58 protein-coding genes and 1 tRNA gene (2 of these 59 only partly in view) are annotated in these 52,788 nt (G+C 66.7%); 30 read left to right on the forward strand and 29 right to left on the reverse strand.

Features of this window, described 5'->3' with window-relative positions; genetic code table 11:
• Positions 1-1,051 carry the 3' portion of a hypothetical protein gene (locus tag AB4Z37_RS13045; protein WP_441517162.1) on the forward strand. 179 nt of this gene lie to the left of the window's left edge, so the window shows 1,051 of its 1,230 coding nt (coding positions 180-1,230); its start codon lies off the left edge, out of view; its stop codon occupies positions 1,049-1,051.
• A complete protein-coding gene (locus AB4Z37_RS13050) occupies positions 1,042-1,503 on the forward strand; it encodes a hypothetical protein (RefSeq protein ID WP_441517163.1) in 462 nt (153 codons plus the stop codon). The genes AB4Z37_RS13045 and AB4Z37_RS13050 overlap by 10 nt, the downstream gene beginning before the upstream one ends.
• Positions 1,504-1,559: 56 nt before the next feature.
• On the opposite strand, the gene AB4Z37_RS13055 is transcribed toward AB4Z37_RS13050, so the two are convergent.
• A complete protein-coding gene (locus AB4Z37_RS13055; protein WP_441517164.1) occupies positions 1,560-1,877 on the reverse strand; it encodes a DMT family transporter in 318 nt (105 codons plus the stop codon).
• A 282-nt stretch (positions 1,878-2,159) separates the two neighbouring features.
• Between AB4Z37_RS13055 and AB4Z37_RS13060 the strand changes: the two genes are divergently transcribed.
• On the forward strand, positions 2,160-3,077 hold the full coding sequence (locus AB4Z37_RS13060) for a LysR family transcriptional regulator (protein ID WP_441517165.1): 918 nt from the start codon (positions 2,160-2,162) through the stop codon (positions 3,075-3,077).
• A 67-nt stretch (positions 3,078-3,144) separates the two neighbouring features.
• Here AB4Z37_RS13060 and gstA read toward each other — a convergent pair whose 3' ends face one another.
• Complete coding sequence (gene gstA / locus AB4Z37_RS13065; RefSeq protein ID WP_441517166.1) at positions 3,145-3,762, reverse strand: glutathione transferase GstA; 618 nt, start codon at positions 3,760-3,762, stop codon at positions 3,145-3,147.
• Between the two features lie 366 nt (positions 3,763-4,128).
• On the opposite strand from gstA, the gene AB4Z37_RS13070 reads away from it, so the two are divergent.
• On the forward strand, positions 4,129-4,758 hold the full coding sequence (locus AB4Z37_RS13070) for an FMN-dependent NADH-azoreductase (RefSeq protein ID WP_441517167.1): 630 nt from the start codon (positions 4,129-4,131) through the stop codon (positions 4,756-4,758).
• Between the two features lie 94 nt (positions 4,759-4,852).
• On the opposite strand, the gene AB4Z37_RS13075 is transcribed toward AB4Z37_RS13070, so the two are convergent.
• From AB4Z37_RS13075 to rsmI, 4 genes are all read right to left on the reverse strand, one after another.
• Positions 4,853-5,689 carry a PAS domain-containing protein gene (locus AB4Z37_RS13075; protein ID WP_441517168.1) on the reverse strand — a complete coding sequence of 279 codons (837 nt, stop codon included), beginning with the start codon at positions 5,687-5,689 and terminating at the stop codon, positions 4,853-4,855.
• 123 nt (positions 5,690-5,812) lie between these two features.
• On the reverse strand, positions 5,813-6,772 hold the full coding sequence (gshB, locus tag AB4Z37_RS13080; RefSeq protein WP_441517169.1) for a glutathione synthase: 960 nt from the start codon (positions 6,770-6,772) through the stop codon (positions 5,813-5,815).
• Between the two features lie 66 nt (positions 6,773-6,838).
• Complete coding sequence (locus AB4Z37_RS13085; protein WP_441517170.1) at positions 6,839-7,228, reverse strand: YraN family protein; 390 nt, start codon at positions 7,226-7,228, stop codon at positions 6,839-6,841.
• Positions 7,215-8,156, reverse strand: a complete 942-nt coding sequence (rsmI, locus tag AB4Z37_RS13090) for a 16S rRNA (cytidine(1402)-2'-O)-methyltransferase (RefSeq protein ID WP_441517171.1) — start codon at positions 8,154-8,156, stop codon at positions 7,215-7,217. The genes AB4Z37_RS13085 and rsmI overlap by 14 nt, the downstream gene beginning before the upstream one ends.
• A 233-nt stretch (positions 8,157-8,389) precedes the next feature.
• Between rsmI and AB4Z37_RS13095 the strand changes: the two genes are divergently transcribed.
• Positions 8,390-9,598: a penicillin-binding protein activator gene (locus AB4Z37_RS13095; protein ID WP_441517172.1), complete on the forward strand. Its 1,209-nt coding sequence runs from the start codon at positions 8,390-8,392 to the stop codon at positions 9,596-9,598.
• 6 nt (positions 9,599-9,604) lie between these two features.
• On the opposite strand, the gene hemW is transcribed toward AB4Z37_RS13095, so the two are convergent.
• From hemW to rph, 3 genes are all read right to left on the reverse strand, one after another.
• A complete protein-coding gene (gene hemW, locus AB4Z37_RS13100; protein ID WP_441517173.1) occupies positions 9,605-10,759 on the reverse strand; it encodes a radical SAM family heme chaperone HemW in 1,155 nt (384 codons plus the stop codon).
• Positions 10,752-11,396 carry an RdgB/HAM1 family non-canonical purine NTP pyrophosphatase gene (gene rdgB / locus AB4Z37_RS13105; RefSeq protein ID WP_441517174.1) on the reverse strand — a complete coding sequence of 215 codons (645 nt, stop codon included), beginning with the start codon at positions 11,394-11,396 and terminating at the stop codon, positions 10,752-10,754. The genes hemW and rdgB overlap by 8 nt, the downstream gene beginning before the upstream one ends.
• A gap of 89 nt (positions 11,397-11,485) precedes the next feature.
• Complete coding sequence (rph, locus tag AB4Z37_RS13110; protein ID WP_441517175.1) at positions 11,486-12,199, reverse strand: ribonuclease PH; 714 nt, start codon at positions 12,197-12,199, stop codon at positions 11,486-11,488.
• Between the two features lie 162 nt (positions 12,200-12,361).
• On the opposite strand from rph, the gene hrcA reads away from it, so the two are divergent.
• A complete protein-coding gene (gene hrcA, locus AB4Z37_RS13115) occupies positions 12,362-13,453 on the forward strand; it encodes a heat-inducible transcriptional repressor HrcA (RefSeq protein WP_441517176.1) in 1,092 nt (363 codons plus the stop codon).
• Positions 13,454-13,609: 156 nt separating this feature from the next.
• Positions 13,610-14,221 (forward strand): nucleotide exchange factor GrpE, encoded by a 612-nt coding sequence (gene grpE / locus AB4Z37_RS13120; protein WP_441517177.1) that lies wholly within the window; start codon positions 13,610-13,612, stop codon positions 14,219-14,221.
• Positions 14,222-14,346: 125 nt separating this feature from the next.
• Here grpE and AB4Z37_RS13125 read toward each other — a convergent pair whose 3' ends face one another.
• The 3 genes from AB4Z37_RS13125 to AB4Z37_RS13135 all read right to left on the reverse strand — a co-directional run bounded on the left by AB4Z37_RS13125 (position 14,347) and on the right by AB4Z37_RS13135 (position 17,215).
• Positions 14,347-14,970 carry a hypothetical protein gene (locus AB4Z37_RS13125; RefSeq protein WP_441517178.1) on the reverse strand — a complete coding sequence of 208 codons (624 nt, stop codon included), beginning with the start codon at positions 14,968-14,970 and terminating at the stop codon, positions 14,347-14,349.
• A gap of 455 nt (positions 14,971-15,425) precedes the next feature.
• On the reverse strand, positions 15,426-16,139 hold the full coding sequence (gene pncA, locus AB4Z37_RS13130; RefSeq protein WP_441517179.1) for a bifunctional nicotinamidase/pyrazinamidase: 714 nt from the start codon (positions 16,137-16,139) through the stop codon (positions 15,426-15,428).
• Between the two features lie 134 nt (positions 16,140-16,273).
• Positions 16,274-17,215 (reverse strand): hypothetical protein, encoded by a 942-nt coding sequence (locus AB4Z37_RS13135; protein ID WP_441517180.1) that lies wholly within the window; start codon positions 17,213-17,215, stop codon positions 16,274-16,276.
• A 447-nt stretch (positions 17,216-17,662) separates the two neighbouring features.
• Between AB4Z37_RS13135 and dnaK the strand changes: the two genes are divergently transcribed.
• The 8 genes from dnaK to AB4Z37_RS13175 all read left to right on the forward strand — a co-directional run bounded on the left by dnaK (position 17,663) and on the right by AB4Z37_RS13175 (position 24,760).
• Positions 17,663-19,561, forward strand: coding sequence for a molecular chaperone DnaK (gene dnaK / locus AB4Z37_RS13140; protein ID WP_441517181.1), 1,899 nt, complete (start codon positions 17,663-17,665; stop codon positions 19,559-19,561).
• Positions 19,562-19,618: 57 nt separating this feature from the next.
• Positions 19,619-20,749 carry a molecular chaperone DnaJ gene (gene dnaJ / locus AB4Z37_RS13145; protein ID WP_441517182.1) on the forward strand — a complete coding sequence of 377 codons (1,131 nt, stop codon included), beginning with the start codon at positions 19,619-19,621 and terminating at the stop codon, positions 20,747-20,749.
• 90 nt (positions 20,750-20,839) lie between these two features.
• Complete coding sequence (locus tag AB4Z37_RS13150; RefSeq protein ID WP_441517183.1) at positions 20,840-21,442, forward strand: class I SAM-dependent methyltransferase; 603 nt, start codon at positions 20,840-20,842, stop codon at positions 21,440-21,442.
• A gap of 60 nt (positions 21,443-21,502) precedes the next feature.
• Positions 21,503-22,084, forward strand: coding sequence for an NADPH-dependent FMN reductase (locus tag AB4Z37_RS13155; protein ID WP_441517184.1), 582 nt, complete (start codon positions 21,503-21,505; stop codon positions 22,082-22,084).
• Between the two features lie 7 nt (positions 22,085-22,091).
• A complete protein-coding gene (gene pyrF, locus AB4Z37_RS13160) occupies positions 22,092-22,805 on the forward strand; it encodes an orotidine-5'-phosphate decarboxylase (RefSeq protein ID WP_441517185.1) in 714 nt (237 codons plus the stop codon).
• 36 nt (positions 22,806-22,841) lie between these two features.
• Positions 22,842-23,147 carry a DUF1330 domain-containing protein gene (locus tag AB4Z37_RS13165; protein ID WP_441517186.1) on the forward strand — a complete coding sequence of 102 codons (306 nt, stop codon included), beginning with the start codon at positions 22,842-22,844 and terminating at the stop codon, positions 23,145-23,147.
• 153 nt (positions 23,148-23,300) lie between these two features.
• Positions 23,301-24,113 carry a 4-hydroxy-tetrahydrodipicolinate reductase gene (dapB, locus tag AB4Z37_RS13170; protein WP_441517187.1) on the forward strand — a complete coding sequence of 271 codons (813 nt, stop codon included), beginning with the start codon at positions 23,301-23,303 and terminating at the stop codon, positions 24,111-24,113.
• A 23-nt stretch (positions 24,114-24,136) separates the two neighbouring features.
• Positions 24,137-24,760, forward strand: a complete 624-nt coding sequence (locus tag AB4Z37_RS13175; protein WP_441517188.1) for a 2,3-bisphosphoglycerate-dependent phosphoglycerate mutase — start codon at positions 24,137-24,139, stop codon at positions 24,758-24,760.
• A 34-nt stretch (positions 24,761-24,794) separates the two neighbouring features.
• Here the strand turns inward: AB4Z37_RS13175 and AB4Z37_RS13180 are convergent, their stop codons facing one another.
• Positions 24,795-25,787, reverse strand: a complete 993-nt coding sequence (locus AB4Z37_RS13180; protein ID WP_441517189.1) for an AraC family transcriptional regulator — start codon at positions 25,785-25,787, stop codon at positions 24,795-24,797.
• Positions 25,788-26,006: 219 nt separating this feature from the next.
• On the opposite strand from AB4Z37_RS13180, the gene AB4Z37_RS13185 reads away from it, so the two are divergent.
• Positions 26,007-26,276 carry a BA14K family protein gene (locus tag AB4Z37_RS13185; protein WP_441517190.1) on the forward strand — a complete coding sequence of 90 codons (270 nt, stop codon included), beginning with the start codon at positions 26,007-26,009 and terminating at the stop codon, positions 26,274-26,276.
• 18 nt (positions 26,277-26,294) lie between these two features.
• On the opposite strand, the gene AB4Z37_RS13190 is transcribed toward AB4Z37_RS13185, so the two are convergent.
• The 4 genes from AB4Z37_RS13190 to AB4Z37_RS13205 form a co-directional block, all read right to left on the reverse strand.
• Complete coding sequence (locus AB4Z37_RS13190; protein ID WP_441517191.1) at positions 26,295-26,822, reverse strand: GNAT family N-acetyltransferase; 528 nt, start codon at positions 26,820-26,822, stop codon at positions 26,295-26,297.
• The gene (locus tag AB4Z37_RS13195) at positions 26,819-27,403 is read right to left on the reverse strand and encodes a helix-turn-helix domain-containing protein (RefSeq protein ID WP_441517192.1); all 585 of its coding nucleotides are present in this window, start codon (positions 27,401-27,403) and stop codon (positions 26,819-26,821) included. Before AB4Z37_RS13195 ends, AB4Z37_RS13190 begins: the two co-directional genes overlap by 4 nt.
• Before the next feature lie 73 nt (positions 27,404-27,476).
• Positions 27,477-28,373, reverse strand: a complete 897-nt coding sequence (locus AB4Z37_RS13200; protein ID WP_441517193.1) for a methylated-DNA--[protein]-cysteine S-methyltransferase — start codon at positions 28,371-28,373, stop codon at positions 27,477-27,479.
• Positions 28,374-28,427: 54 nt separating this feature from the next.
• Entirely contained in the window at positions 28,428-28,949 is a 522-nt protein-coding gene (locus tag AB4Z37_RS13205) for a DUF2244 domain-containing protein (RefSeq protein WP_441517194.1), read from the reverse strand.
• A gap of 22 nt (positions 28,950-28,971) precedes the next feature.
• On the opposite strand from AB4Z37_RS13205, the gene nth reads away from it, so the two are divergent.
• Complete coding sequence (nth, locus tag AB4Z37_RS13210) at positions 28,972-29,850, forward strand: endonuclease III (RefSeq protein ID WP_441517331.1); 879 nt, start codon at positions 28,972-28,974, stop codon at positions 29,848-29,850.
• Positions 29,851-30,039: 189 nt separating this feature from the next.
• On the opposite strand, the gene AB4Z37_RS13215 is transcribed toward nth, so the two are convergent.
• Both AB4Z37_RS13215 and AB4Z37_RS13220 read right to left on the reverse strand, forming a co-directional pair.
• A complete protein-coding gene (locus AB4Z37_RS13215) occupies positions 30,040-30,789 on the reverse strand; it encodes a sulfate transporter family protein (RefSeq protein WP_441517195.1) in 750 nt (249 codons plus the stop codon).
• A 90-nt stretch (positions 30,790-30,879) separates the two neighbouring features.
• Complete coding sequence (locus AB4Z37_RS13220) at positions 30,880-31,761, reverse strand: YiiX/YebB-like N1pC/P60 family cysteine hydrolase (RefSeq protein WP_441517196.1); 882 nt, start codon at positions 31,759-31,761, stop codon at positions 30,880-30,882.
• A 222-nt stretch (positions 31,762-31,983) separates the two neighbouring features.
• Between AB4Z37_RS13220 and AB4Z37_RS13225 the strand changes: the two genes are divergently transcribed.
• The 3 genes from AB4Z37_RS13225 to AB4Z37_RS13235 all read left to right on the forward strand — a co-directional run bounded on the left by AB4Z37_RS13225 (position 31,984) and on the right by AB4Z37_RS13235 (position 34,868).
• Entirely contained in the window at positions 31,984-33,429 is a 1,446-nt protein-coding gene (locus AB4Z37_RS13225; RefSeq protein ID WP_441517197.1) for a flavin monoamine oxidase family protein, read from the forward strand.
• 319 nt (positions 33,430-33,748) lie between these two features.
• The gene (locus tag AB4Z37_RS13230; RefSeq protein WP_441517198.1) at positions 33,749-34,132 is read left to right on the forward strand and encodes a hypothetical protein; all 384 of its coding nucleotides are present in this window, start codon (positions 33,749-33,751) and stop codon (positions 34,130-34,132) included.
• Between the two features lie 220 nt (positions 34,133-34,352).
• The gene (locus AB4Z37_RS13235; protein WP_441517199.1) at positions 34,353-34,868 is read left to right on the forward strand and encodes a hypothetical protein; all 516 of its coding nucleotides are present in this window, start codon (positions 34,353-34,355) and stop codon (positions 34,866-34,868) included.
• Between the two features lie 56 nt (positions 34,869-34,924).
• On the opposite strand, the gene AB4Z37_RS13240 is transcribed toward AB4Z37_RS13235, so the two are convergent.
• The 6 genes from AB4Z37_RS13240 to rpmI all read right to left on the reverse strand — a co-directional run bounded on the left by AB4Z37_RS13240 (position 34,925) and on the right by rpmI (position 41,005).
• The gene (locus tag AB4Z37_RS13240) at positions 34,925-35,887 is read right to left on the reverse strand and encodes an MBL fold metallo-hydrolase (protein WP_441517200.1); all 963 of its coding nucleotides are present in this window, start codon (positions 35,885-35,887) and stop codon (positions 34,925-34,927) included.
• 85 nt (positions 35,888-35,972) lie between these two features.
• Positions 35,973-36,743 (reverse strand): sulfite exporter TauE/SafE family protein, encoded by a 771-nt coding sequence (locus AB4Z37_RS13245; RefSeq protein WP_441517201.1) that lies wholly within the window; start codon positions 36,741-36,743, stop codon positions 35,973-35,975.
• Positions 36,740-39,163: a phenylalanine--tRNA ligase subunit beta gene (pheT, locus tag AB4Z37_RS13250; protein WP_441517202.1), complete on the reverse strand. Its 2,424-nt coding sequence runs from the start codon at positions 39,161-39,163 to the stop codon at positions 36,740-36,742. The genes AB4Z37_RS13245 and pheT overlap by 4 nt, the downstream gene beginning before the upstream one ends.
• Positions 39,160-40,242, reverse strand: coding sequence for a phenylalanine--tRNA ligase subunit alpha (pheS, locus tag AB4Z37_RS13255; protein ID WP_441517203.1), 1,083 nt, complete (start codon positions 40,240-40,242; stop codon positions 39,160-39,162). Before pheS ends, pheT begins: the two co-directional genes overlap by 4 nt.
• A 132-nt stretch (positions 40,243-40,374) precedes the next feature.
• Complete coding sequence (rplT, locus tag AB4Z37_RS13260; protein ID WP_211968734.1) at positions 40,375-40,734, reverse strand: 50S ribosomal protein L20; 360 nt, start codon at positions 40,732-40,734, stop codon at positions 40,375-40,377.
• A gap of 70 nt (positions 40,735-40,804) precedes the next feature.
• Positions 40,805-41,005, reverse strand: a complete 201-nt coding sequence (gene rpmI, locus AB4Z37_RS13265) for a 50S ribosomal protein L35 (RefSeq protein WP_211968735.1) — start codon at positions 41,003-41,005, stop codon at positions 40,805-40,807.
• 293 nt (positions 41,006-41,298) lie between these two features.
• On the opposite strand from rpmI, the gene AB4Z37_RS13270 reads away from it, so the two are divergent.
• On the forward strand, positions 41,299-41,721 hold the full coding sequence (locus AB4Z37_RS13270; protein ID WP_441517204.1) for a hypothetical protein: 423 nt from the start codon (positions 41,299-41,301) through the stop codon (positions 41,719-41,721).
• 158 nt (positions 41,722-41,879) lie between these two features.
• Here AB4Z37_RS13270 and infC read toward each other — a convergent pair whose 3' ends face one another.
• Positions 41,880-42,419: a translation initiation factor IF-3 gene (gene infC / locus AB4Z37_RS13275; protein WP_441517332.1), complete on the reverse strand. Its 540-nt coding sequence runs from the start codon at positions 42,417-42,419 to the stop codon at positions 41,880-41,882.
• Between the two features lie 48 nt (positions 42,420-42,467).
• Between infC and AB4Z37_RS13280 the strand changes: the two genes are divergently transcribed.
• Positions 42,468-42,761 (forward strand): hypothetical protein, encoded by a 294-nt coding sequence (locus AB4Z37_RS13280; RefSeq protein WP_441517205.1) that lies wholly within the window; start codon positions 42,468-42,470, stop codon positions 42,759-42,761.
• On the forward strand, positions 42,758-43,543 hold the full coding sequence (locus tag AB4Z37_RS13285; RefSeq protein ID WP_441517206.1) for an alpha/beta hydrolase: 786 nt from the start codon (positions 42,758-42,760) through the stop codon (positions 43,541-43,543). Before AB4Z37_RS13280 ends, AB4Z37_RS13285 begins: the two co-directional genes overlap by 4 nt.
• Before the next feature lie 131 nt (positions 43,544-43,674).
• Here the strand turns inward: AB4Z37_RS13285 and queG are convergent, their stop codons facing one another.
• Entirely contained in the window at positions 43,675-44,841 is a 1,167-nt protein-coding gene (gene queG, locus AB4Z37_RS13290) for a tRNA epoxyqueuosine(34) reductase QueG (RefSeq protein ID WP_441517207.1), read from the reverse strand.
• A gap of 145 nt (positions 44,842-44,986) precedes the next feature.
• Positions 44,987-45,679, reverse strand: coding sequence for a glutathione S-transferase family protein (locus AB4Z37_RS13295; RefSeq protein WP_441517208.1), 693 nt, complete (start codon positions 45,677-45,679; stop codon positions 44,987-44,989).
• A 300-nt stretch (positions 45,680-45,979) separates the two neighbouring features.
• Here AB4Z37_RS13295 and AB4Z37_RS13300 point away from each other — a divergent pair, with 300 nt between their 5' ends.
• Positions 45,980-46,786, forward strand: a complete 807-nt coding sequence (locus tag AB4Z37_RS13300) for an undecaprenyl-diphosphate phosphatase (protein ID WP_441517209.1) — start codon at positions 45,980-45,982, stop codon at positions 46,784-46,786.
• 31 nt (positions 46,787-46,817) lie between these two features.
• On the opposite strand, the gene AB4Z37_RS13305 is transcribed toward AB4Z37_RS13300, so the two are convergent.
• The gene (locus tag AB4Z37_RS13305; RefSeq protein WP_441517210.1) at positions 46,818-47,804 is read right to left on the reverse strand and encodes a complex I NDUFA9 subunit family protein; all 987 of its coding nucleotides are present in this window, start codon (positions 47,802-47,804) and stop codon (positions 46,818-46,820) included.
• A 275-nt stretch (positions 47,805-48,079) separates the two neighbouring features.
• On the opposite strand from AB4Z37_RS13305, the gene AB4Z37_RS13310 reads away from it, so the two are divergent.
• The 6 genes from AB4Z37_RS13310 to rpoN form a co-directional block, all read left to right on the forward strand.
• Positions 48,080-48,164: transfer RNA gene (locus tag AB4Z37_RS13310), tRNA-Leu, on the forward strand.
• A gap of 240 nt (positions 48,165-48,404) precedes the next feature.
• Entirely contained in the window at positions 48,405-49,019 is a 615-nt protein-coding gene (locus tag AB4Z37_RS13315; RefSeq protein WP_441517211.1) for a ribonuclease D, read from the forward strand.
• Positions 49,020-49,247: 228 nt separating this feature from the next.
• The gene (gene lptC / locus AB4Z37_RS13320) at positions 49,248-49,925 is read left to right on the forward strand and encodes an LPS export ABC transporter periplasmic protein LptC (RefSeq protein ID WP_441517333.1); all 678 of its coding nucleotides are present in this window, start codon (positions 49,248-49,250) and stop codon (positions 49,923-49,925) included.
• Between the two features lie 8 nt (positions 49,926-49,933).
• Entirely contained in the window at positions 49,934-50,671 is a 738-nt protein-coding gene (locus tag AB4Z37_RS13325; protein ID WP_441517212.1) for an LptA/OstA family protein, read from the forward strand.
• A gap of 102 nt (positions 50,672-50,773) precedes the next feature.
• Positions 50,774-51,754 carry an LPS export ABC transporter ATP-binding protein gene (gene lptB, locus AB4Z37_RS13330; RefSeq protein ID WP_441517213.1) on the forward strand — a complete coding sequence of 327 codons (981 nt, stop codon included), beginning with the start codon at positions 50,774-50,776 and terminating at the stop codon, positions 51,752-51,754.
• Positions 51,755-51,911: 157 nt separating this feature from the next.
• On the forward strand, positions 51,912-52,788 hold the 5' portion of the coding sequence (gene rpoN, locus AB4Z37_RS13335; RefSeq protein ID WP_441517214.1) for an RNA polymerase factor sigma-54. The gene runs 752 nt beyond the window's last position; 877 of the gene's 1,629 nt are visible here — the first part of the coding sequence; it begins with the start codon at positions 51,912-51,914; the stop codon falls past the right edge of the window.

Genomic DNA, 52,788 nt, shown 5'->3' on the forward strand with positions numbered 1-52,788 from the left:
TGCGCAGAACGAACTGGTGTCCGCAAATCCCGAAGTCGCCTTGCGGTTCTACCTGTGGGACGATCCCGATCCCGCCGAGTGGTGGGACATCGACTGGATTGCCCGGGCTGGCCGCTTCGATCGCGCCCTGGCACTCGCCGAGAAGAAGCCCGATACGCCAGACGTGTCCGACCGAATTCGCCGGGTCGGCGGACTCGTCGCCATTGCTCACCGTCTTGCCGAAGCGGGGCAGACGCGCCGTGCGGCAGAGCTGCTGGATAAGGTTGAACCGGAACTGATTCCGGAGGTGATGGGCGAGCATCCCATCGACATCGCGGCCGCCGAAATTTGGGTTGCATCGGGCCAGACGGGGCGGGCGAAACGGTTGTTCGGACGCACGACGTTCTCGGATTTGGCTGTGGAGTCCTCTCTTGCGCTGGCAAACAAGCATCCGACGCTCGCTCCGGTGCTGCGAGGCGAGGCAAAGAAGGCTGCGGCACGCGCCAACAGCTCTGAAGCCTGGCTTCGCGTCATGAAAGACATGGTCGAGCGCAATGACATCGAAGGCGCTATCGAGGCCGCCCGCCGTGGGGCCGCGGCCGAGCAACGCTATCCGGCGCGAGCAGCCGCCGAGCGTGCCCGGCTGCTGCTTCGGCTGTCGCGCCGCGAGGAAGCCGGCAAGGAGATTGATCCCTGGCGCACATGGGCGGCTCGGCCGCGCTGGTCGGATGATCTGCCCCTGGTGACGGGCGTCCTTGCCCAATTGGGGCGTGACAACGATATCGAGGCCGCCACGGAGATGGTAACCGGTTATTTCGCCCGCAGTGGTGCCTTCAACAAGGCGGCGGACCATCTCTTCCGCTCGGCCGGCCGCTGCGCGCTGAACGTCTTGAAGTCCAGGCGATTGCCATTGCCCTGTTCACACCGACCGACAATCCAAAGCTGCGGTGGGAACACGACGGTGCGATCCAAAACATTGCCCTATCGCGGGCAACCCGCGGTGACGTCGATGGTGCGCTCACACTGGCCACGAGCGTTCGCGACGATGCGAAGCGACGGGAGATGCTGCTGACGGTCGTCGACGCCGCCATTCGAGCCGGGCATGGCAGCAACAGCGTGTCGGTGCTTCAGCGGCTCAGGACAGAGGCGCGCGACGGCAGGGATGCCGACCAGCTCCTGAAAATCGCCGATGACTTCTTTCGCGTTGATCAGGCGGAAAGTGCGAAGGAGGCATTGGTCGAGGCGTTGGCGGTGCGGCCCAAGCAGGGCGGCGTCAAGAACCGTTTTGCATGGGATCTGGCGGCGAGGCTTGCCTTCCAGCTGGACGGCGATGTTGTCGCCGTTCGCCGGATGCTGGCGCCTGCGACGGACCAGGACGCTTCCGAGATATCCGTGGCCATCATCGGGGTCATCGCGCGCGATCACCCTGGCGAAGCGGTCAGCCTTGCATCCGAGATCGCGGATCCCTCGCGGCGGCTCGGCGTGCTCGAGTCGATTGCGAACAGGCTTGCAGGCTACGACTGACGCAGCGTGAAGGCGCTGACCGTTCGCGGCATTCGCATGAGCCGCGAATGGGCCCGTCATGTGCTCGTCAACTTGAGACCGACGATGCCGCTCAGGGTGACGGCGATCCAGAACAGGCGGACGAAGGTCGCCGGTTCGCGAAAGATCAAGATGCCCACGACGATCGATCCGATCGCGCCAATGCCCGTCCAGACCGCATAGGCGGTGCCGAGCGGCAGCACCAGCAGCGCCTTGCCGAGGGCGTAGATGAAGGCGGCGAGCAGGACAAATGACAGGACGGACCAGGCGAGGCGGCTATAGCCCTCGGCCATCTTCACACTGATCGCCCAGGCCACGTCGAGAAGGCCGGACAGGATGAGAAGCGCCCATGCCATTCCCGGCCCCATAGATATCCCCATTCCGTCCTCGCCTCGTCCTGCAATGCCTTGCGAACACGGACTGCGTTCGCTCGGGCGGGAAGATAGGAATGCCGTGCGCGCGATGCGCGTTGTGCTTTGGCAAGCCGGTATTTCCACCCGGCAACCGCGCCCCTGTCCGCCGGACATCGACACGAAATGCGAAAATGCATGGACGCGTCGGCACTGTGGGACGTTTCGCTTTCTGTTCGGCAATCTATGATGCTTGAAAAGCGATGCAGTGTGCGAGGTGGCAAGCGCGTGAGTGACTGGAACGAGTTCAGGATTGTGCTGGCGATCGGGCGCGCCGGATCGCTGGCGGGAGCGGCAAAGGATCTCGGCCACGATCATTCGACGATCTTTCGCTGGCTGAATGCGCTGGAGAAGCGCAGGGGCGTCCAACTGTTCGACCGCACGACGCACCCCTATGTCCCGACCGAAGCCGGTCTGCAGATGGTGTTGGCCGCCGAGCGGCTGGAAGCGGAGATTCTCGCGGTCGATCGCGCCATCACGGGCCAGGACGCGCGGTTGTCAGGCAAGCTCAGGATCACATCGTCAGAGACGCTGGCCTACCGCATCCTCAACGAGGTGCTGGCGGGCTTTCGTCGTGCGCATGAGGGCATCGAGCTCGAGCTGCTGGTCGACAACCGGCAGCTCGATCTGCTGCGACGCGAGGCCGATATCGCCATTCGGGCGACGCGTCCGCGCGAGGGCGAGCTGTTCGGACGCAAGATCGCGTCGACGCCATGGACCTTCTATGGCAGCCGCCGCTATCTCGCCGATCGCGGGTGCCCCTCCGACCTTGCCGCGTTGTCCGATCATGCGGTGATCGGCTGGGACAGCGGCGCTGTCGCGGCGGCGTCCAAGTGGCTGACGGACAATATTTCGCCGCACGCCTTCGCCTATCGATCGAGTAGCCTCATCAATCAGCTCATGGCGGTGAAGGCCGGTTTGGGGCTGGCGCTGCTGCCCTGCTATCTCGGCGATCTGGAGCCCGACATCGAGCGGGTCCAGGACCCGCTCGATGAACTCACCCGAGAGCTGTGGCTGATCACGCACAAGGATCTGCGCCATACGGCGCGCGTCCGGGCATTCTTCGATCATGTCGGCGGTGGCCTGCTGGCGCGCCGTGCACTGCTCGAGGCCGAGTGCGGCGGACATTCCACCATGGCCGGTTGAGCAAGGCGGGCGCCCGATCGCGCGCCCGCCGAGCCGAAGGTCGCGCCGCGCTTGATGCCCGCGCAAGCTACGCGCGCAGGCCTTCCGTGGCGAGCGCCGCGCGGACGCTGGGGCGCTCGGCGATCCCCGCCAGATAGCGCATCAGGTGCGGCCAGTCGCCGAGATCGATGCCGCGCCCCCTGGACCAGTTCATGATCGTGAAGCAGTAGGCATCGGCAATGCTGAAGCGGTCGGCAACGAGATAGTCGTGGGCGGCAAGATGAGCCTGCAGGATGCCAAAGCGGTCCCGCAGCCGCTCCTTGGCGATGATGGCGGGCTGCGGGCCATACTCCGGATGGAAGAGCCACGGGCTGAACGTCTTGTGCAGCTCTGAGCTGATAAAGGTCAGCCATTCGTGCAGGCGATAGCGATCGAAGCTGTCGTGGGCAGGCGCCAGCATCGCCTCCGGCTTGCGGTCCGCAAGATACAGCAGGATCGCGACGCCCTCGGTCAGGATCCGGCCATCGTCGAGTTCCAGCACCGGCACCACGCCCTTGGGGCTGACCTCCTTGAGGTCCCGGCCATCCGCGATGCGATGCGGCTCGCTGCGGATATCCACCTTTGCGAGGTCGAGAGGAAGGCCGGCCTCGGTGGCAGCGATGTGGGCGGCCAACGAGCAGACGCCCGGTGCATAGTAGAGCTTCATGATGGTTATTCCCTGTGTGTGTCGCGCGCCTGCAGGATAAGCGGCTCGCGCGTGAAACGCCGATTGGAAGCTCGCAAGCGCGACTTGTCGCTCGGCAGAGCGTCGTCGCCGTTCGAAGGCGGATCGCGGGCGCTTGGCGGACCGCAAGCCGGGATTGCGAGATCGCAACGTGTCGGGAAGAGACGCATGCACGGAGCACCCGCTAGTGTCCTGATCGGTTCGCAAGTTCGTACCGAGGTGGCTGCACATGCAACGACGTTGCGAGCCGGAACACTGGATGGCAGGTCGGCTCGCTCGCAGCGGGCGGTGGGCGGAGAGCGACAGCGCCCGGCGTGCCGCCCGCGCTCATGATAAAAGGAAAGAGGAATGCGCATCCTGAAGATCGTCACGTCACCGAGAGGAGGCAGATCGGTATCCACGGCCGTGGTCGATGCATTTCTCGCTGAATACCAGGAGACCATCGCTGGATCCGGCGTCATCGACACGCTGGACGTCTGGTCCGAGGCTCTTCCGGACTATGACGCCGACGCGATCGGCGCGAAATACAAGGGGGTCTCCGGCGAGGCGATGACGCCGGCGGAGAGAGCCACATGGGACAGGATCAGCGCGCTGGCTTTGCGATTCCAGAATGCGGATCGCATCGTCCTGGGCGTGCCGATGTGGAATTTTTCCTTCCCTTACAAGCTCAAGCAGCTGATCGACCTTGCGTGCCAGCGCGGCCTGCTTTTCACGTTTGACGGCAAGACCTACGGTCCGCTGTTGAACATCGACAAGGCCTTCGTCGTCTATACCCGCGGGCAAAGTGAGGAAGCCGGCCTGCAGACCGCGCTTCAACCAGGTTTCGACCATGTCGCGGGATATGTGGAGTTCTGGCTGCGCTTCATCGGCGTGCGCAATGTCACGGCCATGACCGTCGAGCACACCTGGGACGGGCGGGCACGTGACATGATCGATGACGGCAAGAGGCGCGCTGCAGCGCTGGCAAGGCAATTTTGAACGCTGTGGCAGGCCGGCGGCCGCCCGATGCCAGCCAGACCCGTCGTGAGCGATCACGAAGGGGTCTCGCCACGGATGTGGCGCGACCAGCCGCTCAGAACACCGCGTTCAACGCTTCGACGCCCGGCGCCAGCGTGGCACTGCGTTCGCTCACCGCCGGCACCTTCGACGTCAGCCGCAGCCCGAACACGTGCGGAAAGCGCAGGATCTCGATGGTGAACGCCGTGGTCGTCAGCACCGTGGTGGTGACCGCCGAGCGCGGCGCGTAGATGCGCCCCCACAGGTCGATGCCGGTGAACTGCGGCAGCGCGCTGAGGCGCAGGTTGCCGAGCGGCCCGGGATGGCCCAGCAGTTCGCGGGCGCGATCGTTCATCATCAGCACCCAGCCGTCCGTGACATGCCCGGCATCATTGCTGATCGGGCTGGACACGATGATGGCGTCGGGTGCGGTGCGGAACAGGTGCTCGTAGATCTCGAGCTGGTGGTTCACCAGCTCCGAATAGCACACCAGCATCACCTGATCGCCGGCCATCGGCACCGGCAGCACCACCTGGTGCCAGATCGTGCCGGCGGGCGAGCGGGTGCTGGTGAAGCGCACGAACACCGGGGCCATGTCGCGGGTCACCCGGCGGTAGATTTCGGCGAAATCCTTGGCGACGATGCTGTCGCTGCGCGACAGCTGCGTGCCCGTGGGATTGCGCTTGACCGCGTCCTGCAGGGACTGGCCGACATACAAATAAACAAAATCATCGCCAGCGGGGATGACGAAGGCACACTGCTCCCGCAACGGCTGGTTGGTCTCCTCGATCAGCCGCTGCAGCGTCAGGCTCTGTGTGGCGTTCAGCGTGCGCCACTTGGCCCAAAGGTATTCCGTGCCGGCCGTCGCAAGATCCCTCGGAACTGACGTTCCGTTAAAAACCTCAATGGCCATCAGACGTTCTGTCCTGAAATGCAATAGAAGGCCATTACGTATTGGCCCCAAGGCTCAGCCCGTCAAATTGAATGACACAATGTTGTCAGCAATTCATTAAGGCGGAAACAGCACAGGCCGGCGTCACGGTTTCGCCGGTGCCGACCGCCGCCTGGCCTCGATCACGTCCCACAGCCGGGCGGCGACGTCGGGGCCGCCGACGCGGGCGATGGCGCGGATGCCGGTCGGCGAGGTGACGTTGATCTCGGTCAGATGGCCGTCGATCACGTCGATGCCGACAAACAGCAGGCCGCGGGCGCGCAGCGCCGGACCGAGCCGCTCGCAGATCTCGCGCTCGCGCGCGCTGAGGTCGGTCGATTTCGCCGCGCCGCCGCGTACCATGTTGGAGCGCAGGTCGTTCTCCGCCGGCACGCGGTTGACCGCGCCGGCGAATTCGCCGTCGACCAGAATGATGCGCTTGTCGCCGTGCTTCACTTCGGGAAGGAAGCGCTGGATCACCCAGGGCTCGCGGAAGGTCACCGAGAACATGTCGTAGAGCGACCCGAAGTTCATGTCCTTGGGCATGATGCGGAACACCGCCGAACCGCCATGGCCGTACAGCGGCTTCATCACCACGTCGCCGTGCTCGGCGCGGAACGCGTTGATCTCCTCGACGTCGCGCGAGATCAGCGTCGGCGGCATCAGGTCGGGGAATTCCATCACGAACATCTTCTCCGGCGCGTTGCGCACGCTCGCCGGATCGTTGACGACCAGCGTTCTCGGATGAATGCGCTCGAGCAGGTGGGTGCTGGTGATGTAAGCGAGGTCGAACGGCGGGTCCTGGCGCAGCAGCACGACGTCGAATGACGACAGGTCGGTGCGCCTGGCCTCGCCGAGGGTGAAGTGATTGCCTTCCTCGTCGCGCACGCTCAGCGGCTGCACCGGCGCCACCACGTCGCGGCCGCGCAGCGACAGCTTGTCCGGCGTGTAGTAGGACAGCGTGTGGCCGCAGCGCTGCGCCTCCAGCAGCATGGCGAAGGTGGAATCGCCGCGGATGTTGATGCGGGCGATGGGGTCCATCTGGACGGCGATGTTGAGCGTCATGGGCATTGATCCGGGCAGGAGGTAAAGGCAGTGGTCGGCGCGGCGGACATCGGCGTTCCGGCTGTGTCAGCCTGAGGCGTCGAACGCGGCCATGAGATGACGGGGCAGCGACTTCGGCGCGATCAGGATGGCGTCGAAGCGGCAGTCGAGCTTGTCGTGTTCGGGATGGTTCATCAGCCAGGCCTGCGCCGCCGCGACGATGCGCTGGCGCTGCTGCGGCGTGATGGCGTAGGCGGCGTCATCCAGCGTCGCGCGGGCCTTGACCTCGACGAATGTGATCAGGTTGCGCCGCCGCGCCACGATGTCGATCTCGCCGAAGCGGGTGCGGAAGCGGCGGGCGAGAATGCGGTAGCCCTTCGCCAGCAGGTAGGCGGCGGCGCGGCTCTCGGCCGAGATGCCGGTCTGGAACGCGATCACCCGCTCGGGCGATGGCGCGTCCGCTTCAGGCTTGGTCATCGGGCGTCTCCTTGGCGAGCTCGAGCGCGCGCGCGTAGATCTCGCGCCGCGGGCGGCCGGAGGCTTCGACCACGCCGGCGACGGCGTCCTTGACGCTGCCCTGCGCCAGCGCTTCGCGCAGCAGCGTGTCGATATCGGCCTGTGCCATCTCGCGGGCGTCGGCGGCGGGCGGTCCCACCACCAGCACGAATTCGCCGCGCGTCTCGCGCTGCGCCGCGGTGGCGGCGAGCTCGGCGAGCGCGCCGCGGACGATCTCCTCGTGCAGCTTGGTCATCTCGCGGCAGATCGCCGCCTCGCGCGCGCCGAGGCCGGCGGCGAGGTCGCGCAGCGTATCCTGCACACGATGGCCGGATTCGAACAGCACCAGCGTGACGTCGAGCCGCGCCAGCTCGGCGATGCGCGCCTGCCGCGCGCCTTCGCGGGCCGGCAGGAAGCCTTCGAAATAGAAGCGGTCGGTCGGCAGCGCCGCTACTGTCAGCGCCGCCAGCAGCGACGAGGCGCCGGGCACGGTGATCACCGCATGGCCGGCGGCGGCGACCTCGCGCACCAGCTTGAAGCCGGGATCGGAGATCAGCGGCGTGCCGGCGTCGGACACCAGCGCCACGGCCGCGCCCTGGGCGAGCTGCTGCAGGATCATGGGGCGCATCTGCGCCGCGTTGTGCTCGTGATAGGGCTTCAGCGAACCGCGGATGCCGAAGCGGTCGAGCAGCGTGCGGGTGACGCGGGTGTCCTCGCAGGCGATCATGTCGACCCCGGCGAGGGTCTCGAGCGCCCGCAGGGTGATGTCGCCGAGGTTGCCGATGGGGGTCGCCACGAGATGCAGCCCCGCGGCAGCCTTCGGCGCTACCATGAGCTGGCCGGCAAGCAGGAAGCCGCGGGCCTCGGTGTCGGACGGATCGGGAGAGCTGGAACGGGGCCGGGCGCGCATGACGGCAATCTAGTGCATGTTCCGAAAAAGGGGAGGGCGGGGGCCATCGTACTATCATCGACGATGGGCTGTGGGGGCGAAAGCTATGCGAATATCGCGTAACTCATTGGCCAATGGTTGTTAAAATCCTTTTGCGTTGTTTAAGGATTGGACGCCAATATGCCCAAATCCCCTTTCAGATCATGGGCCCTGACACAGGTTCCTGGTCCCGCGAGGGCAGAGAAAGACAGACGATGGCGGCCCCGAACGATCCCTTGAAGCTCCGGCGTGGCCCCACCCGGCGGTCCGCACTCGGACTGTTCGTCGCCGCGCCGTTCGTCGCGGGGTGCTCCAACATCGCAACCAACCTGCCCTGGCAGGATCAGACGCCGCCGCCGGCGGCGGGCCCGTCCGGGCCGCCGCAGCAGCCGACCTCTGTCGGCACCGGCAATGTGAAGGTCGGGTTGATCCTGCCGATGTCGGGCGCGGGCAATGCCGGCGTCGTCGCGCAGTCGATGAAGAACGCCGCCGAGATGGCGCTCGGCGAGTTCCAGAACCCGAATGTCCAACTGCTGATCAAGGACGATGGCGGCACCGCGCAGGGCGCCCAGCAAGGCGCGCAGCAGGCGATCGACGAAGGCGCCGAGATCATCCTCGGGCCGCTGTTCGCGCAATCGGTGCCAGCCGCGGCGCAGCTCGTGCGGGCGCGCAACCTGCCGATGATCGCATTCTCGACCGATTCGAGCGTCGCCGGCCACGGCGTCTTCCTGCTCAGCTTCCTGCCGGAATCCGACGTCAACCGCATCGTCGACTACGCCGCCGGCACCGGCAAGCGCTCGTTCGCCGCGATGCTGCCCGACAATGCCTATGGCAATGTGGTCGAGGTCGCGTTCAAGCAGGCGGTGGCGCGCCGCGGCGGCCGCGTCGTCGCGTTCGAGAAATACGGTGCCGACCGCACCGCGGCCGCGCGCAATGTGGCGCAGGCGCTGGGCACGGCGGACGCACTGTTCCTGGCCGATGACGGCGATTCGCTGGTCGCGGCGGCCGACGCATTGACCGTCGCCGGCGCCAATCTCAAGCGCGTGCAACTGCTCGGCACCGGCTTGTGGGACAATCCGCGGGTGTTCAACAGCGCGGCGCTGCAGGGCGGGCTCTATGCCGCGCCCGATCCGGCGGGCTTCCGCGCCTTCGCCGGCCGCTACCGCAGCAAGTACGGCCAGGATCCGGTGCGCACCGCGACGCTGGCCTATGATGCGGTGGCGCTGGTGGCGGCGCTGGCGCGCACCCAGGGCAACCAGCGCTTCTCGCAGGACGTGCTGCTGAACTCATCGGGCTTTGCCGGCATCGACGGCCTGTTCCGCTTCCGCAGCGACGGCAGCAACGAGCGCGGCCTCGCGGTGATGCGCGTGGCATCGGGCGGCGGCCAGGCGGTCGCCGGATCGCCGAAGAGTTTTGCGACGTAGGGCCGGTTACGCCGCGAGATCGGCGACGACGGCGTCGAGCAGCGGGAAGCCCGACTGGGTCACGCGCAGGCGTCCACTCGCGTCGACGGTGATCGCGCCTTCTTCCCGCAGCAGCGCGATCCGCGCCGGATCGAGCGGCCGGCCGGCAAGGCGGGCATAGCGCTGCGGATCGATGCCTTCCGCGAGGCGCAGCCCCATCAGCAGGAATTCATCGGCGCGCTCTTCACTGTTGAGCGTCTCGTCGGTGGTCACGCCGTGGCCGCTGGCCTCGACCCGCATCAGCCAGGTCTCGGGGCGCTTCTCGGTGGCGATCGCATGGCGCACGCCGTCGATGTCGAGGCGGCCATGGGCACCAGGGCCGATGCCGGCATATTCGTCGCCGCGCCAGTATACGAGGTTGTGCCGGCATTCGGCGCCGATGCGCGCGTGGTTGGAGATCTCGTAGGCCGGCAGGCCGTGGCGTGCGCAGACCTCCTGCGTCACGTCGTACAGCGCGCGGGCCACCGCCTCGTCCGGCGTCTTGAGCTTGCCGGCGGCGTGCAGGCCGAAGAACGGCGTGTCCGGCTCGATGGTCAGTTGATACAGCGACAGGTGCTCGGCGGCTTCGCCGATCGCCTGGGTCAATTCCTGCGTCCACATCTGCGGCGTCTGGTCGGGGCGCGCATAGATCAGGTCGAACGAGTAGCGGTCGAAGGCGCTGCGCGCGATCGCCACCGCATCGAGCGCCTCACGCGCGGTGTGCAGGCGGCCCAGCGCCTTCAGCGAGGCGTCGTCGAGCGCCTGCACGCCGAGCGACACGCGGTTGACGCCGGCGGCGCGATAGCCGCGGAAGCGCGTCGCTTCCACGCTGGTCGGATTGGCCTCGAGCGTCACCTCGACGTCGGGCTTAACCGTCCAGTATTTGGCGATGGCGTCGAGAATGCCGCCGACGGTCTGCGGCTGCATCAGCGACGGCGTGCCGCCGCCGAGGAAGATCGACGATACCGTGCGGCGTCCGGTGCGCGCCGCGGTGGTCTCGATCTCGCGGGTGAAGGCCTGGACATAGCGCGCCTCGTCGACCGGCGCATGGCGGACATGGCTGTTGAAGTCGCAGTACGGACACTTCGACAGGCAGAACGGCCAGTGGACATAGACGCCGAAGGCGGGTGTCGCGTCAGCCAAGGTGCGGCTCCTTAAGGCAGCGCGCCTGCAGCTTCACGAAGGCGCGGGCGCGGTGCGACAACCCCAAACCGAGCGGCGGCAGGCCGTGCTTCTCGACGCTGGTCATCTCGCCGAAGGTTCGGGTGTGGCCGTCGGGCAGGAACGCGGGGTCGTAGCCGAAGCCGGCGGTTCCGCGCGGCGGCCACACCAGCGTGCCGTCGACGGTGGCCTCGACCTCTTCGAGATGGCCGTCCGGCCAGGCGACGCACAGCGCCGAGACGAACCGCGCGGTGCGCTTGTCCGGCGTGGTGGCGCCGCGCTCCTGCAGCAGGCGCTCGATGCGCGCCATGGCGGCGGCGAAATCCTTGGCTTCGCCCGCCCAACGCGCCGAGTAGATGCCGGGGGCACCGTCCAGCGCATCGACCACGAGGCCGGAATCGTCGGCGAAGGCGGGCAGGCCCGCGGCATGCGCCGCGGCGCTGGCCTTCAGCGCGGCGTTGGTGCGAAAGCTGTCGCCGGTTTCCTCCGGCTCGGCGAGGTTGAGCTCGCCGGCAGACACCGCGTCGATCCCATGGGGCGCCAGCAGCTCGCGCATCTCGGCGAGCTTGCCCGGGTTATGGGTCGCGATCACAAGGCGTCCGGTGATTCGGCGGTGCATCAGCGAATCCTATCATGTTCCGGGCGGCAGGGGCCGCGCCGGACGGTCAAAACGACCCGTTATCCGCGTGGAACAGGGCCGGCGGGCTGTCAGAGCACCGCCATCTTCTGCAGGTCGACCAGCCGGCCGACGCCCTTCTGCGCCAGCGCCAGCAGGTTCAGGAACTCGTCCTGGGTGAACGGGGTCTTCTCGGCGGTGCCCTGCACCTCGACGATGCGGCCGTCGCCGGTCATGACGAAGTTGGCGTCGGTGTCGGCCTCGGAATCCTCGGCGTAGTCGAGGTCGAGCACCGGCGTGCCGTTGTAGATGCCGCAAGATACCGCGGCGACGTTGCCACGCAGCACCTCGCCGCGGATCATGTTGCGGGCCTTCATCCAGTTCAGGCAGTCCGCCAGCGCCACCCAGGCGCCGGTGATGGACGCGGTGCGGGTGCCGCCGTCGGCCTGGATCACGTCGCAGTCGACGGTGATCTGGCGCTCGCCGAGCGCCTCGAGGTCGACGATCGCCCGCAGCGAGCGGCCGATCAGGCGCTGAATCTCCACGGTGCGCCCGCCCTGCTTGCCGGCGGAGGCCTCGCGGCGGGTGCGCTCCAGTGTCGCGCGCGGCAGCATGCCGTATTCGGCGGTGACCCAGCCGCGGCCCTGGCCCTTCAGCCACGGCGGCAGGCGCTCCTCCAGCGTGGCGGTCACCAGCACATGGGTGTCGCCGAATTTCACCATGCACGATCCCTCGGCATATTTGACGACGCCGCGCTCCAGCGACACGGGGCGCAGTTCATCGGGCGCGCGACGGCTCGGCCGCATGGCAGGTCCTCCAGAAAACCGGGATGCTTCAAACTGAGGCTGCTTTTAGGGGCGCCGGCCCGACGCGGCAAGGGCCGCGCCGGTGGAGCCTCCCGGAAGTCATCCAAACTCTTGAAAATGCCGCCAAATATGGACAAATGAGGGGCCGCAAGGGAGTTCGACGTGGTACCCCACGATCCGATCGGTCATTTGATTACCCCGAGAGAGGGGCTCGCCCAGCTCAACGAGCGCTCGCGCGACATTTTCCGCCAGATCGTCGAAAGCTATCTGGCGACCGGCGAACCGGTGGGCTCGCGCAACATCTCCCGCCTGATCACCCTGCCGCTGTCCCCGGCGTCGGTGCGCAACGTGATGTCCGACCTCGAGACGCTCGGGCTGATCTATGCGCCGCACACCTCGGCCGGACGGCTGCCGACGGAACTTGGTCTGCGCTTCTTTGTCGACGCCTTGATGCAGGTGGGTGAGCCGAGCGAGCCGGAGCGGCAGTCGATCGAAGCCCAGCTCGCTACCGTCAACAAGGCCCAGTCGGTGGAGGCGGCGCTGGAGGAAGCGCTGACACGGCTGTCCGGCCTGACACGGACCGCGGCCGTGGTGCTGACGGCGAAGTCCAACGTCCGTCTCAAGCATATCGAGTTCGTGCGGCTGGAGCCGACGCAGGCGCTGGTGGTGCTGGTGGCCGAGGACGGCCAGGTCGAGAACCGCGTGCTGGCGTTGCCTCCGGGGGTGCCGGCATCGGCGCTGACGGAAGCGTCGAATTTCCTCAACGCTCATATTCGCGGCAAGACGCTGGCGGAAACGCGCGCCGAGCTCGAAACCGCGCTGGCGCAGAGCCGCAGCGAGCTCGATGCGCTGACGCAGAAGATCGTCGCCGCCGGCATCGCCAGCTGGTCGGGCGGCGGCAGCGAGGAGCGCCGGCTGATCGTGCGCGGTCATGCCAATCTGCTGGACGACCTGCATGCGATGGAGGACCTCGAACGGGTGCGGAATCTGTTCGATGATCTCGAAAGCAAGCGTGGCGTGATCGACCTGCTGGGACGCGCCGAGCACGCCGACGGCGTGCGCATCTTCATCGGCTCGGAGAACAAGCTGTTTTCGCTGTCGGGGTCCTCGACCATCGTCGCGCCCTATCAGGACGGCGCCGGCCACATTGTCGGCGTGCTTGGCGTGATCGGGCCGACGCGGCTCAACTATGCCCGGGTGATTCCGATGGTCGATTATGCCGCCCGCGTCGTCAGCCAGATGCTCGGCAAGTGAGCCGCCGCGCCGTCAGGCGCGGGTGGTGTCGTCCGAGATCCCCTGGAACCGGCCCCTGGAGTGACCGAATACCGGTTCCTGCTGTTCCGGAACTTGATTTTCGGCGCGAGAGCCCTGATATGCGGCTGGATCGCATTTTCGTGAGAAGGCGGAGTAATGACCGAAGCCAACGGCCAGAAGAATTCTGATGACCTGACCCAGGACAACACGTCGCCGCAGCCGGCGTCGCCGAAGCCCTATGTCATGCCGGACGAGCCGGAGGCGGGGTCGGTGGAGGCGCTGGCGGCCGAGGTCGCCGAGGCCAAGGACCGCGTGCTGCGCACCCTGGCGGAGATGGAGAATCTGCGCCGGCGCACCGCCAAGGAAGTCACCGACGCGCGCACCTATGGCATCGCCAATTTTGCCCGCGACGTGCTCGACATCGCCGACAATCTGCAGCGCGCGCTCGACGCGGTGCCGGCGTCGGCGCGTGAAGCGGCCGACCCGGGCCTCAAGGCGCTGATCGAGGGCGTCGAGCTGACCGAGCGCTCGCTGCACGCGACGCTGGAGAAGAACGGCGTCAAGAAGCTGGATCCCATGGGTCAGAAGTTCGACCCCAACTTCCAGCAGGCGATGTACGAGGTGCCGGATTCGTCGGTGCCCGCCGGCACCGTGATGCAGGTTGTGCAGGCCGGCTACACCATCGGCGAGCGCGTGCTGCGCCCGGCGCTGGTCGGTGTCGCCAAGGGCGGTCCGAAGGCCGCGCCGACCACCGACGTGTCGGCCTGAGCGGCCGCAAAACCCCCTCCGAAGTCGACAAGCGCCGCAGTTTCTGCGGCGCTTTTTGTTTTGGAGGGGCGCAGCGGATGGCGCGCAGCCGGCGCGCGTGTCCGTTGCGATCGCGCGCCGCGCGTTCAGGCCGCTGCCGTCTGCGGCGGCTTCTTCCAGGAAATGACGGTGCCGTTGCCGTCGACGATGTAGTTGGTAGTCGGGTCCTTGAAGATCGCCGCGTCGTGGTTGTAGGACGACGTCCCGTTGATCGAGCCGCCGCCCTCGCCGCCCTGAAGAATCCAGCTGTTGTGGAAATTCAGGTCTGGAATATCGCTGGCGCTCTGGATTGTCACGGCGCGGTTCTGAATGGCCTCCGCGAACGCCAGATAGTTCTTGTCCTGCAGCTGCTGTGCGCCCTCGATGTAGGACTGGCCCTGGGTCTTGTACCAGTTCTCGATCTCCGCGGGCGTGGAAGGAGTGGTGATGACGTCGTGCAGGGTTTTGGAGAAGCTGTTGTATGTGCCGTCGGCGTTCTTGTTTGCCGCGAACAGCGACTTCAAGTAGTCGTCCAACTGGTCGAATGTCGCGGTCGTGTTGCCTGCCGTCAGCCGCTCGAACACGTCCTGGCCGGTGTTGGCGCCGGGCTTGATGGTGTCGCCGCCCTTGCCCTTCAGGGTCTGGATCAGCGCCTGCAGTCGCTGTGCGACGACCTGATCGATCTTGTTGCGGGCGAGCAGAGCCTTGGCCTGATCGGACAGCTCGACCATCGTGGCTGGAGCACTGCCGGAAGCGGCCGATCGTGCGGCCGTGCCGGTGGATGGCGCGTCGGGGCTGGTCGGGACGTTAGAACGGAGCAACGAGAGGAGTGCGTCGCTCGCGGACGAAGGCGCAGCAGCAACTGTGCTCACGGTGCAGTCCTCGGCAGGGCTGAAACACGCATCGATAGGAAAAAAAGGGATTGCCGTGTTTCAGCAATCTATAGAAACACGATCATTGAGTGCTGTTTTCGTTAACAACAGGTTAAGAACAGCCACACCGTCGGCCTGCGTTCGCGCTGGCGCTGGCGCGACCGAGAGCGGAATACCGGCAGGCCGCCGGCGCGCGGTCTGCCGATGGCGTTCGCGCGCGCGGCTGCGGCGTAACAGCCGATGCGCGCCTTGCGATCGGGCCTGATCGATCGCAGGGCGACAGCCCGGGCGTGGCCGACCTCGGGCCTTGCCGCCTACACTGTGATGTCCGCCGACTGGATACGCTTGACGCCGGCCTTGCTGGTGTCGTGCCAGGCCTTCGCCAGCGAGCCTTTGGTGTCGATGCCGCGGCAGGCGTCTTCGATGATATAAGTCTCGAAGCCGGCCTTGCGGGCGTCGAGCGCGGTCCACGCCACGCAGAAGTCTGTGGCGAGGCCGGTGACGAACACGCGCTTGAGCTTGCGCGCCTTGAGATAGCTGGCAAGCCCGGTGCTGGTCTTGCCGTCCGCCTCCATGAACGCGGAGTAGCTGTCGACGTCCTTGTGAAAGCCCTTGCGGATCACGAGCTGCGCCTGCGGGATCGACAGCTCCTTCGACAGCGCCGCGCCGTCGCTGCCCTGCACGCAGTGATCCGGCCACAGCACCTGCTTGCCATAGTCGAGATCGATGACGTCGAACGGCTTCTTGCCGGCGTGGGTCGAGGCGAACGAGATGTGGTCGGCGGTGTGCCAGTCCTGGGTCATCACCACGTTCCTGAAAGTTTTGGCGAGGCGGTTGATCACCGGGATCACCTGGTCGCCGTCCTTCACCGCGAGGCTGCCGCCGGGCAGGAAGCAGTTCTGCACGTCGACGACGATCAGGACAGACGCGTCGTCGATCTTGATCTTGTCCGCCGCAAAAGCCCTTGCCGCCATGCCCGCCACCGCGGCGCCACCGAGTCCCCCGAGAAGTTGCCGTCTGTCGACCATCGCAAGCCTCCACCCGTGAAATGACCACGGGATCATCCATCAGTGGGCTGGCGAATCTCAAGTGCAAAACATGGCCATGCCACGGCGCGGACAACGGCATGGGCCGCCGGCGCGGAGGCGCAGGGCCGGCGGGTTCAGCGGGCCGCGATCCCGTCGCGCACGGCGCGGAAGCGCGGGAATGCCGCAGGCCAGGCGTCGCGCTTGGCGCTCGCCACGATCCGCAGCGTGGTGCTGCCGCTTCCGAAGCGCAGCCACTGGATGACCGTCACCGGGGTGTTGTCCTTGCCGGTCACCGCCTCGAGCCGGGTCTCGTAGCCGGGCGAGCCTTCGATCCGCAGCGGCTCGGACGAGGTGATGCGGGCGTCGCGCAGGCCGGGCAGCGCCGAGATGATCTGCTGGGCGAAGCGGCCACGATCGTCCGGCGTCGCCGGACCGCTGCCCATCAGGCCGATCAGCATGTAGGTGGCGGCGTCGACGCCATCCTCGTCCTCGGCGTCGGTCAGCAGCACCGTGGTGCCGGCGGGAATGGTGCGCATGGTCTTGAAGCCGCCGAGGTCGGTCAGCTTGAACGGCAGGCGGTCGAGCTGCTCCTCCGGCGGCACGTTCCGGCGCAGCGCGACGCTCGACAGCATCTTGCGGACCGCGTCGTCGGAGTAGGCCGCCGTCGCCTTGTCGGGCACCTGCGCCGCCACATAGCCGGAAAACGCCGGGCCGGCGATGATCAGCGAGAAGCGGCGGACATTGGACCCCTCATCGACCGCGGTTTCCCGGGTGATGTAGGCCTTGTTGCCGCTTTCCAGCTCGAACGGCTCGAGCTTTGGCCGGTTGCCCGTGGGCGGGCTGGCCTTGAAGGCTGCTTCGACCGAGTCGAACGCCTCCTTCGGCAGTTCCGTCACCACCACCTTGACACGCTGGTCGGTGGCCTCGAAGCCGGGAAAACCCGTCGCCGGCGCAAGTCCTTCGATCGGCACAAGGCCGACACGGACGCCCTTCGGAAAGGTCGGATCGGCGGCGAGAGCCGGCGACAGCGCGGCGAGCGAGGCGAGAACAAAGGCGAACAGCCGAAGGTGTCTCATGGGGGTCTCTTGGGATTGCAATACGGCCGTTCGATGGTGCCTGGGCCCGTTGCCAGCCAGCCTCGGCCATTGTGCCCTCGTTCGGCCCGGCGCTGCTAGGTGCGCGGAATCGATCCGGTCAGCTTAGCAATCCGGCGGCATACCGAAACGTTAATTCCGACGGGGCCGGCGCCGTCCGGCGACGCGACCGAGTGTCTCGGCCGGCGGGGTCGGGGCGGCGCGTTCAGGTCTTGTTCGGGCAGTTGTTCCACGCCGTGCCGGGATTTGCGCTGGGCCGAAATTGATTGACTTTTCTCAAGCTGCGGCGCGTCGGTCCTTGCGGCCCGTACCCCCCCTCCTATATGAGGCGGAGCGCCGCATGTCGCGGAGAATTGATCAATGAGGGGGTTCGGTTCGGGGCGCCGTCAGGGCCCAGCCAACCTGCCGCAAGAGAAGGATTGAAGGACCATGGGAAAGGTCATTGGTATCGACCTCGGCACCACGAACTCGTGCGTCGCCGTGATGGATGGCAAAAACCCGAAAGTCATCGAGAACTCGGAAGGCATGCGGACGACGCCGTCCATCGTCGCCTTCACCGATGATGGTGAGCGTCTGGTCGGCCAGCCGGCGAAGCGCCAGGCAGTGACCAATCCCGAGCGGACCTTCTTCGCGGTCAAGCGCCTCATCGGCCGCCGCTACGACGACCCGATGGTCGAGAAGGACAAGGGTCTCGTTCCCTACAAGATCGTCAAGGCCGGCAACGGCGACGCCTGGGTCGAGGCCGACGGCAAGACTTATTCGCCCTCGCAGGTCTCCGCCTTCATCCTGCAGAAGATGAAGGAGACCGCGGAAGCCCATCTCGGCGCCAAGGTCGACCAGGCCGTCATCACCGTTCCCGCCTATTTCAACGACGCCCAGCGCCAGGCGACCAAGGACGCCGGCAAGATCGCCGGCCTGGAAGTGCTGCGCATCATCAACGAGCCGACCGCGGCTGCGCTGGCTTACGGCCTCGACAAGGCCAAGCAGGGCACCATCGCGGTGTATGACCTCGGCGGCGGCACCTTCGACGTGTCGGTGCTCGAGATCGGTGACGGCGTGTTCGAGGTGAAGTCTACCAACGGCGACACCTTCCTCGGCGGCGAAGACTTCGACATGCGCCTCGTGGGCTACCTCGCCGACGAGTTCCAGAAGGAGCAGGGCATCAACCTGCGCAACGACAAGCTCGCCCTGCAGCGCCTCAAGGAAGCTGCTGAGAAGGCCAAGATCGAGCTGTCCTCGACGACGCAGACCGAAATCAACCTGCCGTTCATCACGGCGGACCAGACCGGCCCGAAGCATCTCACCATGAAGCTGACCCGCGCCAAGTTCGAAGCGCTGGTCGCCGACCTCGTCGAGAAGACCATCGAGCCGTGCCGCAAGGCGCTGAAGGATGCCGGCCTGTCCGCCGGCGAGATCAGCGAAGTGGTGCTGGTCGGCGGCATGACCCGCATGCCGAAGATCCAGGAAGTCGTGAAGCAGTTCTTCGGCAAGGAGCCGCACAAGGGCGTCAACCCGGATGAAGTGGTCGCCATCGGCGCTGCGATCCAGGCCGGCGTGCTGCAGGGCGACGTCAAGGACGTGCTGCTGCTCGACGTCACCCCGCTGTCGCTGGGCATCGAGACGCTGGGTGGCGTGTTCACCCGCATCATCGAGCGCAACACCACGATCCCGACCAAGAAGAGCCAGGTGTTCTCGACCGCGGAAGACAACCAGAATGCCGTGACCATCCGCGTGTTCCAGGGTGAACGCGAGATGGCCGCCGACAACAAGATGCTGGGTCAGTTCGATCTGATGGGCATCCCGCCGGCGCCGCGCGGCATGCCGCAGATCGAGGTCACCTTCGACATCGACGCCAACGGCATCGTCAACGTGTCGGCCAAGGACAAGGCGACCAACAAGGAACAGCAGATCCGGATCCAGGCGTCCGGCGGTCTGTCCGAGGGCGACATCGAGAAGATGGTCAAGGACGCCGAGGCCAATGCGGCCGAGGACAAGAAGCGCCGCGAGGCGGTCGATGCCAAGAACCACGCCGACGCGCTGGTGCATTCCACCGAGAAGGCGCTGGCCGAGCATGGCGCGAAGATCGGCGAGACCGATCGCCGCGCCATCGAGGATGCGGTCAGCGATCTCAAGGAAGCGCTGAAGGGTGACGACGCCGAGGCGATCAAGGCGAAGACCAACACGCTGGCCCAGGCGTCGATGAAGCTTGGCGAGGCGATGTACGCCCAGCAGTCCGAGGCCGGCGCTGCGGCGAAGGCCAAGGACGATGTCGTTGACGCGGAATTTACCGAGGTCGACGACGATAAGACCAACAAGAAGTCAGCGTAATCCTCATAGCCAATAACCTCCCCCTCATCGGGGGAGGTTCTTGCGAGAACTCCCTCGATGACGAAACGCTGTTACTACGAGACGCTGGAAGTCGAACGCGACGTCGACGAGTCCGGCCTGAAGTCCGCCTTTCGCAAGCTGGCGATGAAATGGCACCCGGATAAGAATCCGGGCGACCAGTCCAGTGAAGTGCGCTTCAAGGAAATCAACGAGGCCTACGAGGTGCTCAAGGACGGCCAGAAGCGGGCCGCCTATGACCGCTTCGGCCATGCCGCCTTCGAGCAGGGCATGGGCGGTGGTGCGCATGGCTTCGGCGCCGGCTTCGCCTCCTCGTTCTCCGACATCTTCGAGGATCTGTTCGGCATGGCCGGGCAGCGCAGCCGCGGCGGCCGCGAGCGCGGCGCGGACCTGCGCTACAACATGGAGATCACCCTGGAGGAAGCCTTCCAGGGCAAGACCGCCGAAATTCATATCCCCGTTTCCGTCACCTGCGAATCCTGTTCCGGCACCGGCGCCAAGGCCGGCACGCGGCCCAAGACCTGCTCGATGTGCGGTGGCGCGGGCCGTGTCCGCCACGCCCAGGGCTTCTTCGCGCTGGAGCGCACATGTCCGGGCTGCCAGGGCCGCGGCCAGGTGATCGAGGATCCGTGCGGTGGGTGCGCCGGCTCCGGCCGGGTCACGCGCGACCGTACGCTGTCGGTCAACATTCCCGCCGGTGTCGAGGATGGCACCCGCATCCGTCTCGCCGGTGAAGGTGAGGCGGGGGTGCGCGGCGGTCCGTCGGGCGATCTCTACATCTTCCTGTCGCTGGCCTCGCACGAGCTGTTCCAGCGCGACAGCGCCGACCTGCACTGCCGCGTGCCGATCTCCATGATCACCGCGGCGCTGGGCGGCGAGGTCGAAGTGCCGACCATCGACAAGGCCAAGACCAAGGTGAAGGTGCCGGCCGGAACCCAGTCCGGACGCCGATTCCGCGTCGCATCGAAGGGCATGCCGGTGCTGCGGTCGCGCCAGACCGGTGACATGTATGTCCAGGTCGTGGTCGAGACGCCGCAGAATCTGACCAAGCGGCAGAAGGAATTGCTGGCCGAGTTCGAAAAACTGTCGTCCGGCGACACTCAGCCCGAGGCCTCGGGGTTCTTCGCGAAAGTCAAGGACTTCTTCGGCCCGCGCGCCGGAACTGCGTGAGCCCAGCGGCTTGACCATGGGCGGTCGCGGCGATACGGATTTATGACGAAAATCTGACACCTGCCCGCTTTCAGCTTGCCCGGTCCCGATATGCCTCCGCAATCGTCTGTGCGTGTTCTGAAAAAGCCGCTTCGTCTCGATGACGAAGTCCGCTTTCTCCGTTCATGGATCGAAAAGCCGCTGCACATGGGTGCAGTGATGCCGTCGGGCAAGCTGCTCGCGCGCACCATGGCGCAGTATGTCGATCCACATCACGATGCGCCGGTGATCGAGCTCGGTCCCGGCACCGGCGCAATCACCAACGCGCTCATCGAGCGCGGCGTCGATCAGAAGCGGCTGGTGCTGGTCGAGTACAATCCGGGTTTCTGCGCGCTGCTGCGTGAGCGCTATCCGAACGCCAGGGTGGTTCAGGGCGACGCCTATGCGCTACGCAACACGCTGTGGGACGTGCTGGACAAGCCGGCCGGCGCGGTGGTGTCCGGGCTTCCGCTCGTCACCAAGCCGATGCGCACCCGCCTCAAGCTGATCCGCGATGCCTTTGTCGCGCTGGCGCCGGGGGCGCCTTTCGTCCAGTTCACCTATTCGGTGACGCCGCCGATCCCCAAGTCGCTGTCGGGCGTTCAAACCGAGGCGTCGGAGCGGATCTGGATGAACCTTCCCCCTGCGCGCGTCTGGGTGTATCGCAAGGGGTGATCCCAGCCTGATCGCCGAATCTTGTCCCGTAGTCTTGGGCGCGGATCCCGTTAGGAACAGATGTCCGCGATCAAGATTCTCGTCATTCCCGGCTCGCTCCGCACCGGATCGTTCAACGCCCGCCTCGCGGCGCTTGCGGCGAAGGAATTAGCGCTGGCGGGCGTCGAGGTGACGCGGATCTCGCTCGCCGACTATGCGTTGCCGATCTACGACGCCGACCACGAAGCCCAATCGGGCGTGCCGAGGCCCGCCGTCGATCTCAAGCACATGATGGGCCAGCACCAGGGCGTGCTGCTGGTCAGCCCGGAATACAACGCCTCCGTGCCGCCGCTGCTGAAGAACGCGATCGATTGGGTCAGCCGGGTGCGTGAGCGCGGCGAGCCGCCGCTGCAGGTATTCCGTGGCCGCGCCTTTGCCATCGCCGCCGCCTCCGCCGGCAAGTTCGGCGGCATGCGTGCGCTGATGGCGCTGCGCCAGATCCTGACGCTCGGCCTCGGGGCCACCGTCATTCCGCAGCAGATGGCGCTGTCGGCTGCGGACCATGCATTCACCGACGATGACCAGCTCAAGGACACGCGAGACGCGGAAGCGCTGCGCGGCGTGGTGCGCCAGCTGATCGACGTCGCGCAACAGATGAGGTGAAGTGAACATGACGACGGCAAAACCAATCGACGTCCGCGACCGGCTGATCGTCGGTCTCGATCTGCCGAGCGTCGAGGCCGCGGAGGCGATGATCGCACGGCTCGGCGACAGCGTGACCTTCTACAAGATCGGCTACCAGCTCGCCTATGCCGGCGGCCTGCCGCTGATCCGCAAGCTCGCGGACGCCGGCAAGAAGGTGTTCGCCGATCTCAAGCTGCATGACATCGACAACACCGTGGCGCGCGGGGTGGAGAGCATCGCCTCCTCCGGCGCGACCTTCCTCACCGTCCACGCCTATCCCCAGACCATGCGCGCGGCGGTCGACGGGCGTGGCGGCTCGGCGCTGAAAATTCTCGCGGTGACCGTGCTGACATCGTTCAACGATGCCGACCTGCAGGAAGCCGGCTACCGTCTCGGCGTCTCCGATCTCGTGCAGGCGCGCGCCGGGCAGGCCAAGGCCATCGGTGTCGACGGCCTCGTCTGCTCGGGCGAGGAGGCTGCGCGGCTGCGCCGGATTGTCGGCGCTCAGCTCGCGCTCGTCACGCCGGGCATCCGGCCGGCCGGCAGCGCCAGCGGTGACCAGAAGCGGGTGATGACGCCGACGCAGGCGATTGCCGCCGGCGCCGACTATCTGGTCGTGGCCCGTCCGGTGGTCGCGGCTGCCGATCCCAAAGCCGCGGCGGAGGCGATTGTCGCCGAGATCGCCCAGGCGCTCGGCTGAGACTGCCGCTGACAACACACAATCGAGGAGAAGCAGATGGCGAAGGGATACTGGATCGCGCGCGTCGATATCAGCAATGTCGATGGCTACAAGCAGTACGTCGCCGAGAACGGCCCGGTGTTCAAGAAGTATGGCGGCCGCTTCCTGGTTCGCGCCGGCCAGTTCGAGGCCAAGGAAGGCGACAACCACCGCAGCCGCAACGTGGTGCTGGAATTTCCCGATTATGCCGCGGCGCTGGCCTGCTTCGAATCGCCGGAATATCAGCGCCTGATCGCGATCCGCGCGCCGCACAGCGTCGCCGACCTGATCGTGATCGAGGGGTATGACGGTCCCCAGCCCTGAGGCTGTCGCTGCGGCCTGATTCGGCCTTCCGCGGGCTGACAAGGTCGGTCCCATCGCCTATAGATGCAGCCGTCGCGCCGACTGACCGGCGGCGCGTGATACGGCGTTTCCGTCATGTTTTCAAGATGTTGTGCGGTACGAGGATGAAGAGCCATGGCTGATATGCGACTGATCGTGGCGGGTGCCGGCGGCCGCATGGGCCGCACCCTCGTGCGCGCCATCGCCGAGACCGACGGCGTGGTGCTGGCGGGCGCGCTGGAAGCGCCGGGCTCGGAGCTGATCGGGCAGGACGCCGGCGTGCTCGCCGGTCTGTCGCCGAACGGGGTGCTGCTGTCCGCGGACCTGTGGGCGATGTCGGCGCAGGCCGACGGCATCATCGACTTCACCGTGCCGGCGGCGACCATCGCCAATGTCGCGATCGCCGCCGAGCGCGGCATCGTCCATGTCATCGGCACCACCGGGCTGTCGAAGTCCGACGATGCGGTGATCCGCAGCGTCACCAAGCGCGCGGTGGTGGTGCAGTCGGGCAATATGAGCCTCGGCGTCAACCTGCTGGCGGCGCTGGTCAAGCGCGTGGCGCGCGCGCTCGACGAGGACTTCGACATCGAGATCCTGGAGATGCATCACCGCGCCAAGGTCGATGCGCCGTCGGGCACCGCCTACATGCTCGGCCGCGCGGCGGCGGAAGGCCGCGGCATCGACCTGCAGCAGCGTTCGGTGCGGGCGCGTGACGGCTACACCGGCGCGCGCGAGCGCGGCGACATCGGCTTTGCCACCCTGCGCGGCGGCACCGCGACCGGCGATCACACCGTGATCTTCGCCGGCCCCTATGAGCGGGTCGAGCTGTCGCACAAGTCCGAAGACCGCATGATCTTCGCCCGCGGCGCGCTCAAGGCGGCGCTGTGGGCGCGGGACAAGCAGCCGGGCTTCTATTCCATGACCGACGTGCTCGGTCTCAGTGACTGACTCCAACCTCCGGAAAGCGAAGAATGAGCGATCGTTGCCTTGTGCTGGTGCGTCATGGCCAGAGCGAATGGAATCTGAAGAATCTGTTCACCGGCTGGAAGGATCCTGACCTCACCGAGCAGGGCATTGCCGAAGCTCGCGCCGCCGGCCGCAAGCTCAAGGACAAGGGCTACACCTTCGACATCGCCTTCACGTCGGCGCTGACGCGGGCGCAGCACACGCTCAAGCTTGCGCTGGAGGAGCTGGGACAGCCCAGCATCCCGGTGATCAGCGACCAGGCGCTCAACGAGCGCGACTATGGCGAGCTGTCCGGCCTCAACAAGGACGATGCCCGCGCCAAGTGGGGCGAGGAGCAGGTGCTGGTGTGGCGCCGTTCGTTCGACGTGCCGCCGCCTGGCGGCGAAAGCCTCAAGGACACGCTGGCGCGCACGCTGCCGTACTACGTGCAGGAGATCCTGCCGTTCGTGCTGCGTGGCAAGCGCACGCTGGTCGCAGCTCATGGCAATTCGCTGCGTGCGCTGATCATGGTGCTGGAGAAGCTGACGCCGGAGCAGATCCTCAAGCGCGAGCTCGGCACCGGTGCGCCGGTGATCTACCAGCTCAATGCCGACTCGACCGTCGCCTCCAAGATCGATCTCGCGGGCTGAGACGAGAGGCTCATGACTGGCGCGGGGCCCGCCGTCAGGCGGACCGCGGCCGTGCCATCATCTGACGGGCCTGTGGGCTGGCCTCGGCGGCCGGCCCGAGCTTCGCCACGCGGCGATAGGCGCCCGGTCCGATGCCGTGGTGCCGCTTGAAGCCGCGCGCGAACGCGATATCCGATTCATAGCCGACCAGAACCGCGATCTCGGCGATCGCGATGTCCGGCGTCTTCAGCAGGTCGGCCGCGCGCAGCATGCGCTGGGCGGCGACATACTGCATCGGCGGTTCGTCCACCTCGCGGGCGAAGGCGGCGGCGAATGCCGAGCGCGACATGCCGACCTGGGCGGCGAGGCCGGCCACGGACCAGCGCCGGCCGGGCTGCTCGCGGATCAGGCGAAGGGCATTGATGATCGGCGGCGACCACCGCGTGTGGTGCGTGCCGTGCGCCACGTCGGCGACAAAGCTATCGGCAGCTGCGCGCACAAGCTGGATGAACAGCATCTCGGCGAGCCGGATCAGTGTCGCCGTCGAGCCCGGGCCGCGCCGCATGATCTCGATGTCGCTGGCATGGGCGAGCGGTCGCGCCCACGGCGGCAGTTGTCCGTCCTCGCCGGGAACGTGCAGCAGCGGCGGCAGCACGCGCAGCAGCGACCGCGCCCGCATCCGGTCGAGCTGCAGTTCGAGGGCGATCAGCGTCGCCCTGCCGCCGCCGCCGCCGCAGCGGATGGTCGGCAGTCCGGTGCCGGCATCGATGTCGGGATCCGGAATCCGCGCGAGTGTCGGGCTCGACGGCGAGTCCTTGAGCGTGTGCGCGCTGCCGTGGGCAACGACCGCGCAATCGCCTGGACGGAGCGCGACACTTTGCGCGGCAGCCGTGACGGCGACATGCGCATGGCCGTCCACGCAGATGTAGATCATGGCATTGGGAGACGATTCCCGACGACAGCCCCACGGCGCGCTCAGCTCGGCGTGCAGACAGCATGCGTCCTCGACGCGAATCGCCTGCAGCAGTTCGGACAATCCGTCTTCCATGCGCAGTCGCTCCCGATCATCCGAGAGACCGGCTCCGCCAGCCGGCCGAGCGGGTCTCATGACATATGGGGTCTGGACGGCAGGTTGGAAGTTCTGGACGCCCGATCCATGGCGCTGCGGTGATCGATGCGCATCTCAAGCGAACAGCGGACGACGGCTGTGTCACGTTGGGCGACGCGTTCAACTGGCCGTGAACCGCTGCGAACCGCGAGGATTCCCATGATGAAGGCAGCGATGTTGGCGGGCGTGCTGGTGGCGATGACGCTCTCGTTGAGCGGGACGGCCAATGCGCGCGGACCGGGTGAGATCGGGTGCGTGGACGGGTATCCGGCGCCGCCCTTTACCAACAGTTGTCCCTCGCCGGCGCGGACCTATGCCGCGGCAGAGACGCGGGACCGCGACCTGTCGTGCGCGCAGCGCTATCGTTCGTTCGATCCGGCGAGCGGTACCTATATCGGGCGTGACGGCCGTCGCCACGTCTGCCAGTAGGCGCACCGCGATCCGCGCTCAGTCGAGCTTGCGATAGTAGAAGCTTGTGCTGCACAGGCCGCCACGCGGCCACAACGCATAGTCGGGTATGCTGCCGCTGAGCACCCAGCCAAGCCGGGTGTAGAGCCGTGCGGCGTCGCTGTCGGTCACGGTATCGAGCACCAGCAGCGTCTTGCCGGCGGCACGCGCGGCGTCCTCCGCCGCGCGCATCAGCGCGGCGCCAACGCCGCGGCGACGGGCCCTGCGATGGACCAGCATCTTGGCCACGTCGGCGCGATGCGGCTGGTTGTCCGGCTGCGCTGCCACCAGCTGCACCGTGCCGACGATGCCGTCGGCATCCGACGCCGCAAGCAGCAGCCGCCGCCCTTCGGCAACGTCGGCGGTGAGGCCGTGCCAGAACGCGGTCGCCTTCTCCGGCGACAGCGGATGCATGAAGCTGACGGAGGCACCGCCGTCGACGCAGTCGATCAGCACCTCCGCGAGTCCGGCGATGTCGTGCGCGTTGAGCGCTGTGAGCCTGCGGATGGCGGCAGGAGCGCCGGTCACGGTTGCACCCGTTCGGCATGGCCGCCGACGATGACCACGGCATAGCGCGCGGCCTGCGTGGTGGGGTTGCGGTAGGCGGTCGGCCGGTCCAGCGTGAAGGCGAGGCAGTCGCCGGCCGCGAGCACATGGCTGATGGCGCCGACCATCACCTCGATCGCGCCGTCCAGCACCCACACCTGGTGGTGAAGCGGCGCGGCACGGCCGCCGGTGTCGTAGGTGACGTGCGCGCCAGGTGGGAAGGTCACCTCGACGATCTGGATCGGCGTCCGCGCTGCCGGCGGCGAGACGTTGCGGCGGACGTACCCGGACGCGGGGTCCTGCCACACCGCCTGGGTTGCCCGGCGGGACACCGGATCGGCGGTGCTCCCGATCGGTTCGAACAGGTTTGCGAGCGCGACGCCCAGCGCCGCGGCCAGCCGCTCCAGTACCACAGCGGTGGGACTGGTCTCGGAACGCTCGATCAGCGAGATCGTCGATCGGCTGACCCCGCTCTGCGCGGCGAGCGCATCGAGTGTCAGCCCGTGGGTGGCGCGCAGGTCGCGCAGCCGCGCCGCAATCCGGGCATTGATGCCGGAGTCCATGAAGGCTTCTCCATCATACCGGAAATAAAATCCAACATGATCGATAAATCGTCAAGAGGCGATGCCGACCCTGCTAGTTGATGCCGACCTGGCCGGCTTCCCAGCCCAGCATCGCCTGCTTGCGGGTCACGCCCCAGTGGTAGCCGGTCAGCGTGCCGCTCTTGCCGAGCACGCGATGGCAGGGAACGACGAACGACACGGGGTTCTTGCCGACGGCGGCGCCGACGGCGCGCGACGCCTTCGGCCGCTCGATCTTCGCGGCGACGTCCGAATAGGTCGAGGCGCGGCCCATCGGGATCTTGAGCAGCGTCTCCCACACCCGCACCTCGAAGTCGGTGCCGATCAGGATCACCCGCAGTGGCTGGTCCGGTCGCCACAGGCTGGTGTCGAAGATCCGCCGCGCGAGGTCCGCGGTGCCGTCCTGGCTCTGAACATAGGCTGCGTTGGGCCAGCGCCGCTGCATGTCGGCAAATGCCGGCTGCTCCTGCCCGGGGTCGGCGAAGGCGAGGCCTGCGAGGCCGCGGTCGGTGGCGATCACGATGGCAGTGCCGAACGGCGAGGGGTGGAAACCATAGGTCATCACCATGCCGGCGCCGCCTGTCTTCCACTCGCCCGGCGACATCGCTTCATGGGTCACGAACAGGTCGTGCAGCCGCCCCGGGCCCGACAGGCCCGAGTCGAGCGCGGCATCAAGGATGCTGGCGGAATCACGCAGCAGGCCCTTGGCGTGGTCGAGGGTCAGCGCCTGCATGAAGGCCTTTGGGGTGAGGCCGGCCCAGCGGCGGAACAGGTGGTGCAGCTCGTCCGGGGTGACGCCGGCGGCATCGGCAATCGATTCGATGGTCGGCTGGTTGCGCCAGCGCTCGGAGATGAAGGCGATCGCGCGGCGCACGCAGTCGTAGTCGCGCAGTGCCGTGTCCTGCGGCCCGGGCCTGGTGGAACGGTGGTGATCGAGAGCGAGCGTCATCATGCTCCGAATGTAGGTTGGGGGAGAACGGCGAACCACCCGATTTCCGACGAGCGCTCAGGTCACCGGATTGTAGGTCGGGCCGCGCCGGGCTTCCTGCAGCGCGGCGGTCAACGCTTTGTAAAAGCTTCCTTTTTCCTCGGGGCTGAGGAAGCTGGCAATGCCGATGCGGCGGCCGCGCGCCACCAGATAGAGGTGCTCGACGCCGAACTCCTCATGGCTCTCCTGCTGGATGCTGAGCCACAGCGGATTGAATGCCCATTCCAGGGTCTGGCCGCGATGGCTGACACGGCGCAGGCGCAGCTCGCCATAGGTCAGGCGCACCTCCTCATAGGCGGCTGCCCGGCGGAAGTTGACGCGGAATGCCCAGTAGATCACCAGCACGTCGAGGCCGAAGAAGCCGAACACGGGCCAGGCGCCCATCAGGAGGAAAGCAAGGCCCGCGGCAAAACTCACCGCGCTGACGAAGCCCATCAGCACCAGAAAGCCGGTGCGGTTCAGCGAGCGATGCGGCTCGAGCCGTGCCGCGAACACCACGGCGTTCATCGTGTCATGATCAAAATCGTTGCCCGACGTCATCGCCCGTCATTATATCGGCATCATGGCAAAAAAGACGAGCGGCCGAACGTCAAAACCCAGGGCCGCGACGGCATCCTCCGCGTCCCCCTCCCGAAAGCGCGCTGTTTCGAAACCACCGGTCCGATCGGCACCGGCCAGATCGGTGTCGGCCGCGTCACAATCAGCCAGGTCACAATCAGCCAGGTCACCGTCGACGAAGTCACCATCGGCCAAGACGACATCAACCAAGGCGACATCAGCCAGGTCCCGGTCGACCGCGGCGAAGCCGTGGACCGCGGCCGAGGTCACCGAGGCGTTCCGCCGCTTTCGCGAGGCTGATCCCGAGCCCAAGGGCGAGCTCGAGTACATCAATCCCTATACGCTGCTGGTCGCGGTGGCGCTGTCGGCGCAGGCCACCGACGTCGGTGTCAACAAGGCGACGCGCAACCTGTTCCCGGTCGCCGACACGCCGCAGAAGATGCTGGCCCTCGGCGAGGAGCGCGTGCGCGAGGCGATCAAGACCATCGGCCTCTACCGCAACAAAGCCAAGAACGTCATTGCGATGTCACAGCTCCTGATCGAGCGTCATGGCGGCGAGGTGCCGCGCGATCGCGCCGCGCTCGAGGCCTTGCCAGGTGTGGGCCGCAAGACCGCGAACGTCGTGCTCAACATCGCTTTCGGCGAGCCGACCATCGCGGTGGACACGCATTTGTTCCGCGTCGGCAACCGCACCGGACTTGCGCCCGGCAAGACGCCGCTCGAGGTCGAGCTCAAGCTGGAGCGCATCATCCCGGTCGAGTTCAAGCGCCACGCCCATCACTGGCTGATCCTGCACGGCCGCTACACCTGCATCGCGCGCAAGCCGCTGTGCGAGCGCTGCGTGATCAACGATCTCTGCCGCTGGCCGGAGAAGATCGTCTAGGTCGGGACTGAAGATCTCTCCGGCGTCGTTCTTGCCGCTGTCATTCCGGAAGCCGCGCAGCGGCTATCCGGAAGCTCTGCCTGCAATTAATGCCGAGATTCCGCGTTCGCCGCGGAGCCTGTCATCGGGCCGCGCTTTGCGCAGACCCGTTGGCGGCGCCCGGAAATGATACTGCATGAGGTGGCTTGTTCAGGCCACGGGAGTGCGCACGCGACCCGGCTCGATCAGTTCCGGCCGCGGTCCCGACATCAGCTTGTGGACATGGACCATGAACGCCATGCCGAACAGCGGCGTCGCCAGATTGACGATCGGGATCGAGACGAAGGCGGCGATGAACAGCCCGGCCACGAACACCATCGCGCCGTTCTGCTTCCGCAGGGCCTTGGCTTCCGCGGGGGAGCGGAAGCGCATCGCGGCGAGCTCGAAATACTCGCGGCCGAGCAGCCAGGCCGTGGCGATGAAGAACACGATGAAGCCGGCGCCGGCGAGGAACACGAAGGGCAGCGCGATCAGGTAGACCAGCACGGTCAGCAGCGCGGTCTTGGTGCCCTCGGTCAAGGCGACGCCGATCGGCAGCGCGTGGCCGGCGTGTTCGGCCGGGTAGTGCTCGCGCTCGACGAGGTCGGCGATGTCGTCGACGAAGAAGCTCGCCACGAACGAGGTGATCGCGGGCATCAGGAACACGGCGCCGAACACGATGCCGAGGCTGGCGGCGATCGACAGCACCCAGGCCAGCGCGTTGATCGCGGCATGGTAGGACGGGCCGACGCTGGCCTCGAGCCACACCTCGCCGGAGGTGGCGAACCAGGTCAAAAGGCGCTGCAGCGCGATGCCGACCACCACGATCAGCACCAGTGACAATCCGATCGCCTTCCACAGGATGGCGCGCATCGGGCCTGAGAACATCTGGGACAACGCCTTGGTCGCAGCGTCGAGCATACCGCCTCTCCGGTCAAAACCGCTGCCAGAGGTAGAGATGCCGCTGCGGCGGCGCAAGGTGTCGCGGCGCGGAACCTGTGGCAGGCCGGGTCAGACCACCGGTTCCAGGCGGCTTTCGGCCGGGTTGCGCACGGTCACGGGGTCGGCTGGCGCGAGCGGCGCCTCCGGCGTTTCGACGAGTCCCGCTGGAAAGGGATCTTCGTCGGCCGCCACCTCCGCGAGCGGCTTGGGTTTGTCGGCCCAGTGGAGCGCGGTGTAGTCGAAGCCGCGCTCGATCGTCGGTTTGATGACAGCGAAATAGGGCGAGATGTCGAAGTCGCGCGGCATGTACAGCGAGGAATCGCGGATGTGCAGGATCTCGCGCCGCGCCTGGCGGCTGCCGGCCTCGGTGATTTTCGGCAGGATCGGATAGCGCACCGCGCCGAACGCCTGGGCGATCAGCGCCGAGCAGATGATCTTGGTGGGATCGCCCGAGCCCATGGCGATCATGCGCCGCCGCCAGCGCTGCGGCACCGGCATCGGGATCAGGTAGCGCATCAGGTCGATGATGTTCTTGGTGTCGTAGCCGAAGCCGATACGGTTGATGGTGTAGCGGCAGACCGTGGTGCGGTCCTCATGCGACAGCCCGATCGGCCGGCAGATCCGGGTGTGATAGCGGTAGTACTTCGACAGCGGCGCCGACGTCACGCCTTCGCCGACATTGGCCTCGATCAGCACATGCGGTTCGCCGTTGGGCTCCGACGCGCCGTCGATCGGGCCGACATAGAGCGCCGAGTGCGACCAGGTCGATTGGGTGAGATACTTGATGATGCCGGAAATGCGGCTGTTGCCTTCGACCAGCAGCACGTCGCCGGGCTCGATCACCTCGCGCAGGCGGGTCGGATCGCTCGGCGTGAACGGCTCATAACCGGGCTCCTCCTTCTGGAGGTAGTGCGCGATCCACTTTCCAACAGTGTCGAGCATGAAGCCCATGATGGTCTCTCCCCCGCCGCGGCTCGTCCCGTCCGCTTTATTCTTGGCGCCCATCATGATGGTCGAAAGCCATTGCAATTTGGTTCATGGGTCTGCAATCGAAGCAATGTTCAGGTAACCATGACCGTTGCCGATCCCCAGTCAATACGGCAAGTTGGCGTGGCGCGCCAGATGGCGGCGATGCTGGCGATGCGGCATCGGCAAATATTCGGAAACCATGCGATGACATTTTCAGGGCCCGCGATACCACTGACACGCCGGGGTTTCGTCGGCCTGTCGCTGGGACTGGCGGTCGCAGGGCGCTCGGTGGCATGGGGTGCGGCGCTGCCGCGCGATGCTGACATTGTCGTGATCGGCGCCGGTGCGGCCGGGATCGCGGCGGCGCGCCGCATCGCTGCCGCCAACCGCAAGGTGCTGGTGGTCGAGGCCGGCACGACCATCGGCGGCCGCTGCCAGACCGACACCGCCGCATTCGACGTGCCGTTCGATCGCGGCGCGCACTGGCTCTACAATCCCGACATCCAGCCGCTGGTGAAGCTTGCGCGCAGCGCCGGGCTCGACATTGTGACCGCGCCACAGGGGCAGAAGATGCGGATCGGCCGCCGCTATGCGCGTGCCGGCGAGGCGGAGGATTTTCTTGCAACCCTGGTGCGCGCCAATCGCGCCATCGACGATGCGGCGCGTCGCGGCGATATCGCCTGCGCCGCGGTGCTGCCGAAGGATCTCGGCGACTGGAGCGGCGCGGCCGAGTTTCTGCTCGGCCCCTATGCTACGGGCAAGGATCTCAGGGATCTTTCCACGGTGGACCAGGTCCGCGCGCTGCATCGCGATGCAGCGGTGTCGGTGCGTCCCGGACTTGGTGCGCTCCTCGCCAAGCTCGCCGAGGGTTTGCCGCTCGCGCTGTCGACCCCGGCGACGCGCGTGGTCTGGGGTGGCCGTGACTGCACCGTGGAGACGCCGGCCGGCGCGATCCATGCGCGCGCCGTCATCGTCACCGCGTCCACCAATGTGCTGACGGCGGGCAAGATCAAATTCGCGCCGGAGCTGCCGAAGCGTCAGCTCGATGCCGCTGGCAAGCTCAGCCTCGGCAGTTGCGATCACATCGCGCTCGAATTGCCGGGCAATCCGCTCGGGCTGTCGCGCGATGACGTGCTGATCGAGCAGAGCCGCGATAACCGCACGGCGGCGCTCACCACCAATCTCGGCGGCTCGTCGATCTGCACCGTCGATGTCGGCGGCAGCTTCGGGCGCGATCTGTCGGCGCAGGGGGATGCCGCCATGGTGGCGTTCGCGACCGAGTGGCTCGGCAAGCTGTTCGGCAGCGAGATCGCGAGGGCGGTGAAACGCACCAGCGTCACGCGTTGGGACGCCGCGCCTTACGTTCTCGGCGCGATGTCGGCGGCAGCGCCCGGCGCACAGCTGAGCCGGCGCGTGCTGGCCGAACCGCTCGGCGCGCTGCTGCTCGCGGGCGAGGCCACGCACGAGACCCAGTGGGGCACTGTCGGCGGCGCCTGGGAGAGCGGCGAGCGCGCCGCTGAAGCGGCACTGAAGAGGATCGGCGTGCTGAAGGACGCCGAGCCCGCAGCGCCCGCACGTCCGGCGCGGCGCCCGCGCGCGAAATCCGCCGAAGGTGCGCGCGGACCGTCGCTGTTCTGGCCGCGGAACTGAACGGAACTCAGGATCGAATGCCGCTCCCGCGGAGCGGGATTCGCAGGCAGGCTCTGGACAAAGCGCAAGGCTTTCTGCTTACATTCATGGATTGATCGTCAAGTTGTTGCATGACGCGATTTGAATACGCATGCGGAGCCGATATCTCCGCCCGTTCCTGACATGAAAAGCTAGTGCGTGCTATCGCCGGAGCCGATGCATCCGGTGAGCCACGCGCACGAATTCTCGCTTGTATTTGATTGGCTGCTCGCAGGAGCGGGCCCGCCATCGGCTGCCGTCGTGCAGCCAAACCTTCGCATTGAAACCGAGGACATCAGTCATGAGCAAGCGTCCCAACCTCTACGAATTGTCCGGCGCTGGATTGCAGATCACTTATTCAAGCTCGAGCTTCGAGGGCAAGCCGCACTTCAACTACCACTCGGCGAGCCTGAACAGGCTGTTCGTTGGCGACCAGATTCGCAGCACCGAAACCGAGCTCGGCACGCTCGTCAGCGTCGTGATCCAGGAGACGACCGATGCAGGTTCGACGACCTTCACGGTGCTGATCCCGCGGGTCAATCTGAATCTGTCCGACAGCGCACCCATCGTAACGGACGGCATCACGGCGCTGCATCGCGGGTCGATCATCGGGCAGCCGAACGGTCAGCTCGATTTCTATACCGTGCAGCCATTGCGCGGCACCGCGGCGTTCGTGGTGTTTTAGAGCGTTTTCGAGCGAAGCATGCCGCCGGACCTGATCGGGGGGTGGGCACCGCTTCGCGTGAAGAAAACGCGTCAGAACTGAAGATTAGAGCGCGTGCGCGATTCCATCAAAAGCGCACGCGCTCTGGGCGGACATTGCTTCGGGGGCTGCTTTATCGCGTTGCTAGCGAACGCCGGCCACCGCGACACGTGTGGCGCGGCTGTAAGGAGGAGAGTGTGCCATGGATCTTGCTGCCACCGTGTACAAGCAGGACGGGACCATTCAGTGCGAGCCGGAGATCAAGCCGCGGCCATTGCAGGTCGATGCCGACGCTATCAAGGCGATCGGCATCCGCGTCATCGGCAACGGCCAGCGCGAGCGGCTGCCGATCTTCGTTCCGGCCCTGTGCGGCTCGCCGACCGCGTGGGCGAACGTGTTCTCGATTGCTCTCGATGGCGTCACGCGCCATCAGTTGTTTCTGCTGTCAGGGCTCGGCTTCCGGATGTGGACGTTCGATCCCGGACCGGCGCGCAAGCTTGCCGAGGCGGGCGACGAGGATCCGTTCCCGCTCGACCTGCCGATTGCCGCCAACCTGCTGGGGCTGGATTCCAATCCGGACCGGATTGCTGACCTGATCGGTCACACGGTCCGCGTCTATCGCACGGGTGATCCCATCACCAAGGACTATCGACGCGATCGGGTCAACTTCGAGACGGACCCGAGCAGCCATCGTATCGTGCGTTACTGGTTCGGGTAGGTGGTCGGGGTCGGCGGCGGGCGCGACATTGTCGCGTCCGCCCGGTCGGCGGGGCGTCACACCGGGAGCGCCAGCTCCATCAGGTCTCTGGCCACGATGATCCTGCCGCTGAAGTTCGTGCGCACGGCGGCGGTCAGACCTTCCTCGGTGACGTCGAGCCCGTCACCGGGCGGCGGCACGATATGGCTCAGCACCAGCGTCTTGACGCCGGCGGCGCTCGCGATGCGGCCGACGTCCTCGGCTGCGGTATGGCTGTCGAGCAAGTGCTTCTTCAGCGTGGCGCCATTCTTGGTCCGCTGCACCAGTTGATCCACCGCGGGCAGGTACAGCACCTCGTGCACCAGCACGTCGACGCCCCCAGCGAATTTGGCGAGCTTGGGATTGTAGGCGGTGTCGCTGGAGAACACGATGGTGCCGTCCGGCGTCTCGAACTTGTAGGCGAAGTTGTCGGTGATCGGCGGATGCGGCGTGCGGAATGCCGTGACCTTGACGTCGTCGGTCTGCAGCACCACGCCGTCCTCGGTGATGTCCTTGGCGATCAGGAGCTTGCGCGGATCAGGGCGGCCTTCGTCCTCGATGCGGGTGTCGACATCGAACCTGTTCAGCTCCCAGTAGGTCTTCGTCATCGCTTCCAGCCCCGCCGGGCCGAACGAATGCACTGATGTCGACAGGCCGGCAGCCCAGGCGTTGTAGACGAGGTTGCCGTATTCGAGGTTGTGGTCGGAGTGATGGTGGCTGATGAAGATGTACTTCACCGACGGCAGCGGGATTCCGGCGCTGACCAGCTGCCGGCTGACGCCCATGCCGCAGTCGATCACATACGGCGTTCCGTTCACGATTACGGCATTTGCCGGGTTCGAGGCGCCGGTGCCGACCCGCGGGCCGCCCTTGGTGCCGAGAAAGACAATGCGGGTTCGTGGCTTGTTGCCGGTCACCTGGGCCAGGGTGCGAAACGGTGTGCTCACTGACGTTGCGGCGCCGACGGCGGCTCCGATCAACAGGCCGCGACGATCGATCATCAGGGAACTCCGGCTCGGGTTATGACCTCGCCCGAGCCTAGTCTCGATGCGTTTGCGGAGGCAAGCGACTCGGTGGCTCAGCGCTTCAACGCAGCACGCCGTCGAACAGCGGCAGGCCGACCACCGCGGCGAGCGCGATCAGCGAATAGCAGATGACGCGGAACAGCGTTTCGCTCGCCTTGCCGAACATCTGCGCGCCGAGCCACAGACCGAACGCGAACACCGGGCCGATCAGCAGCGCGAGCTTGAGCACGTCGGGGGTCAACAGCCCCGCGACCAGGTAGCTCGCCACCGATGCGATGTCGGAGCCGGCGAAGAACAGCACGATGTTGGCGCGCACGACATGCGGCTCGATCGGACGGCCGAGCCAGTAGGCGACCACCGGCGGTCCGCCGGTCTGGGCGAGGCCGCCGCAAAAGCCGGACACGCTGCCGACCGCGATGGCGATGCCGCCGCGGTCGGTGCCGCGGTAGCGCCAGCCCGATGCGATCAGCGCCAGCATGGCGACGACGAAGGCCGAGATGATCCAGCGTGTCACCACCGGATCGAGCCGGGTCAGCGCATAGGTGCCGATCGGCACGCCAACGATGGCGCCGAGCACCATCGCGGCCACCGGCCGGCGGTCGGCGTGTTTGAGGGCATCGGGGATCAGCGGCACCGCCGCGATCGAATCGATCACCAGCAACAGGCCGGCGACGAGGCTCGGCGCGGCAAACGTGCTCGCCAGCGGCATGAAGATCAGCGCGGAGCCGAACCCGGAAAAGCCGCGCGCGGCGCCTGCGATCAGCGCGATGGCGCCGATCGCAAGCACATGATGGGGACTGAGGTCCGACGGCAGCAGCGCTGCGAAGTTCATCCGCGCAGCACGCCGCCTGTCTTCTTGGTCACCTCGGCGACGACCTTGGCCGCCACGGCGTCGATCTCCTGATCGGTCAGGGTCTTGTCACGCGGCTGCAGCGTCACCGCGATCGCCAGCGACTTCTTGCCGTCGTCGATGCCCTTGCCCTCATAGAGGTCGAACACGTTCACCGCGGTGATCAGCTTGCGATCGACGCCCTGCGCGGCGCGCACCACGTCGCCGGCCTTGACGGCGCGATCGACGATGAACGCGAAGTCGCGCGACACCGGCTGGAACGGCGACAGGTCGAGCAGCGGCTTGGCCCGGGTCGGCTTCGCCTTGGCGTCGGGGATGCGGTCGAGCACGACCTCGAAGCCGACCAGCGGCCCCTCGGCGTCCAGTACCTCGAGCGCGCGCGGATGCAGCTCGCCGAAATAGCCCAGCACGTTCTGCGGCCCGATCTGCAGCACGCCGGAGCGGCCCGGATGCAGCCACGCCGGAGCGGTCTTCGCCTCGCGCGCCGGCACCACCTGGATCGCCTGCACCGGCGCACCCGCGGCAGCGAGTACCGCCAGCGCGTCGGCCTTGGCGTCAAAGGCGTCGACGGTTGCCGAGCCCGACCAGTGCCGTCCCGGCGTGCGCGACGAGGCGAGGCCGCGGCGGATGCCGCTCGCCGCCATCTGCTGATCCTGCGGGCGGTCGCCGCGGAAGATCTGGCCGACCTCGAACAGCGCGACGTCAGGGAAACCGCGGTCGGCGTTGGCCTGCGCCGAGCGAACGAGGCCCGCGAGCAGGCTCGGCCGCATGTCGGAGAGGTCCGCCGCGATCGGGTTGGCGAGCGCAAGCTCGGGCTGGCCACCGCCGAACAGCTCGGCCTGGGCCTTGGGAATGAACGACCAGGTCACGGCTTCGGTCATGCCGCGCGCCGCCAGCGCGCGCTTGGCGCGGCGAGTGCGCAGCTGCAGCGGCGTCAGCACCGGCTTGCGCGGGCTGTCGCCGCGCTCGAACGGCACCATCGGCACGCGGTCGACACCGACGATGCGCACGATCTCCTCGACGATGTCAGCCTTGCCGGCGACGTCGCTGCGCCACGACGGCACCGCCACCTTCACCACGGGGCCATTGCCGGCCACCATGAAGCCGAGATGGCCGAGGATGCGGCGTGTCTCGATCAGCGGCACCTCGATGCCGGCGAGGCGCTTGAGTTCGGTGAGCGGGTAGTCGATCACGCGGTCGTCGCCATGGGTCTTGCCGATCACCACGGCTTCCGACGGCGTGCCGCCGCACAGCTCCATCACCAGCCTGGTCGCGAGCTCGAGGCCCGGCACCATGAAGGCCGGATCGACGCCGCGCTCGAAGCGGTAGCGCGCATCCGAATTGATGCCGAGCTTGCGGCCGGTCTGGGCGATGTTGATCTCGTTCCACAGCGCCGATTCGATCAGCACGTCGGTGGTGTCGTCGGAGCAGCCCGACGCCTCGCCGCCCATGATGCCGGCGAGCGATTCGACGCCGTGGTCGTCGGCGATCACGCAAACCTGGTCGTCCAGCGTGTAGGTGCGGCCGTCGAGCGCGAGCAGCGTCTCCCCGGTGCGGCCGCGCCGCACGGTGAGGTTGCCCTTGACCTTGGCGGCGTCGAAGACATGCAGCGGACGGCTGCGGTCGAACGTCATGAAGTTGGTGATGTCGACGAGGGCGTTGATCGGGCGCAGGCCGATCGAAGTCAGCCGCTTCTGCAGCCACTCCGGCGACGGGCCGTTCTTGACGCCGCGCACGAGGCGCAGCGCAAAGCCAGGACACAGCGCGGCGTCCTCGACGGTGACCTGCACCGGGCAGGGGAATTCGCCCTTCACCGGCTTGATCGTCGGATCCTTCAGCGTTCCCATGTCGGCGGCCGACAGGTCGCGGGCGATGCCATGCACGCCGGTGCAGTCCTGGCGGTTGGGCGTCAGGTTGATCTCGATCACGGGATCGCCGAGTTTCGCCCACTCTGCATAGGCCTGGCCGATCGGCGCGTCCGCCGGCAGCTCGATGATGCCGTCATGGTCTTCCGACAGCTGAAGCTCGGCGGCCGAGCACAGCATGCCGCGGCTCTCGACGCCGCGGATGCTGCCGACGCCAAGCGTGATGTTCTTGCCGGGAATGAAGGTGCCGGGCGGCGAGAACACGCTGACAAGGCCGGCGCGCGCGTTCGGCGCGCCGCACACCACCTGGATGGGCGCTCCGCCGTCGCCGGTGTCGACCATGCACACCCGCAGTCGGTCGGCATTGGGGTGCTGCTCGGCTGAGATCACACGGGCGATGGTGAACGGCGCCAGCGCCTTGCCCTTGTCCTCGATGTGCTCGACCTCGAGGCCGATCATGGTCAGCTTGTCGGCAAGCTTGTCCAGCGGCTCGTCGGTGACGAGATGCTCTTTCAGCCAGGACAGGGTGAACTTCATGACGACAGCCCTCCGGCCAGTGTCGGGATTTCAAGCGGCCGGAAGCCGTAGTGGTCGAGCCAGCGCACATCGGCGTCGAACAGCGCGCGCAGGTCGGGCAGGCCGTATTTCAGCATCGCGATGCGGTCGATGCCCATGCCCCAGGCGAAGCCCTGATAGACGTCGGGATCGATGTTGCAGGCGCGCAGCACGTTCGGATGAACCATGCCGCAGCCAAGAATCTCCAGCCAGTCCTCGCCCTCGCCGAAGCGGATCTCGCCCTTGTCGCGGCGGCACTGGATATCGACTTCCAGCGACGGCTCCGTGAACGGGAAGAACGACGGCCGGAAGCGCATGTTGATGTTGTCGACCTCGAAGAACGCCTTGCAGAACTCGTGCAGGATCCACTTGAGGTGGCCGAGATGCGAGCCCTTGTCGATGACGAGGCCCTCGACCTGGTGGAATTGCGGCGTATGGGTCGCATCCGAGTCGATGCGGTAGGTGCGGCCCGGGCAGATCACGCGGATCGGTGGCGTCTGGCTCAGCATGGTGCGCACCTGCACCGGCGAGGTGTGAGTCCGCAGCAGGAGGCGCGAGCCGTCTTCCTTCGGATTGAAGAAGAAGGTGTCGTGCATCTCGCGGGCCGGATGGCCCTCGGGGAAGTTCAGCTTGGTGAAGTTGTAGTCGTCGGTCTCGATGTCCGGACCTTCGGCCACCGCAAAGCCCATGTCGGCGAAGATGGTGGTGAGTTCGTCCCACACCTGGGTCAGCGGATGGATGCGGCCGGTCTCGGTGGCGCTGTCGCGCAGCGGCAGGGTGACGTCGACTGTCTCACGCGCAAGGCGGGCGTCGAGCGCGGCGGCCTTCAGCACGTCGCGACGGGCGGCGAGTGCCTGCGAGACGCCGTCCTTCACCGCGTTGATCGCGGCGCCCTCGGTCTTGCGCTGCTCCGGCGACATCTTGCCGAGGGTCGCGAGCAGCGCGGAGATCGAGCCCTTCTTGCCGAGCGCTGAGACGCGCACGGCCTCGAGCGCGGCCTCGTCGGAGGCCGCGGCGATCTGGCTGAGCAGATCGGCTTGCAGAGCGTTGAGTTCGGACATCTTGAGCCCCAAAGCGGAACAATGATCTCGGTGGATCGTCCGGCGGGGATCAAACGGGCCCAGCCGAACGGTCGGGGCTTTCAGGTCAAAGCCCCGGTCGTGTCGGCCTCGTCAAGGCAGGCGTTGAAGGTCTCAGGCCGCGAGGGCGGCCTTGGCCTTTTCGGCGATCAGCTGGAAAGCCGCCGGCTCATGAATGGCCAGATCCGACAGCACCTTGCGATCCACGGTCACGCCCGACTTGGCGAGGCCGTCGATAAATCGGCTGTAGGTCAGGCCGAACGGACGCACGGCGGCGTTGAGGCGCTGGATCCAGAGCGCGCGGAAGGTGCGCTTCTTGCGCTTGCGATCGCGGAAGGCGTACTGGCCGGCCTTCTCCACCGCCTGCTTGGCGGCGCGGATCGTGTTCTTGCGGCGGCCATAGTAACCCTTGGCGGCCTTGTAGACTTTCTTGTGCTTGGCGTGAGCCGTCACTCCGCGCTTGACGCGAGCCATGACAGACCTCCTCAAAAATCTCGAATGGGTGACGAAAACGGCCGCGATGGTGCGGCCCGGCGATCAGGGATCAGGCGTTCGGCAAGAAGTACTTCTTGACGTTGTCGCCGTCGGTCTTGAACAGCACGCGCGTGCCACGGAGCTGACGAATCTGCTTCTTCGTCCGCTTGATCATGCCGTGGCGCTTGCCGCGCTGAGCATGCTTGACCTTCCCGGAGGCGGTCACCTTGAAGCGCTTTTTAGCGCCCGACTTGGTCTTCAGCTTGGGCATTTGGCTCTCCTACTGCCGACACGCAAAAGCTGCCCGCGAGGGCGCTCGGTCGGTAAAATGCTCGCTAGAGCGTTGAAAAAGCTGGCATATCCCAAGAAAAGGAAGCGCCGGCTGGTACGTCGCCACGGCAGCCCTTGATCAGCCGGTCGACGAAGGCTGGGCTTATGGCAGAGACATGGGGAAATGGCAACCGGGAACGCAATTTATTGTGCGGCGCACTATCGAATTCCGGTCGGGAAACCTATATCAGGACGATCTTCAAATCCATTTCCGCAACCGACCGGACGCATGCCATGGCCAGGATTGCCAAGACGATCGCTATTTCCGCCGACACCTCGCGCCTCCAGCTGTTCCGCTGGATTTTCGCTGTCGCCGCGTTCGCGCTGGCGATCGCGCTTGCAGGCCACTCGAAAGCGGGGGCGTCCCATGACGGGATGTGGCGAGTGACGATCATCACCCAGTCGGGCGACTGTGATCCGGCCTACAGCTACGCCGTGAAGGTCGCCGGCGGCCAGGTCAGCTACAGCGGCGATGGCGGGTTCGATATTTCCGGCAGTGTCGCCGAGAGCGGCGCGGTCAGCGTGTCGATCGCGCGCGGCGACCAGCGCGCCAGCGCCAGCGGCAAGCTCGCCGGTAACGCCGGTTCCGGCCAGTGGAGCGGCAAGTCGGCCGCGACCGCCTGCAGCGGCCGCTGGGAGGCGGTGCGCAGTCTCTAACTTTTCTTGCCAAGTGCTTGAGCTTGTAACGGCGCGGCATCTGATGCGGCGCCGTTTTGCTGTGGTGAGGCGGTCACCGGGCTAAAGCAAAGCGCTGAATCAAAACGGCCCATCAGGCAACTGACGGGCCGCGAGACCGATCTCGTTGTGGCGACAGCTCAGCGCGGCGCCAGCACCATCACCACCTGACGGCCCTCGAACTTGGCGTCCTGCTCGACCTTGGCGAGCTCGGCGACGTCGGCCTTCACCCGGTCGAGCAGCTTGGTGCCGATCTCCTGGTGCGCCATTTCACGACCACGGTAGCGCAAGGTGATCTTGACCTTGTCGCCTTCCTCGAAGAACCGCAGCATCGCCTTCATCTTCACGCCGTAGTCGTGATCGTCGATCATCGGACGCAGCTTGATTTCCTTGATCTCGACGACCTTCTGTTTCTTGCGGGCCTCGGCGGCCTTCTTCTGCGCCTGAAACTTGTACTTCCCGTAATCCATGATCTTGCACACGGGAGGCACGTTGTTCGGCGAGATCTCGACCAGATCCATGCCGGCCTCGATCGCCAGCTTGATGGCCAGGATCGTCTCGACCGTGCCGTGATTGGTGCCGTGCTGGTCGATCAGCTGGATTTGCGCGTTGCGAATCTCGTCGTTGGTGCGCGGTCCGTCCTTCTGGACGGGGGCTGGCGCTCTGTTGGGACGGCGAATGGGTAGAACTCCAATGTTGTTGGTGAAGATCGTATTTTGAAGCATTCGATGGGCGCGGGCAAGCGCTGGATATGCCAACTGAGTGCCAAAACCGTCACGTGGAAGGCATTTCAGTCGCGCAGACGCGCCGCGCGACGGTTCGGTTCTGAAAACGCCGAGACACATAAAAAGTGCCGTCAATTTTCGCAAGCGGGATCGCAGGCATTGCCCGGCGATTGTCGAAACCGCAAAAATTGCGCGGAATCATGCCTTTCCCGTGCCATTCGGGTGATGAAGTCGGCTAAAAAAGCAGCGATGCGGCGGATGTCGCGGGGCGAGGACGAGAAAGGTCAGCACGCATGAGTGGTTCGGTCGAGGGAGCGCCGGTCATGATCGAGGTCGGCAGCGGACCGGACGCCCGCGCGATCGCGGTGCGCGCGCGGCAGGGAACCGGACCGGGGCTGTTCTGGCTCGGCGGTTTCGCCTCGGACATGAAGGGCACCAAGGCGCAGGCCCTCGACGAATGGGCGGCGGCCCGTGGCCGGGCCTGCGTGCGGTTCGATTATTCAGGGCACGGCGAATCCGGTGGCGCCTTCGTCGACGGCACCGTCGGCCGCTGGTCCGAGGAGGGCCTTGCGGTGTTCGATCGGTTCTGCGCCGGCCCGCAGATCGTGATCGGCTCATCGATGGGCGGCTGGATGGCGCTGCTGCTCGCACGCGCACTGCGCCAGCGCACCTCGCCGCAAGCCGCGACGCTCGCAGGCCTGGTGCTGATCGCGCCGGCGCCGGATTTCACCGAAGAGTTGATGTGGAAGGCGTTCCCGCCGGAGATCAGGGCCGAGATCGAGAGCAAGGGCGTCTGGCATCGGCCGTCGGAGTACGGCGACCCGCAGCCGATCACCCGCCGCCTGATCGAGGATGGCCGCAATCATCTCGTGCTCGACCGCACCATCGACACCGGCTGCCCGGTGCGCATCCTGCAGGGAGCGAAAGATCCGGACGTGCCCTGGCAGCATGCCTTCGAGCTCACCCATCGCTTGCCCAGCGAGGATGTGGTGCTGACCATGATCCAGGACGGCGATCATCGCCTGTCGCGGCCGCAGGATATCGCACGGCTGCTGGCGACGGTGGCGGAGCTGTCCTGAGCGTGCGTCTTATCTCCTCATGGTGAGGAGCGCGGCAAGGCCGCGCATCTCGAACCATGAGGCCGATGAGCTGCAACGTGCGGGCCCCATCCTTCGAGACGCCCGCGACGCGGGCTCCTCAGGATGAGGAGTTAAGTTTGTGGTAACATAACCGGGCATTTGGCGAGCGCCCATTCATGCCGCACGCTGTCGTCGTCCTCGACGATCGTCGCCGCGCGCTGTGCTAGCTCGTCGGGCGCGAGCTGCGCCAGCGCCCACACCGCCGCCCCGCGCACCAGCGGGCTTGCGTCATGCAGCAGCGCGGCGGCTTCCTCCACAAGTGCGGGGTCGCCGGAATTGCCGATCGCGATCAGCACGTTGCGCACGAAGCGGTCGCGGCCGATGCGCTTGACCGGCGACTTGGTGAAGTGGGCGCGAAACGCCGTGTCGTCGAGCCGCACGAGATCGGCGAGCGCCGGCGCGCGCAGCTCCGCACGCGCGGCGAGCTTCGCCTCACGGCCGGCTTGCGCGAACTTGTTCCAGGGACAGGCGGCGAGACAGTCGTCGCAGCCATAGATGCGGTTGCCCATCGCGCGGCGGAATTCATGCGGGATCGGGCCCTTGTTCTCGATCGTCAGGTAGGAGATGCAGCGCCGCGCATCGAGCTGATAAGGCGCGGGAAACGCCGCGGTCGGACAACTGTCGAGGCAGGCGCGGCACGAGCCGCAATGGTCGGCCTCGGCTTCGTCACGCGGCAGCTCGCAGGTGGCGAAGATCGCGCCGAGAAACAGCCACGAGCCGAAGCCGCGCGACACCAGGTTGGTGTGCTTGCCCTGCCAGCCGATCCCCGCCTGATGGGCGAGCGGCTTCTCCATCACCGCGGCGGTGTCGACGAACACCTTGACTTCGCCGCCGGCCCGCGCCAGCAGCCAGCGCGCCAGCGTCTTCAGCCGCTTCTTGATCAGGTCGTGATAGTCGTCGCCGCGGGCGTAGACCGAGATCGCGCCGCGGCTGCGCGCATGGAGCAGCGCCATCGGATCTTCGTCGGGGCCGTAATTGACCCCGAGCATGATGACGGTGCGCACGTCGGGCCACAGCACCCGCGGGTCGGCGCGGCGTGCCGGCGCATCGGCCAGCCAACCCATGTCGCCATGGCCGCCCGACTGCAGAAAAGCTTCGAGGCGGTCGCGTACGCCGGCGATCGCGGCGGGATCGGTGATGCCGACGGCGTCGAAGCCGAGCGCCTGCGCCTCGCGGACCAGCGCCGCCTTGAGGTCGGTGACCGCGCTAGTGGGGCGTCTCGCAATTGCCGACCACATTTGCGGCGACTCTCTCATCGGCAATTGCGAGGCATAAGCCACACTAGCTCTCTGATCTTCCTAGTGTCCTTAATGTCTCCGAATGACCGTCCGAGTGTGCGGCAGATTGGGCGGTCCGTCGGAGACAGGACACTAGGGGTATTGTTCAGAAGTCGAGGTCCACGTAGGTCGGCGACGCCGGGATGCCCGCCAGCCACTCGCTCAGCAGCGGACGGAACGACGGCCGCGACTTGATCCGCGCGTACCAGGCCTTTGCCGCGTCGTCCTCGCTCCATGGCACGTCGCCCACATAGTCAATGGCCGACAGGTGTGCTGCCGCGGCGAGATCCGCATAGGTCAGGGTGTCGCCCGCCAGGAAGTTCCGCGACCGCGCCAGCCAGCCGATATAGGCGAGATGATAGCGCACATTGGCCTTGGCGGCGCGAATGACGTCGGTCGAGGGCGGGCCGCCGCCGTTCTCCTCGGTCATGTAGCGCTTGTAGATGCGCTCGGTGACCAGCGGGCCGCTCGCCTCCTCATAGAACTTGTCGTGGAACCAGGCCATCAGCCGGCGCACCTCGATCCGCTCGGCCGGTGTCGTGGGCAGCAGGCGGTGGTCGGCGAGTTCAGCGCCGTGATACTCGTCGAGATATTCCCCGATGATCCCGGCGCCTGGAATGGCCGGCACGCCCTCGTCCACCAGCACCGGCGTCGCGCCGGCCGGATTGAGGGCGAGAAATGCTTCCCGCCGCTCCCAGACACGTTCCTCGACCAGCCGCACGTCGAGACCATACTCGCCGAGCGCAAGCCGGACGAAGCGCGAGTGGGGGCAGAACGGGTGATGGAAGAGCGTGAACATGTGGTCTCTGGGTAGACAGGCAAAAGCTTAAAAGTTCGTGGCCGTTATATGACAGCTGTGCGCTGCACACTACCCGGGTGTGCATGTTGTGCACGCCGGGGAGGGCCGCGTGAAGGCCGGTCCAGCAGTCTTTTTGACGTTGCGAGGGCACGGCGAATAGGCCACAACGGGCCGCTTTTGGGTCAAGAGCGCGGTGCACGGCGTAACTGCTGGCGCGCTCTTTGTTTTTGACGGCGCATGATCCTGCCGAAAGGTCGGTTCCGCTTTTCCGGACCATGCGGCAGACACACGGGGTGGCTCATGTTTACCGACGCGATCAGGGCACTCATCCTCGGCATCGTCGAGGGTGTGACCGAGTTTCTGCCGGTCTCCTCGACCGGTCACCTGCTGCTGGTGCAGCACATCTTCGGCCTCGACGAAAGCGGCTTCTGGAAGACCTTCGCGGTGCTGATCCAGCTCGGCGCCATCCTCGCCATCCTGCTGATCTACTTCCAGCGGCTGTGGCGCATCGCCTTGGGCATGTTCAGCGATCCGGATGCGCGGCGCTTCGTCATCGGCGTGCTCGTGGCGTTCTTCCCCGCCGCGCTGATCGGCGGCCTCGCCAACAGCTACATCAAGCTCTGGCTGTTCAATCCCTGGGTGGTCTGCTTCTCGCTGATCGTCGGCGGCGCGGTGCTGCTGTGGGTCGACCAGCTCGACCTCAAGCCGACCTATCACGACGCCACCACCTTCTCGCTGCCGATGTATCTGGGCATCGGCATCGCCCAGTGCGCGGCGATGATACCCGGCACGTCGCGCTCCGGCGCCAGCATCGTCGCGGCGATGCTGTTCGGCGCCGACAAGCGTTCGGCCGCCGAGTTCTCGTTCTTCCTCGCCATCCCGACGATGGTCGGCGCGTTCGCCTATGATTTCTACAAGAACCGCGCCGACATGAGCACGGATCACCTCACCATCATCGCGATCGGCTTCGTGGTGTCGTTCATCACCGCGATCATCGTGGTGCGCACGTTCCTCGACTTCGTCACCCGCCACGGCTTCGCGTTCTTCGCCTGGTGGCGCGTGACGGTGGGAACGCTCGGCCTGATCGCGCTGGCGCTCGGCAAGTAAGCCGGCGGGCAGAATACCGCTGGCGCCGCTCTCAGGCGGCGCTGCTGCGGAACTGGCCGGTCTTGCGGAAGCGCCAGAGATAGGACGGCGTGATCGCTTCCAGCGATTCGGGAACGAGGCCGAGACCCTCCAGCGTCAGGCCCGCCGCCTTCGCCGCATCCGACACCACATTGTCGGAGCGCAGCAGTTCCACCTGGTCCGGCGTCAGCTTCAGCGCGCCGGGGGCGAACTGCAGCAGCAGCGCCTGCAGCTTCGCAAGGCCGAACGGCAGCGGCAGCAGCGCGCGGTCGCGCTCGGTCAGCTTCAGGATCAGCTCGATGATCTGGCGCATGGTCAGCACCTCGGGGCCGCCGAGCTCGTAGGTCGCGCCGCTCTTGCCGCGGCCGCCGACGATGTCGGCGATCGCCTGTCCGACGTCGCCGACGAAGGCCGGCTGCAGGCGGGTATCGCCGCCGACCAGCGGCAGCACCGGCAATGCGCGCGCCAGCGCCGCGAAGCGGTTGGTGAACTGGTCTTCCGGGCCGAACAGCAGCGACGGGCGGACGACGATGGCGTCGGGCACGGCTGCCCGCGCGGCCTCTTCGCCCGCGGCTTTGGCGCGGGCATAGGCCGACGGCGACTGCGCATCGGCGCCGATCGCCGACACATGCAGCAGGCGGGCGCCGGCCGCTTTCGCCGCCTCCGCCACGGCGGCGGCGCCCTTGGCCTGCACCGCGTCGAAGGTCTGCGCGCCGCTTTCGGTCAGGATGGCGACGAGGTTGATGACGATATCGGAGCCGCGCACCGCCGCGGTGACCGATTCGGGGTAGCGTACATTGGCCTGCACCGCATGGATCTGGCCGACCTTGCCGAGCGGCTGCAGATGTCCGGCAAGCTCCGGCCGGCGCACCGCGACGCGAATGCGGTAGTCGCGCTTGGCGAGCGCCCGCACCACATGCCGCCCGAGGAAGCCGGATCCGCCGACAATCGTGACAAGGGTGTCCGTCGGGGGCGAGGCGGGAGAGAAGGCGTCGGTCATGTGATCTGTTCCGGGCTGGGCGCGATGGAAAGCCGCGTGCGGCGCTTTCTACACCAGATAGATGACGAGAAGGGGCCTGTTCAAGGCCTCAATGGGTGGGGCCGGGGCGTAAGCCGGCCGCCACCCGCTGGCGCCACCGTTCGCCGCCGGGCCGCACGGTGCCTCGGTGATGGCGGCGGTTCGGCCACATTGTCAGGGACTTGCGCACTTTGTGACGAAGAATGTCATCCATGCTGTTGACAAGGCGAAAGGGGACCCTCTATGTGTCGCGCGTTGCCCAGGTGGCGGAATTGGTAGACGCGCTGGTTTCAGGTACCAGTGGTGCAAGCCGTGAAGGTTCGAGTCCTTTCCTGGGCACCATCATCTCCCCGATGATGGCGCCGCAACCGACGCAGGATGCGTCGGTGGTCGACCGCGCCGCGGGAGTTCAAGGTCCAGCTGCCTGACGGACCGTGGCATAAGCCTGATCTTGCAGCCCGCTTCTTGCAGCCCGATCTTGTTAAGATCCGACCGGTATTCTGGATGCCTTTGGCGTCCCGGTGGGGTAAACCACGGGCCATCGCCTTTCATTTCCTGACATGACCACGGGTTCGCGACCACATGACCATCCGCCTGCATCACGGTGATCTGCCCGACCTTTCCCGCTACACCTCGTCGGTCGCCATCGACACCGAGACGCTCGGTCTCAATCCGCACCGCGACCGGCTGTGCGTGGTGCAGCTGTCGAACGGTGACGGCACCGCGGACGTGGTGCAGATTCCGGCCGGCCATCGCGATGCGCCGAACCTGAAGAAGCTGCTCGGCGATCCGGCGATCACCAAGATTTTCCATTTCGCACGCTTCGATGTCGCCGTGCTGTTCCACACCTTCGGGGTGATGCCGCAGCCGGTCTACTGCACCAAGATCGCTTCGCGGCTGGTGCGCACCTACACCGACCGGCACGGCCTGAAGGATCTGGTGCGCGAGCTGCTTGGCGTCGAGCTGTCGAAACAGCAGCAGTCCAGCGACTGGGGCGCGGCGACGCTCACCGAGGCGCAGCTCGCCTATGCCGCCTCCGACGTGCTGCACCTGCATCAGCTGCGCCAGCGCCTCGACGACATGCTGGGGCGGGAGCATCGCACCGCTTTGGCGCACGCCTGCTTCCAGTTCCTGCCGGCGCGGGCGCTGCTCGACCTGCAGGGGTGGGCCGAGGAGGATATTTTCGCTCATTCCTGATGGGCCTCGCCCGCGCGTCGGGCGGGCCTGACGCCCGTGACCTTGCCTCGTCGCCCGCGGAAATGACGCGCGAATGCCTCTTCGGGCGTTTTGACGCCCCGTTTCCGTCATAGTCGTCCGCCTGTGTGACGCCATAGCAGGCTGCGTCAGGGGCTGGTTCGGGGTAAATTCGTTCATCACAACTGCGGAGCGGCGGTGTCGTCGATTCAAGGCCAGAGCTACCAGGTGATGGAGTTGCGCTTCGCCAAGGCGGCGCGGCACAGCCGTCGCGTGCGCTTCCTGCGGCGGGCGATTCCCGCTGTCGTGGCGCTGTCGCTGGCGCTCATCGTCGCGGTCTCGATCTTCAATCCGTTCCGCCTGCTCGCCAAACTGCCGCTCTCGGTCGGCAATCTTGCGGTGTCCGGCACCAAGATCACGATGGAGTCGCCGCATCTCACCGGCTTCACCCCGGACCAGCGGCCCTACGATCTGCGCGCCAGGACCGCGACACAGGACATCACCGATCCCAACCATGTCGAGCTGCAGCAGCTCACCGCCCGGGTCCAGATGGAGGACAAGTCCACCGTCAACATGGACGCGAAGACCGGCCTGTTCGACACCAAGGGCCAGATCCTGGACCTGAAGGAGGATATCTTCCTGCAGTCCTCGACCGGCTATGAGGCCCGTCTGACCCAGGCGCGGGTCGATTTCGGCAAGGGCACGGTGGTCTCGGAGCAGCCCGTGGCGGTGAAGCTCCTGAACGGCACGCTGAACGCCAACCGGCTGCGCATCACCGAGAACGGTGCGCTGGTGGTCTTCGATGGTGGCGTTTCGATGATATTGATTCCAGACGAGCCGTCGTCCCGCGCTGCCGCGTCGGATGCCACGGCGCATGACGACGTTGCGCCACCGGCGAAAAAGAAATGAAGTCCATGATGCCAGTCATTCCCTCATCAATCGTGATGCGCCGCCTGTGCTGTGCCGGTGTCGCGCTCGCCACGCTGGCGCTGGCGGCAGCGGGCGATGCGCAGGCGCAGGGCGGCACCGTGCAGGGCACGCCGAACGCGATGCAGGGCTTCTCGCAGAACCGTGACAAGCCGATCCAGATCGATGCCGGCAGCCTCGAGGTCCGCGACAAGGACAAGGCCGCGACGTTCAAGGACAACGTCAAGGTGGTGCAGGGCGACACCACCATGCGCTGCAAGACGCTGGTGGTCTATTACGAGGGCGGCGCCGGCCCCGGCGGGAGCAACGGCACCGCGCCGAAGCAGGCGGCACCCCCCGCGGCCGCGGGGGGCGGCAGCTCCTCGATTCGCCGGCTGGAAGCGCGCGGCGGCGTCATCGTCACCCAGAAGGACCAGACGGTGACCGGCGACGTCGGCGATTTCGACATGCGGACCAATATCATCACCATGCGCGGCAATGTCGTGATGACCCAGGGCGACAAGGTGATGCGCGGCGACACCATGACCGTCGACATGACCACCGGCGTATCCCGCGTCGAGGTCAACAGCGGCAACAAGGTGCGGGTCCTGATTCCGAATGTCGGCAAGGGCACCGCCGGCGCGCCGTCGCCGTTCCCGGGGGGCGGCACCGACGCTCAGCGCCCGGCACCCAGTCAGCCAGGAAAGCCGTTGAGTCTCAACGACTTGTCTGGCGGAGGGCGGCGGTGAGGTTGAACCGCGTGCGGCAAGCCTGTATCACCCCCGGGACGCGTGTTGCGCCTTGCAGGCGGCCGCGCGGCGCGGAACCTGCGAAAGGCTGATCGGAAGCACATGGTGGATCTGCTGGGCATGTTCCGTCGCAAGGCGCCGCCGCGTGGGTCGCAGGCGTTCGGACGCGGCAAGGCGGATATCACCGCGCTCGGTGACCGGATGGGCGAGATGCTGCCCGGCGCGACGCGCGACGCGCCGGCGGTGGCGCGCCGGCCGGCCGAGACGGCCCCACCGCGCGAGGCGGCGGCCAAGCAGCCCCGCTGGCTCGGTACCGCCGCGCAGGGAACCTCCGCGCCGCAGCAGCGCGGGACGCCGCGCGCGACATTCCTGGCCATTCACGGCGTAGAAAAATCCTTCGGTTCGCGCCAGGTGGTGCGGGGCGTCAGCCTCTATGTGCGGCGTGGCGAGGCGGTGGGCATTCTCGGCCCCAACGGCGCCGGCAAGACCACCGTGTTCTACATGATCACCGGCCTCATCAAGGCCGACCGCGGCCGCGTCGAGCTCGACGGTCACGACGTCACCAGCCTGCCGATGTACCAGCGTGCGCGGCTCGGCATCGGCTACCTGCCGCAGGAAGCCTCGATCTTCCGTGGCCTCAATGTCGAGGACAACATCCGCGCGGTGCTCGAGGTCGTCGAGCCCGATCGCCGCAAGCGCGAGCACGAGCTCAACTCGCTGCTCGAGGAGTTCAACATCACGCGGCTGCGCAAGTCGCCGTCGATCGCGCTGTCGGGCGGCGAGCGGCGCCGCGTCGAGATCGCACGCGCGCTGGCCACACGCCCCAACTACATGCTGCTCGACGAGCCGTTCGCCGGCATCGATCCGATCGCCGTGGGCGACATCCAGGTGCTGGTGCGCCATCTCACCAATCGCGGCATCGGTGTGCTGATCACCGACCACAACGTGCGCGAGACGCTCGGCCTCACCGACCGCGCCTACATCGTCTACGCCGGCGAGGTGCTGACCGAGGGCAGCCCGGAGGAAATCGTCGCCGATCCGGACGTCCGCCGGCTCTACCTCGGCGAGGAGTTCCGGCTCTAGTGTCCCGGTTCGCGTGAGGAAAACGCGTCGCAGCAAGAATAAGCGCGCCTTCAAGCGCTCTGAGGCGGTGCTTTTCACGGCGTCAAGTCGTGGACTTCCGGATTAAACAAGCTATAAGCAAAAATCGGACCAACTTTATGGAACGGCTTTTGCCTCGATGGCTCTCACCCCGAGACTAGAGTTCCGCCAGACCCAGTCGCTGGTGATGACGCCGCAGCTGATGCAGGCCATCAAGCTGCTGCAACTCTCCAATCTCGATCTGGCGGCGTTCGTCGAGGAGGAACTGGAGCGCAACCCGCTGCTGGAACGCGCGACCGAAGGCGGCGAGCCGGCGGAGGCCCCTGATACGCCCGGCGCGTTCGAGGCAGGTGGCGACGGCGAGGGGCTCGGCGCGGATGGCGCGGGGGACGGCGACGGCTTCGACCGTGTGGGCTCCAACGGCGCCGACCCGGCGCCGGAGGACTGGCTGAGCCGCGATCTCGGCTCGCGCTCCGACATGGAACAGACCTTCGACACCGGCCTCGACAACGTCTTCCCCGAGGAGCCCGCGGAAGCGGCCGCCCGCGCCGCGCAGGATGCAGCCCCCACCGCCTACACCGACTGGGGCGGCGGCTCGTCGAGCGACGAGGATTACAATCTCGAGGCGTTCGTCGCCGCCGAGCTGTCGCTCGGCGATCATCTCGCCGCGCAGCTCGCGGTCGCCTTCGCCGATCCGGCGCGGCGCATGATTGGCCAGTACCTGATCGATCTCGTCGACGAGGCCGGTTACCTGCCGCCGGATCTCGGCCAGGTCGGCGAACGGCTCGGCGCCTCGGCCGACCAGGTCGAGGCGGTGGTCGGTGTGCTGCAGACCTTCGATCCGCCGGGCATCTGCGCGCGCCATCTCGGCGAATGTCTCGCCATCCAGCTGCGCGAGCGCGACCGTTTCGATCCGGCGATGCAGGCGCTGATCGAGCACCTCGATCTGCTGGCGAAGCGCGACGTCAACCAGCTGCGCAAGATCTGCGGCGTCGATGACGAGGATCTCGCCGACA

The organism is Bradyrhizobium sp. 2TAF24, from assembly GCF_052115025.1.
GTDB lineage: Bacteria > Pseudomonadota > Alphaproteobacteria > Rhizobiales > Xanthobacteraceae > Bradyrhizobium_A.

Bases quoted from the DNA above. Each gene is read 5' to 3' on its own strand.
- AB4Z37_RS13205 (WP_441517194.1), bottom strand. From the start codon at position 28,949: ATGACGTCGGGCAACGATTTTGATCATGACACGATGAACGCCGTGGTG.
- lptC (WP_441517333.1), top strand. From the start codon at position 49,248: ATGGAGTTGCGCTTCGCCAAGGCGGCGCGGCACAGCCGTCGCGTGCGC.
- rsmI (WP_441517171.1), bottom strand. From the start codon at position 8,156: ATGCGCGCCCGGCCCCGTTCCAGCTCTCCCGATCCGTCCGACACCGAG.
- AB4Z37_RS13125 (WP_441517178.1), bottom strand. From the start codon at position 14,970: ATGGTCGAGCTGTCCGATCAGGCCAAGGCTCTGCTCGCCCGCAACAAG.
- AB4Z37_RS13225 (WP_441517197.1), top strand. From the start codon at position 31,984: ATGACATTTTCAGGGCCCGCGATACCACTGACACGCCGGGGTTTCGTC.
- AB4Z37_RS13085 (WP_441517170.1), bottom strand. From the start codon at position 7,228: ATGACCAAGCCTGAAGCGGACGCGCCATCGCCCGAGCGGGTGATCGCG.
- AB4Z37_RS13235 (WP_441517199.1), top strand. From the start codon at position 34,353: ATGGATCTTGCTGCCACCGTGTACAAGCAGGACGGGACCATTCAGTGC.
- rdgB (WP_441517174.1), bottom strand. From the start codon at position 11,396: ATGCACCGCCGAATCACCGGACGCCTTGTGATCGCGACCCATAACCCG.
- AB4Z37_RS13095 (WP_441517172.1), top strand. From the start codon at position 8,390: ATGGCGGCCCCGAACGATCCCTTGAAGCTCCGGCGTGGCCCCACCCGG.
- AB4Z37_RS13325 (WP_441517212.1), top strand. From the start codon at position 49,934: ATGCCAGTCATTCCCTCATCAATCGTGATGCGCCGCCTGTGCTGTGCC.
- AB4Z37_RS13075 (WP_441517168.1), bottom strand. From the start codon at position 5,689: ATGGCCATTGAGGTTTTTAACGGAACGTCAGTTCCGAGGGATCTTGCG.
- dnaK (WP_441517181.1), top strand. From the start codon at position 17,663: ATGGGAAAGGTCATTGGTATCGACCTCGGCACCACGAACTCGTGCGTC.
- AB4Z37_RS13315 (WP_441517211.1), top strand. From the start codon at position 48,405: ATGACCATCCGCCTGCATCACGGTGATCTGCCCGACCTTTCCCGCTAC.
- AB4Z37_RS13220 (WP_441517196.1), bottom strand. From the start codon at position 31,761: ATGGGCTTCATGCTCGACACTGTTGGAAAGTGGATCGCGCACTACCTC.
- AB4Z37_RS13240 (WP_441517200.1), bottom strand. From the start codon at position 35,887: ATGATCGATCGTCGCGGCCTGTTGATCGGAGCCGCCGTCGGCGCCGCA.
- gstA (WP_441517166.1), bottom strand. From the start codon at position 3,762: ATGAAGCTCTACTATGCACCGGGCGTCTGCTCGTTGGCCGCCCACATC.
- AB4Z37_RS13215 (WP_441517195.1), bottom strand. From the start codon at position 30,789: ATGCTCGACGCTGCGACCAAGGCGTTGTCCCAGATGTTCTCAGGCCCG.
- AB4Z37_RS13185 (WP_441517190.1), top strand. From the start codon at position 26,007: ATGATGAAGGCAGCGATGTTGGCGGGCGTGCTGGTGGCGATGACGCTC.
- queG (WP_441517207.1), bottom strand. From the start codon at position 44,841: ATGTGGTCGGCAATTGCGAGACGCCCCACTAGCGCGGTCACCGACCTC.
- rplT (WP_211968734.1), bottom strand. From the start codon at position 40,734: ATGGCTCGCGTCAAGCGCGGAGTGACGGCTCACGCCAAGCACAAGAAA.
- AB4Z37_RS13050 (WP_441517163.1), top strand. From the start codon at position 1,042: ATGCTGCTGACGGTCGTCGACGCCGCCATTCGAGCCGGGCATGGCAGC.
- grpE (WP_441517177.1), top strand. From the start codon at position 13,610: ATGACCGAAGCCAACGGCCAGAAGAATTCTGATGACCTGACCCAGGAC.
- pheS (WP_441517203.1), bottom strand. From the start codon at position 40,242: ATGTCCGAACTCAACGCTCTGCAAGCCGATCTGCTCAGCCAGATCGCC.
- AB4Z37_RS13230 (WP_441517198.1), top strand. From the start codon at position 33,749: ATGAGCAAGCGTCCCAACCTCTACGAATTGTCCGGCGCTGGATTGCAG.
- rpmI (WP_211968735.1), bottom strand. From the start codon at position 41,005: ATGCCCAAGCTGAAGACCAAGTCGGGCGCTAAAAAGCGCTTCAAGGTG.
- AB4Z37_RS13155 (WP_441517184.1), top strand. From the start codon at position 21,503: ATGTCCGCGATCAAGATTCTCGTCATTCCCGGCTCGCTCCGCACCGGA.
- AB4Z37_RS13165 (WP_441517186.1), top strand. From the start codon at position 22,842: ATGGCGAAGGGATACTGGATCGCGCGCGTCGATATCAGCAATGTCGAT.
- pyrF (WP_441517185.1), top strand. From the start codon at position 22,092: ATGACGACGGCAAAACCAATCGACGTCCGCGACCGGCTGATCGTCGGT.
- AB4Z37_RS13135 (WP_441517180.1), bottom strand. From the start codon at position 17,215: ATGAGACACCTTCGGCTGTTCGCCTTTGTTCTCGCCTCGCTCGCCGCG.
- dapB (WP_441517187.1), top strand. From the start codon at position 23,301: ATGGCTGATATGCGACTGATCGTGGCGGGTGCCGGCGGCCGCATGGGC.
- pheT (WP_441517202.1), bottom strand. From the start codon at position 39,163: ATGAAGTTCACCCTGTCCTGGCTGAAAGAGCATCTCGTCACCGACGAG.
- lptB (WP_441517213.1), top strand. From the start codon at position 50,774: ATGGTGGATCTGCTGGGCATGTTCCGTCGCAAGGCGCCGCCGCGTGGG.
- AB4Z37_RS13180 (WP_441517189.1), bottom strand. From the start codon at position 25,787: ATGGAAGACGGATTGTCCGAACTGCTGCAGGCGATTCGCGTCGAGGAC.
- AB4Z37_RS13070 (WP_441517167.1), top strand. From the start codon at position 4,129: ATGCGCATCCTGAAGATCGTCACGTCACCGAGAGGAGGCAGATCGGTA.
- AB4Z37_RS13245 (WP_441517201.1), bottom strand. From the start codon at position 36,743: ATGAACTTCGCAGCGCTGCTGCCGTCGGACCTCAGTCCCCATCATGTG.
- AB4Z37_RS13195 (WP_441517192.1), bottom strand. From the start codon at position 27,403: ATGGACTCCGGCATCAATGCCCGGATTGCGGCGCGGCTGCGCGACCTG.
- AB4Z37_RS13200 (WP_441517193.1), bottom strand. From the start codon at position 28,373: ATGATGACGCTCGCTCTCGATCACCACCGTTCCACCAGGCCCGGGCCG.
- AB4Z37_RS13295 (WP_441517208.1), bottom strand. From the start codon at position 45,679: ATGTTCACGCTCTTCCATCACCCGTTCTGCCCCCACTCGCGCTTCGTC.
- AB4Z37_RS13055 (WP_441517164.1), bottom strand. From the start codon at position 1,877: ATGGCATGGGCGCTTCTCATCCTGTCCGGCCTTCTCGACGTGGCCTGG.
- dnaJ (WP_441517182.1), top strand. From the start codon at position 19,619: ATGACGAAACGCTGTTACTACGAGACGCTGGAAGTCGAACGCGACGTC.
- nth (WP_441517331.1), top strand. From the start codon at position 28,972: ATGGCAAAAAAGACGAGCGGCCGAACGTCAAAACCCAGGGCCGCGACG.
- AB4Z37_RS13285 (WP_441517206.1), top strand. From the start codon at position 42,758: ATGAGTGGTTCGGTCGAGGGAGCGCCGGTCATGATCGAGGTCGGCAGC.
- AB4Z37_RS13300 (WP_441517209.1), top strand. From the start codon at position 45,980: ATGTTTACCGACGCGATCAGGGCACTCATCCTCGGCATCGTCGAGGGT.
- AB4Z37_RS13305 (WP_441517210.1), bottom strand. From the start codon at position 47,804: ATGACCGACGCCTTCTCTCCCGCCTCGCCCCCGACGGACACCCTTGTC.
- rph (WP_441517175.1), bottom strand. From the start codon at position 12,199: ATGCGGCCGAGCCGTCGCGCGCCCGATGAACTGCGCCCCGTGTCGCTG.
- AB4Z37_RS13150 (WP_441517183.1), top strand. From the start codon at position 20,840: ATGCCTCCGCAATCGTCTGTGCGTGTTCTGAAAAAGCCGCTTCGTCTC.
- pncA (WP_441517179.1), bottom strand. From the start codon at position 16,139: ATGGTCGACAGACGGCAACTTCTCGGGGGACTCGGTGGCGCCGCGGTG.
- AB4Z37_RS13280 (WP_441517205.1), top strand. From the start codon at position 42,468: ATGGGCGCGGGCAAGCGCTGGATATGCCAACTGAGTGCCAAAACCGTC.
- AB4Z37_RS13270 (WP_441517204.1), top strand. From the start codon at position 41,299: ATGGCCAGGATTGCCAAGACGATCGCTATTTCCGCCGACACCTCGCGC.
- AB4Z37_RS13175 (WP_441517188.1), top strand. From the start codon at position 24,137: ATGAGCGATCGTTGCCTTGTGCTGGTGCGTCATGGCCAGAGCGAATGG.
- gshB (WP_441517169.1), bottom strand. From the start codon at position 6,772: ATGACGCTCAACATCGCCGTCCAGATGGACCCCATCGCCCGCATCAAC.